This is a genomic window from Bartonella sp. AP331QHHD, assembly GCF_042195905.1.
In the GTDB taxonomy this organism is placed as follows: Bacteria; Pseudomonadota; Alphaproteobacteria; order Rhizobiales; family Rhizobiaceae; genus Bartonella.
In genome coordinates this window covers 1-41,269 of the sequence record NZ_JBHIPG010000081.1, presented here as the reverse complement: position 1 = coordinate 41,269, position 41,269 = coordinate 1, and the positions used below count along the sequence as shown (strand labels likewise).

Genomic DNA, 41,269 nt, shown 5'->3' with positions numbered 1-41,269 from the left:
GTTCTTGGGGGAGACGACTTGGGGGGGGGGCTTAGCTGATATGGAAAAGGAGGGGATGAGAAACTTCTGGGGAGGAGGGATGTTGGGGGGAAGCTTGTTGGGGAAAATGTTGGTGGTTGGCTGGTTAAGAGGGAGGACGAGTGGGGGAGAGGAGAGCTTGAAGCGTATGCAAGGCATATGCTGGAGGGGAGATATGAGGTGTGGAAAAGGGGGGCAGCCGTACAAGCGTTGAGGAGATGTCAATCTTTAAAAAAAGTTCTGTGTAGGGGGAAGGAGTAGAGTGTTGGAGGAGGGGGGAAAGTAGAGGGCTTTGAGCACAGGGAGTGCAAAGAGCTTGGATATGAATGTGAAAGCATGTTGGGAAATGAGGGAAGGTGTTTGAGAGGGAAGAAGAGGAAGGCGCTATGGGAGCGCGGTTCTGACCGTTTTTGTATTGAGCCTTAGGGGGCAATGATGGGCGAGAGGTTTTTTTATCGGGGAGAAAATATCACGCGTTATGCTTTCGTCTAGGGAGGGCGCCGCTTGGGGGCTTAACCGATATGGAAAAGGAGGGGATGAGAAACTTGTGGGGAGGGGGATGTTGAGGGGGGCGTTTCCAACAGCTTTTGTGATTTCAGCAGCACAATATTTAAGGATGCTGTCATTCTTAGTGGGGAATGCATCTTAAAAGATATGAATGTTTCAAAGAGAATATGTTGCAAAAAAAAACACCTTAAAGATGAAGGGGAGAAATACTATGCCAATCATTATCGATTGTATTCAAGGAACAGAGGAATGGCAGCAAGCGCGTAATGGTTTGATTACGGCTTCGTTGTTTGAGATGGTTATGGCACGAACAAAACAAGGGCAAAAAACGTCACGCTATCAGAGTGTGATGATGAAATTGGCGGGAGAAAGAATTACAGGAAAAACTGTTGATGAAGGGGCAACACTTTCTATGCGACGTGGGACTGAATTAGAACCAAGCGCGCGACAGCTTTATGGGGAACTGACACATACAGAACCTGAATGTATTGGCTTTGTTTTGGCAGATGACCGCAGACAAGGATTTTCCCCCGATGCTTTTGTGGGAAAAAATGGCTTATTAGAAATTAAAACAAAAAAACCTGAAATTTTGATCCCTCATTTCATGCAAAAGAGCTTTCCAGCAGAACATAAAGCACAATGTCAAGGGGGATTATGGATTTCTCAACGCGAATGGGTGGATTTAATGCTCTATTGGCCGGATATGCCTCCTTTGATTAAACGGGCTTATCGTGATGAAGCATATATTTGCAAGCTTGAAAATGAAATTAGCCGTTTTAATGAGGCTTTGGAGAAGATGGTACAGCAAATTAAATCGGTTGAGACAGGTTTTCATATAAGAACAGAAATTGCTTTGAAGGAGGGAGAAAGCGGGGAGTTTGGAGCGCATGCAAGACGTATGCTGGAGGGCAAAACAAGAATGAGGCGGGCAAGAAAGGGATCTTGTGTAGCGTTGAGGAGAGGCAAAGTTCTATAAAAAGGAAAGAGCAGAGGGGGAAAAGAGCAAAGCATATGTTGGAAGAGGGTGCTAAATAAGGGGGCGCAAAGAGTGCAGGGAGCACAAAGAGCTTGGTCATGAATGTGAAAGCATGGTGGGAAAATGTGGGAAGAAAGGGTGCTTGGAGCGCATGCAAGGCGGCGCGGTATGCTGGAGGGCAAAACGAGAATGGGAGTAAGGCCAAGTGTTTAGAGATATGGTGGCATGATTTTGGGTGCTTTTGTGGTGAGTGTTGGGGGGGGGAGCCGCAATGAAAGGGCTGAGTTGCTTTTTCATTGTGGTGACAATGGTGTACGTTATGCTTTCGTTCTTGGGGGGAGAGAGCTTTGCGGGGGCTTGGGGGATTTTCTTAGCCGATATGGAAAAGGGGGAGATACGCGGCTTTGGGAAGAGAAATGTTGGAGCGGGATGAGGAGGAAATGGTGGGGATGAAGGGGGCAGGTCGTTATCCTGTGACTTGGAGTGACACGAAAGCATGCTAGAGAACAAAAATGAGGTTTAGGGGGAAGGGAAGCAGCAGTGCAGACAGGTTCCAACCTATAAAAAGGCACGTTCAAGGAGGAAAAGAGCTGGTTTTTGTGTTGGAGGAGGGTGCAAGCAAAGAGCGCAAAGAGTGCAGGGAGCGCAAAGAGCTTGGTCATGAATGTGAAAGGCATGGTGGGAAAATGTGGGAAGAAAGGGTGCTTGGAGCGCATGCAAGGCGGCGCGGTATGCTGGAAGGGAAAACGAGAATGGGGGAGTAAGGCCAAGTTGTTTAGAGATATGGTGGTGTGATTTTGGGTGCTTTTGTGGTGAGTACTGTGGGGGAGTGGCAATGATGGGCCAATTGCTTTTTTCATTGCTGTGACAATGGTGTACGTTATGCTTTCGTTCTTGGGGGGGAGAGAGCTTTGCGGGGGCTTGGGGGATTTTTTTTAGCCGATATGGAAAAGGATGTTAGGGGCATGAGAAAAAGTCTGTGTGGAGTCAAGTGGGCTTGTTGGGGAAAAGATTGGGGGCAGGTTGTGGAAAAAAATAGAGGGGTGGAGGAAACGGGAGAATAAGAAAAGAACGGATAGAGACATTATAATCTCTATGTTTTTCTACACTACCTTGTTATAGAAAATCAAAAATTACCACACCTTGTGAATTCACTGTGGGACTGATCTTAAAGCTCTTCAGATTTTACAAAAATAACTATCAATAGAATATGAAGGGAACGGCAATAACAGCTAAGGCGGTCATTATTGCAAATAAAAACGCTGGAATCTTTAACCTAAATCACCAAAGTATGTTAATCGGAAGAGACATTTATAGATCACTCTGTTTCATTAAGTTCCTCTAATCAAAATACCGAAATATAATAATGGTACCGCCAATATATATTACGAAAAATAGTATTAGAGCAATGACAAAGACAGCTATTTTTTTTAAAGGTGATATTAACACTAAACCTATATTATCTCGGCTTTTATTACTTTCAGAAGCCTTGTCATTATCTTTAAAAGTTTCATGATAGAACTGATTGTAAGCAGCTCTCTTTTGAGGATCTTTAAGAACTTCATAGGCTTCACAAATTTTTCTGAATTTTTGTTCTGCTTCGGTACTAGAATTATGATCAGGGTGGTATTGCAGAGCTAATTTACGAAAAGCAGATTTTATCTGTTTATCGTTGCATGCGTAGCTTACACCAAGAATTCCATAATAATCGTCTTCATTTACTATCATTAAATACAGCCACTTTGTGTATTGCTCTTATTTTATAAGATCGTTTAATTGATCTCTTTTGAATGTATCGACATGTGTTATTTTTATGTTAGAAATATGGTGAACATTGTATTGAGTGGCATGGCTGTACTTGGGGCTATTGTCTCTAAATGAGAGGAGGTACAGTTCAAAACGCTTAAAAATGCAGGGTGTTTTTAATATTTTAGAAATATTTTTTACAAAAATAGATTAAAAGAGAGACGATAAATCAAATGTAAAAGGGACGGCAATAATAGCCAAGGTTGTCATTATTGTAAATAAACAGGCAGGAACCTTAAATCTAAAACGCCAAAGTAAACTTATGGGAACAGACATTATCGTTGTTATTACGAATGCTACGATAAACCATTGCAGGAATAAGTTCATTATATTAATTTCATTATTAAAACGATTTTGATTAAGACGATTTTGTTTTAGTTCTTCCTCTCAAAACACAATCGATAATAGAAAAGCCATGATAAACAGGAAATTTTCCACCTGGACAAGCGCTAACAGAAAATTGTTCAAGCTCTAACCATTTTCTTTCGCGTTCTTTTTCCAATAGCTTCTTTTTTATTTTCTGTCTTATATATTCTTTTGAAATACAATTGATCGGAGAAGTACTTCCAACAAAAAGACCATCTGTTGTACATCCACTCGTTGTATGATGCGTAAATAAAACAGCGCTTATTACGATAGCGAAGAAAATAAAGTGTTTAAACATAAGGTATTTATTGTCGTTTGTTTCTGATGAGCTTTTATAAGTCATTTCTGTTGAATAAATCAATATGTGTTATTTTGTGTTGGTAAAATACAACAAATTGTATGATAACGTTACTGTACTTTGGCACTCTGTATCTAAAGATGGCGATAGATAGTTCAAAGTGCTTGAAAATAAAAGATATCCTTTGAGAAGCACTTTTCATAAAGTTATGGAATGAATAGATCAAAGTTTATGGTAATTTTGTATATTCTATGATAACTTTGTATAAGATCTCAATTTCATGATCAAGTTTCTCAAGTTCTTTCTTGTTTTTAACTATACGCTCTTGATATGTCTCTATGTGTTTCATAAGGTTTGAGAGATGTGTATGCTTATGAGAGTGTTTTGCTTCATTCACATGTCGCATTGCATCTATTTCTAATTCTATAAGGGTGCACAGAGTATTAAATACATGATGTCGTTTTTTGATTATATTCTGCCATTTTTTTATTATATTGACATGTTTTTCATAGAGCGGTTGCGATAACTGCTGCTTGTTTTCCAAAAAAAATGTTTTTTCTATCCAGAGAATTTGGTAGAATTTTTCTTCCCACCAGCGACTTCCATTAACAAGGAAAATGCGGAAGAATCTCTCTCTTTCTGTAATTTCTTTTGAAGAGAACACTTCATTCGAATGAGTATATCCCTTTGAAGAATAAAAAAGATGCGTTGTTAAAAGAGCGATAATTAAGACGCTTCTCAATAAAGACTGTTTAATTAACATTGTTTTTTATACCCTCTTTGTGCCTGATTATAGTCATTGTGAGGGGGGCTTAATGGTTCTTTAGAAGTATTTTGAAAGGCATTTTATGATCCGTTTAAAGATTTTTTAAATACTGCTTCCATTTTTCAAAAGTGCTATATCTTACGGGCGGTTTTACATTTTCTTTGGGCATCATGGCAAGGTATACCTCTCTAGCCATAACGCACATTGTTGCTGTGTTTCTAAAACGAGTGAGTTCATTGCCTATTATGAGCAGCTCTGTCTGGAGAGTTTGTTCTTTTCGACTAATGCCATTAGGGGAATCCAAAAATTTTTCTGCGTACGCAAACATTGGATCATCAAAGTTTGTTTCAAACTTTGCTTTGAGGAAAATATTTTCTATATAATCCCAATTTTTCCTGTATTTCATCCCGTTAGCTTTAAAATCCTTCAGTCTTGTTGGTAAGTCGTTAAAGGTAAGTGTGGGCATCGTTTTATCACCTTGCCATAAATCAAAAAAACGTCCACAAAAAACAAGCAATATGTGATAATGTTTAAAAATATTGAATTCTGGAGGATTACTGGGCAATGTTATTAAATGCCTCCAAAATTGACTTTTGTCATGGGGTATGTCTACAGTCCATTCCATATACGCTTTTAAATATTCTACCTCTTTTTTTGCTTTTTCTAATTTCTGAGAATATGCTAAAGGAGTGTAATTTTCATGGACATATTTTTGGTAAAGCCTATCGTATTCAGCAAGGTCGCTTACTTGAGTACAACCCAATAATATGAATACAGAAAAAAACGTTATAAATATTATGACGTACGTTCTGAATAATAATTTCATCATTTTAACTTTTAATGATTATCATGAATATTTAATTGATTTCTGTTAAATAAATCAATATGTGTTATTTTTGTGTTGAAAATATACGTAAAAACGTATTTAATAAAAATGGTTATAGTGATCATAATGTGTCTAAATAAAGGTGTGGTACTGGCTAAAACCCCGCATATGTGGGGTTTTAGCTTATTGGAGGAGATATGACAGCAGAAAATATGCAGAATATATAAGGGGATCTGTAGACAAAATGGTTGTCCTAGGGTGGGGAGAGTAGGCAATATCCAAAATACTCCAAATGAAATATACTTGTTGTTGTACATTCACGCACTTGTTTTAATAAAGATATCTCGCTCTAAGCTCATTTCACAGCCATTTTATGCCGGCGTTCATAAATTTCATACTGCCGCTTGTGAATAATATCGTGAGGGGTATAACGGTCAAGCCCCGTAAATTATAAACCCCAGAGGTTATAAAACCCTGTAGATTATAAACATTGCGCACCCTATCTTACTTTATGAAAAAGTAAGTTGGTACTATTGGGGGCCCGTTGCCAAAATTGCGGCATGGGCTGTAGCTCTTGAGACGATTCATAATCTCGTTTACTGGGAGGCTTCTTACGAAGAGATATGCTTTTCTTGGAAAGTTTCTCGCCATACGGATCTTTCTGTTTGTGAACTGTAAGCGAAGAGGAGTGATTGATTTCAATAGAATAGAGGGGGAGAGAATTTTTTGCTCTTCGGATTCTTATGCAAGAGGAATAACGCTATCTGTATCAATCAAAGTATTCGTATAAAAAAGATGCGTGTTGAAAGAGGGATGGCTTAGAGCACGTGGAAAACCATAGTGTATAAAATTGGTAATGAGGGATCTTCTTTGAAAAGGCAGGCTCTCAATTTTCTGCCATATGGGATGTCTAGTATATGGGGATGCCTGTCATATGAGATGTTTGTCATATGGGATGTTTGGCATATGGGAGCGTGGGGTGGCTTCTTGAAAGCTTCACTGTGGAGGGGTATCACTGTTTGTTTTTTTTCTTTTGGTAAGGGGTGGGGAGAATGGGAAAGGCGTTGAGAGGAGGTTCTGGAAATGGCTCTGTTAGATTTGTTGTAAATGACGAATAGGATCGATGAAGCTTATTCTAATTTTTACAGGGAATACTTGTGTTGCTTGAGGTGGATAGAGAGGCTAGAAAGATAAGATTATTCATTTTGGGGCGGATAAAGGTATCAATGGGATATGTTCAAACAATGAGTTTATAATAATTCATTATTGAGATTCAATTTGAATTTCAATGAGAGCCCGAAATAGTGTGAGATGTTCTTATTTCAACCCTTCTTATTCAGACGCTCTTATATTGAATCAAGTAAAATCGTTTGTTTGCATATTACAAACAGGGTGAGCTTGTGGGGAAAAATATTCAAGAAATAAAATATTGAAAAAATAAAAATGCCTATACCGTCTCAAGTGCTAAGAGCTGTTGCAATAGTGAGGCTTGGCAAAGAGAAGGATAGGGGGCAAATCTTACAGAAAGGAAAGAGGGGGAGGCAAGGAAAGGGGAGGGAGGCAAGGGGTGGGGGGATATTCTTTGGGGGGCGGTCAATTTCAAAAGCCGTTCGTAAGGCATTTTAGAGATTAAGCGTGGCATTGAGGCTCTTGATTTTGAAGCCATTGATTTTGAAGCTACTGATTTTGAGGCTACTGATTTTGAGGCTACTGATTTTGAGGCTACTGATTTTGAGGCTATTGAAACGCATGGTTTAAAGGATGGAGGATTTGATGAAGCCGATGAAGGTTGGGGGAAAAGATTTAGGCTTATAGGGAAGACTTATAAGGGCAAAAAGAGAGAGGCAAAAGAAGAATAAAATGGTGCTGCGAGAGAGGATTGAACTCTCGACCTCTCCCTTACCAAGGGAGTGCTCTACCACTGAGCTACCGCAGCCCTTTTCAATCTTTGCGCTGTCTTGTGCCATATTGTCAGAAAATAGGCAAGAGAACATTTGTATATTCTTGCAAGAAAACGTATCTTATGTCATGACATATGTTTCTTATATGCTTAAATATCTAAATGAGTTGCTTGGATAGAAGCTCAACACTGTTTAAAAGGTTGCGCAATGACACAAATGCATCAAAAACAAAAACAAAATGAAATTAATCATCAAGATGAAAAAGCAAAACGACGTCAAGAAAGATTGGCACAACAATTGCGTCAAAACCTGAAACGTCGAAAAGAGCAAAGCCGAAAAAGAGCACAACCAGAGCTCTAAAATGCAAAAAGCTCTAAAATGCAAAAAAATGTTTTTTAGTAAATTTTTGCAACCAAACTTCTCAATAATTTGTTCTCATAGTTAGAATGCGTTCTAAAACGATTAATAAAGCATAACTTCCCGAAGGGGGACAATCCTTTGGAAGGGCAGGCACAAAGGAAAAGAGGGAAAACACGATGGATTCTATTCAAATTGTTGGGGGAGAAAAACTTAAAGGAACAATTCCTATTTCTGGGGCAAAAAATGCTGCATTGCCTCTTATGATTGCGGCGCTTTTGACAGAAGAAACGCTCACTTTAGAAAATATTCCGCATCTGGCCGATGTTGAATTGCTTATTCGTATTCTCAATAATCATGGTGTTGGATATGCCGTTGATGGACAAGAGTTTAACGATGAATGTGTGAATTCAAGAACAATTCATTTTACGGCGCAAAAAATAGCCACAACACGGGCACCATACGAACTGGTGAAAAAAATGCGTGCAAGCTTTTGGGTTATCGGACCACTGCTTGCACGATGCGCAGAGGCTTATGTTTCGCTTCCTGGAGGATGCGCTATTGGAACAAGACCTGTCGATTTTATCCTTGAGGGACTTAAAACTTTAGGCGCACAGATTACTATCGAAAATGGATATGTTCATGCAAAAGCGCTAAAGGGGTTAAAAGGTACTCACTATCGGTTCCCTAAAGTCACTGTTGGTGGAACCCATGTGCTGCTGATGGCGGCGACAATGGCAAAGGGAACAACCACTCTTGAGAATGCGGCTTGTGAGCCAGAAGTGACAAACCTTATTCGAACCCTGAATGCTATGGGGGCTCAAATAACCGGTGAAGGAACAACAACGCTTACAATTGAAGGGGTTAAAAAACTCAACGGTGCTAGAGTACGCGTTATTGCTGATCGAATCGAAGCGGGAACATATGCAATGGCTGTTGCTATGACGGGAGGAGATGTCTTTCTTAAAAATGCAAATCCTAATCATCTCACAAAGGTGCTTAAGGTGCTCCAAAAAACAGGACTCGAGATTCAAATAGAACCTCAAGGAATTCATATTAAGCGAAATCCAAAGAACACCAAAATTATGCCCGTTGATATTAAAACAGGACCTTATCCTGCTTTTCCAACTGATCTCCAAGCGCAATTCATGGCGCTNGAACACCAAAATTATGCCCGTTGATATTAAAACAGGACCTTATCCTGCTTTTCCAACTGATCTCCAAGCGCAATTCATGGCGCTCATGACACGGGCTGAAGGAATCGCGCATATTACAGAGACGGTTTTCGAAAATCGTTTTATGCATGTTCAAGAACTCAATCGCTTAGGAGCACAGATAAAGCTTGATGGACAGACGGCAACTGTCTATGGAACAGAGAATTTGCAAGGGGCTCCTGTCATGGCGACGGATTTGCGTGCTTCTGTTTCTCTTGTGATTGCAGCATTGGCAGCAAAGGGAGAAACAATCGTCAATCGTGTTTATCATCTTGATCGTGGATTTGAGAGATTAGAAGAAAAATTGGCTCGTTGTGGCGCAAAAATCCAACGTATCACAGTGTAAAGCTTTCAAAGATATGCTCCAAAGAATGGCTTTGAGAGGTTGCTTGGGGGGTGGCTGTTGTGTGGGCGGCATGCTTTCATGACACGGGGTTGAGGGAAGCGCGCATATTACAGAGACGGTTTTCGAAGATCGTTTTATGCATGTTCAAGAACTCAATCGCTTGAGGGCGCAAATAAAGCTTGATGGGCGAGAGAGCAACGCATCTCATGGAACAGAGAATTTGCAAGGGGGGCCTCATCATGGCGACGGATTTGCGTGCTTGTTGTTTCTCTTGTGATTGCAGCCCTCTTACTCTTGTTACATTGGTAGCAAAGGGAGAAACAATCGTCAATCGTGTTTATCATCTTGATCGTGGATTTGAGAGATTAGAAGAAAAATTGGCTCGTTGTGGCGCAAAAATCCAACGTATCACAGTGTAAAGCTTTCAAAGATATGCTGAATGCTTTGCGCTGTGGTTGAGGGGGGCGATTGCTTGGGGGCGTTTTAACACAATGTTTGCTTGTTGGGAGGGGCTGGGCTTGGGGTGCTGGGCTTGGCTGGTGCATTTTTAATGGTTTACTCTCTTGCTTGTGGAATTTTGGAGCCGTACATTCTTGATGATTTTCTCAATAGTTCTTTCAAATCTCCATCTTTCAAGGGTATGGCTTTTGTGGCTGCTGTTTTCTTTTCGGAATGGTTTTTCTTTCGTGTAAAGTTTTGCTTCTCTCACTCTTGAGGAGGCTCGTGATTATTGTCTAAGTTTCGTTCATGGCGCTCATGACGCGGGGTGCATGACACGGGCTGAAGGAATCGCGCATATTACAGAGACGGTTTTCGAAAATCGTTTTATGCATGTTCAAGAACTCAATCGCTTGAGGGCGCAAATAAAGCTTGATGGGCGAGAGGGCAACCGTCTCGTGGAACAGAGCATTTGCAAGCGGCTCCTGTCATGGCGACGGATTTGCGCGCTTGTTGTTTCTCTTGTGATTGCAGCCCTCTTACTCTTGTTACATTGGTAGCAAAGGGAGAAACAATCGTCAATCGTGTTTATCATCTTGATCGTGGATTTGAGAGATTAGAAGAAAAATCGGCTCGTTGTGGCGCAAAAATCCAACGTATCACAGTGTAAATCTGTAAGATGTCTCTCAAAAATGGCTTTGGGAGGGGGTGATATGTTGTTAGGTGTGCTTTTGGGAGGCTTGATCTCAAAAATAAAGGGTTATTAGTCCTCTCAATAAACGTGGGTTTTATTTCATGGTTTTGGAGTTTTTACGAGCGGGCATAAAAGTTTGAGAGGCGGGGGTGGAGCTCATAAAATAAAGACTGTTTTTAAATTTTATTGCTAATTTCCTGAAATTGCTTTATACCTTAAAGGGTAACTTTGGTCGTCTACGCAGCGATCAGTAGGGTCTGAAAGCCCTAAAGTTCAGTACATAAGATTAGCCTACTTTTGTAGGTATCCCGGGATTCCGGGAGTTTTTGCCATGTCCAGGTGCGATGAGCACTAAAAGCAAAAAAAGCTGACTGAACTCAGTACTTTCAGACTCCCGGAATACTCATGCGAGGGCGCTCGCAACCGGCAGGGGAGCTTGAAGTGAAAGCTAAAAATCCACACTTTAACGATATTTCGATAGGCAGAAAAATTCGCTTTAAAAGAACAATGCTGGGAATGTCGCAAAAGAAATTAGGCAGTCAGTTAGGGGTGACTTTTCAACAAATCCAAAAATATGAAAAAGGCTCTAATCGTATAGGGGGCGGGGCGTTTACAGGAAATTGCTGATATTCTCAATGTTCCTATTGCCTTTTTTACGCTGATCTCTCAACAAAAGAAAATGCTTTGTATTACTGTGATGAAAGGATTTCAAGTAAAGAAGAGCATATCCTTTTGAAAAGTTTTAGAGAGCTCAAACCTAAAAAGCAAAAAGCAATTTTAAGATTAAATTTTCGTTAGAATCAAAAAAAAGATTAAAGAGGCTCTTGCTAAATAATAAATTATTATATAAAGCTTTTTCTAGAGAAGGGGGTTAGCATTTCTCCTCCCCCCCCCCCGCAGAAATGTCCAAATAAAACCTCCTTCTCATCGTTTTAAAAATCACGAAAAATTTTATCCTTTATCCTTTATTTTTTTTAAAAGAGTGACTTATTTGTGCTAGAAAAGTTGCTGTATTAGGTAAATTGGAGGGCGGGGTGTTTTTAGTAGGGATTTGGGAAGGGCTGGAAAAGTCGTCTTGCCAAATAGAGTTCTCAAAAGAAAATCTTGGAAAGAAACTATCAAAGAGGTGGCTTAAAAGAAGCTACCAAAAATCCGGAACTTCAGGCTTTAAATGAGGACCAATCCGTACCGCTGAGACCTTTTCTGCTAAACCGGTGCGATCTGAAATCTCAACCGCTAAACCACAAAGGGTGGCAGGACCACATGCCGGTTCAAAACGATCTTGCTTCGTCTTATAAAGAAAACGGTGTAAGGGTTCTTCTTTATCCATTCCAAGAGATGAATTATAATCTCCACACATGCCTGCATCTGTTAAATAGGCGCTCCCACCTTCTAAGATCTGCGCGTCAGCCGTGGGAATATGCGTATGGGTGCCAACGATAACACTCACACGACCATCAAGAAAATGGCCAAAACATTGCTTCTCGCTTGTCGTTTCTGCGTGAAAGTCAAAAATAATCGTATCGGCTTGCTCCATCAACGAACAGGCAAGCAGAATATTTTCCGCTGTTTCAAATGGATCTTCTACTTTACACGGCATAAAAACGTTGCCCAACAGATTGGCGACAAGAACACGGGCGCCATTTTTTGCCGTAAAAACACCAGAACCTTTTCCAGGAGTTTCTTTCGAAAAATTGGCAGGGCGTAAAAAACGATCACTCTCATGGGCATACTGCAATGCTTCTTTGTGAGAAAAAGCATGATTACCTGTGGTGACAACATCAACACCGGTTATCAAAAGATCTTGATACGTTTCTTGTGTGAGACCAAAACCACCAGAGGCATTTTCACCATTTACCACAACAAAATCAAGCTGCCATTTCTCAATCAGTTGAGGAAGGTGTTCAAAAACAGCTTTACAGCCTGTGCTACCAACAATGTCACCTAAAAATAAAAAACGCATAGGCGCTTTAATCACATTTTAACATTTTAAGAAACCTTTTTCTGTAAAAATTCCTTGTACCTGTAGATCATATTCTGTCGGAGGAATAGAGGAAACCTCCTGACATGAAAATCCTATGCCCCATAATATCATTTGATGCCCTTGTTTTTCAAGAGCTGCAACAGCACGGTCATAGTATCCTCCTCCATAGCCAAGACGGTGACATTGACGATCAAATGCAGAAAGCGGAACAATAATATTATTGGGGGCAACAACGTCATTGTCTGCACCCGGACCAAAGGTGCCAAAACGCATGGGCTCTAAAATTGTGCTGGGCAAAAATGCACGGAAAATCATGGTGGTGGAATCAAGAACTGCTGGTAAGGCTAAATGCCCACCGCGTAACGCTACAGCATCCAGTAAAGGACGCGGGTCAATTTCCGATTTAATGGGCCAATAGCCTGCTAAAATGAGGCGTGAAAAATCGGTTCCCTTCTTTTCAAGGTATTCAATAAAGTGGCAACAAGCACGCTGCGAAAAGAGTGCACGCTCTTCTGTTAAAAGAGCATCACGACGCGATAAACCGCTTTTGCGTTGCTGTGTGCGAAGGGATGAAGCAGATTCATAGAGGGGATTATTTGTCATTGTCTCGTCAATTGTTTTATAAGATGCTGGTATTTTATCCATTGTTGGCGTTTTGTAAATCTCTGTTAGGACAAGAGCTGTGCTCATGAAAAAAAAAGCATGAAAAAAAGTGTGTGCTCTTTAGGGGGTATTTTGGTGCGACAAGCCGCTTTTGCGTTGCTGTGTGCGAAGGGGTGAAGCAGATTCACAGAGGGGATTATTTGTCATTGTCTCGTCAATTGTTTTATAAGATGCTGGTATTTTATCCATTGTTGGCGTTTTGTAAATCTCTGTTAGGACAAGAGCTGTGCTCATGAAAAAAAAAGCATGAAAAAAAGTGTGTGCTCTTTAGGGGGTATTTTGGTGCGACAAGCCGCTTTTGCGTTGCTGTGTGCGAAGGGGTGAAGCAGATTCACAGAGGGGATTATTTGTCATTGTCTCGTCAATTGTTTTATAAGATGCTGGTATTTTATCCATTGTTGGCGTTTTGTAAATCTCTGTTAGGACAAGAGCTGTGCTCATGAAAAAAAAAGCATGAAAAAAAGTGTGTGCTCTTTAGGGGGTATTTTGGTGCGACAAGCCGCTTTTGCGTTGCTGTGTGCGAAGGGGTGAAGCAGATTCACAGAGGGGATTATTTGTCATTGTCTCGTCAATTGTTTTATAAGATGCTGGTATTTTATCCATTGTTGGCGTTTTGTAAATCTCTGTTAGGACAAGAGCTGTGCTCATGAAAAAAAAAGCATGAAAAAAAGTGTGTGCTCTTTAGGGGGTATTTTGGTGCGACAAGCCGCTTTTGCGTTGCTGTGTGCGAAGGGGTGAAGCAGATTCACAGAGGGGATTATTTGTCATTGTCTCGTCAATTGTTTTATAAGATGCTGGTATTTTATCCATTGTTGGCGTTTTGTAAATCTCTGTTAGGACAAGAGCTGTGCTCATGAAAAAAAAAGCATGAAAAAAAGTGTGTGCTCTTTAGGGGGTATCTTGGTGCAACAAGCCGCTTTTGCGTTGCTTGCGTGCGAAGGGGTGAAGCAGATTCACAGAGGGGATTATTTTGTCAGTGCTGTCTGTTTTATAAAATAAAGCTTATCGTAATTTTTATTTCTTGAAAAGAGAGTATCGTCATTGGTCTTATGTAAAAGGACGCTCTCAATTTTAGCTGGAAAAATTTGATGTAAAAAAGTTATATAAATAAAGGGTGATCCACAACAGCCGATGGAAAAAGCTGATCCCGGGAACCTATACAAATAGGTGGGCGCCATATGAAAAAGCCCACGGGCTTGATCAGGGACAGCTCCCTTGGAGATCATTAAGGTCTCAGGAATACGTTATTTCCTGTCGAGAAGCGCAGAACACCCTCCTTAATATAAAACAATTTCAGAGTTTCTGCTAGGGATAAAATAACCTCGCTCTCTTCTTTTTCATAAAGTATTTCAGGAGAGTTTTTATAACCTTGCTGGTGGTTGCTCGAAATGGCTGTATGATGGATGGCTTATTCAAAGTAAAAAAGCAAAAAATATGAGTGGGGGTGGGTGATTGAGTGACGTAGAACGGTTTATTGGCAATGGCTTGATTAGCTCTTTTGCGACAATGCTTGATTTTTATGTTTCGGGGGTAATGCTTGGAGGAGTTTTGAAAGGAATATTTCTTATTTCAAGTATGTTGGTTGAATTGGTGTTGCACCTTTGAAGTTTTTGCTTTGTGAAGCCATATTTCAGGGCTGTTTTATCAACTTTGAGGGGTGGAGGAGAGCCGATACGGTATGTGCTGCTATATGGTTGAAGCTCATAAATAAAAAACAGACGGTGATAGTTTATTAGAGGCGCTAAGCGATGTTTTAAGCTTTTTTCAAAAAGTATTTTTTGAGGATCGTGTTTACAATTTTTTTTTATCCATGATGGAAGGTGTGAAAAGAAGAAACGGCTGAAGAGGACTTAGGCGTGAAGCCCGTATGCTTGCTATGAGAAGAAATTCTGTAAGGGGCATATTGGCAGTGTTTGGAAGATGCCTTCAATACAAAAAAGGTCCAAATTCAAAAAAAGGCACTGTGAATTGTGTGGGGGGGTGATGGTGTGGTTATAAGCAGGGGCAGTTTATTGAGTGGAATGTGAAGCCGGCTTGCGTCTTATCTAGGTTTGAAAGGATGCCGTAAAGCGCGTCTCGTTCTTGAATGGTTTTAAAGAGCTTGGGGTGATTGTTCGTCTAACAGAGCTTGCACGCGCTTTTGAATCCTGCGCATTTGTGGAGTGTAATCCAATGCTGTTTCATCAATCTTAAGAGCCAAGTTTTGAACGCTCTGTTGCTTCCATGGTAATGGCTAAGTTTCAAAAAAAGACACTGTCAATTGGGGGGGGGGGTGGTTATAAGCAGGGGCAGTTTATTGAGTGGAATGTGAAGCCGGCTTGCGTCTTATCTAGGTTTGAAAGGATGCCGTAAAGTGTCTTGTTCTTGAATGGTTTTAAAGAGCTTGGGGTGATTGTTCGTCTAACAGAGCTTGCACGCGCTTTTGAATCCTGCGCATTTGTGGATAGTAATCCAATGCTGTTTCATAAGCTTTAAGAGCAAGTTTTGGACGCTCCGTTGCTTCCATGACAACGCCAAGTTCAAAAAAAGCACTATAATTGCGCGGCTCAAGTTCAAGAGCATGGTTGAGATCAAGCAGGGCAAGTTTGAAATCGTCCAGTTGAATGTGAATCCAAGCGCGTCTTATCCAAGCTTCAGAATGAGTAGGTAAAAGTGCAAGAGCATTGTCAATATAATCAAGCGCAAGTCCATAATCGTCGCTGTTGAGTGCATTTTCGGCCCATGACATTAAAAGATCAATCGTCTCACTCCCCGATTGGGACCATAAATGTTGAAGTTGTTGACTGATCTTTTTCGCTTTAGCAACATCAGCACAATATTTCAACTCTTTGAGTAAACGTGAAATTTCTGCTTCTTTGCGCTGCTTAACTCTGTCAACATGGGAAAGCTGCTCTTTGTCAAGATCTTCAAGAATAACCGCCGAGGAATCAGAATCGGAGGGCGTTGAGGAAGGGGGAGGAGAATTGGGAATAAGATCATCTAACGGTAAAAGCGATTGTGGAGAAGGTCGATCTTCAGGAAGAGAAGGAGGATTTTGCCCATAGCTCGAGGGAACAAAACAAAAAACGCCAACAAAAAAAAGAAAAAACGCGCGCTGAAAAATACAGAAAAAACGCAGCTGAAAAAATCGAAAGGCTTTTAAAAAAATAGAAGAATCCATAAAAACAAGCCCCCAAAAGATAAATCACCAAATATTATCAAATACTAGACTTGTAATCAACGGACTTATAACCAAAAAAACGCAAGAAAATTTTTTTAAGCCTACAATTAAAGTAGGCATAAAAACATTGATCCTAAAGAAATTAGTCCTAAAAGAATTAGCCCTGACGTGCTCTAAAACGTGGGTTCGTTTTATTAAGAATATAAACACGACCCTTACGACGCACCAAACGATTGTTACGGTGGCGCTCTTTTAGTGCTTTAAGCGAATTTTTAATTTTCATCATATTCACCGTTTAAATAGTTTACGTAACACAATACTATAATACAATATTAAAACACGAAAATACAATATTACAACCCCAATAGACTGCTTACTCTATGAGCCTTGCATTGCGATATCGTACTTGCATGATAACATCACACGATACACTTTTTCACTGTGATCACAAAAAGAAAAGCGCACTCTTAAGGTACGCATTAACCACTTCATTAGCACAACGATAAGTGAAAATTGCAAAAAAGTAGGAGAGATTTAACAAGAAGTCTTATTCTTGTCAAGGGTATATCCCTTACAAATTCCTTAGGGTGTGTTAAGGGTTGGCCTTGAAGGTAAAAATTTTCTCGTAAAAAAAGGACACAAAAAAGCACAAAGAGTGGAAAAAAGTAAAAGCCTTGTCAGCTTTAAACAAATAAGCTCTGTTAGGGAGTGTTGCAAGAACAGGAGCGCTGTTGAGCCGTTGGATTGTTGAAGTGGTGTGGTTTTTGTCGTTAAGGGCAAAGGGGGACTTCTTAAAACGCAAGAGGCTTGTTTGTTGCGGGCTCGTGAAGCCCTGTCAGGTGCGTGCGTCGGCTGAAATGCTTGAAGTGGGGGGAAGAGGGGACGCCGTTGGATTGTTGAAGTGGTGTGGGTTTTTGTCGTTAAGGGCAAGGTGTGGCTTCTTAAAACGTAAGGGGCTTGTTTGTGGGGGCTCGTGAAGCCCTATCAGGTGCATGCGCCGGCTGAAATGCTTGAAGTGGGGAGAAGAGGGGACGCCGTTGGATTGTTGAAGTGGTGTGGGTTTTTGTCGTTAAGGGCAAGGTGTGGCTTCTTAAAACGTAAGGGGCTTGTTTGTGGGGGCTCGTGAAGCCCTATCAGGTGCATGCGCCGGCTGAAATGCTTGAAGTGGGGAGAAGAGGGGACGCCGTTGGATTGTTGAAGTGGTGTGGGTTTTTGTCGTTAAGGGCAAGGTGTGGCTTCTTAAAACGTAAGGGGCTTGTTTGTGGGGGCTCGTGAAGCCCTGTCAGGTGCGTGCGTCGGCTGAAATGCTTGAAGTGGGGGGAAGAGGGGACGCCGTTGGATTGTTGAAGTGGTGTGGGTTTTTGTCGTTAAGGGCAAAGGGGGACTTCTTAAAACGCAAGAGGCTTGTTTGTGGGGGCTCGTGAAGCCCTGTCAGGTGCGTGCGCCGGCTGAAATGCTTGAAGTGGGGGAAGAGGGGGAGCCGTTGGAATTGTTTCTTGTATTGGCTATACGCACATAATATCATGCCTATAGTTTCAAACGTCCCCTTATGAAAAATCTCATACCCTCAATATGGGTCATCAATAACTGGTAATCACATTAAATACGTCTAGAAATATGAAAATAAGGATTATGGTATTTTAATACCACGTTTTTCACGACTTTTTTTATTTATTAATTTCTTTATTACATTTTTGAATTGCTAAGTTTAGTCCTGTAAGCGCTTTACGGTACAGTTTTCGATATTTAATGGTAGAATAAACAAGCCAAACGGATAATGTTATTATTGCACAACCGACAATGATCCCTAGAATGCGCCCTAATATTATAGCTTCAATCATTTTTCTCTCCTTATTATATTTTGATTAGCAACCGCTTCGTCTAGTTGTTTCATTACTTTTTTCAGTTTCTTCTTTACTATGATCCGTAGCACCAAAGAGATTGGTATCGAACCGTACAGAATTAATGCGCATATCAGCCCGATTGCAGTTGCTACATTCATCTGAGGTTTATCCGCACTGCCTAATATTGAGAGGAAAATGTATAAACAGATGCTTATAAAAATTATGAATATAAACTCTCTCAGTGAAACAACACCAGCCTTTAATGTTTCCTTAACTTCTTTTTGGATATCGAGGACTAAGTCCCATTGAGAAGATGTATCATTTTGTTCTTTTGGTGATGCATTTGATAGGTTTGGTTTTGTCATGTTGATATTCGTTTGTTTCTTGAGGGTTTTGTCTTTTGATAAAGCGAATAACTCAGTTTCTCAGACTATGTTTATGAAATGAAAAAAGATTTCTGTAGTTGTTAAAATGATAATACGAATGACTTGCTACGTCTGTAGCGCATCTTCCCTTTATTATTATGAGGCATGTACAATTTTTCGTGCCGCTGTATAAAAGATTCGTTTTGTGAGTACAATTATGTTTTATCACTAAACTATAGGAGAAGAGGCATTTAATATGAAGTGTTCATATTGGCTAGAATTTACTTAAGAGAAGCTTGATTGTTGACAGATCGGCACAGGAATCTTCGTCCTTGAGCGCGGTTAGGCGCGCAAATTTGAATAATGTAACTTTATAGGGGAAAGAACGAAGGCGATAGACATAACGGAGGTCACAAATATTACAAATGTTAAAGTGAGTGATATTTTAAGCGGTTGGTGTTTTAGCGTGTAAGCTAAATTTACGGTTTTCTTTCAGTGTGGAGTGTATGTACATCTGCTCTTTTAAGCCTTATCGCGAAATGAAATAAGGAGAGACGCTTCAAGCCCTAGAAAATACGACACAGGTAATATCGCCTTATGAGGGGAGAGAGGATATTGCTATGATGGATAAGCTTAGTACTGTAATTATATCTTTGACATGAAACTCAAGGGGTGGTGCGGAGCGGCGCTTGGCACTTTTGTGAAAGAATGAACACAAGAAGGGAGACTAGAGGCAATGAGAACGCATTGTTAGAATGCTCTCTATAGGCCGCAAGAGGTAAGTTTATCCTCTAAAGGTTGGAATTAAAAGGCTTAAAGATTGGCATTAAAAGAAAAATGAAGGGGCTGCGTATGTTATAGGGGAATATTTATGCTGTGGAAGGTATCCGTTGAGGGGAAGTTGGGGGCTGGTGGATTGTTTTTAGCCGTGGGGGGATATTTTTGAGAAAAGGAAGGGGAGAAGAGCTAGGGGGTGGAGTTGAAGGGTTGGGAGCGCTTGTTGTACTGCTTGGATATCGGTGTGTGGGGGAGAGGTTGTTTTTGAGGGCGGATGAGATGTTCGTGTAGGATGAAGCGGTTTGGAGGGGGAAGAGGTGATGTTTTTAAGAGAGAAGGAGCTTGTAGGAGGGCTTCACGCCCTTTCAGGGGAGAATTAAAAGGTTAGGGGCGCTTTTGAAGCCGATGGATATCGGTGTGGGGGGAGAGGTTGTTTTTTCAGTTCATTTGGGGGAAAAGTGTGAAAAAGTATTTGTATATATGTGGGCTTAAGATTTGTTGGCTGGTCCCAGTAATTGGATGATATGCCCCATTTTGCGGTTGGGGTGAACAGTGCTTTTGCCATATAAATGGATCGAGGTGCGCTCTTGCTTCAGAAAATATTTTAACGTGCTAAAATTGTTACCAAGAAGATTGGTCATTTGGCAATCGCTATGGCGATAGGGACTGCCTAAGGGAAGTCCGCAAATAGCACGGATATGCTGTTCAAATTGTGAAGTTATGCATGCCTTTTGTGTCCAATGACCAGAATTATGGACACGCGGTGCTAATTCATTCACTAAAAGATGACCATTCGTTAAGACAAAAAGTTCAATACAAAGAACACCAACATAATCGAGGGCATCCATGACTGTTACACTGATTTCTTGAGCTGCTTTTTGCACGTCAAGTGGAATATGTGATGGAACAAAGGACTTATGAAGAATACCATTTTTGTGTTGATTTTCAGGGCAGTCATAAAAAATATGTTCTCCTTGTTTTGTACGTGCCGAAAGAACCGAAATTTCCGATAAAAAAGGGACTATTTCTTCTAAAATACAAGGCTGTTCCTGAAAAGTCCTTAAGGCTTCGTCAAGGGTTTGTTCATCTGGGTGATCAAGCTTGATCTGGTTTTTTCCGTCATAACCAAAACGACGCGTCTTTAAAAGACCACGTCCGCCTAAGGTATCAAGAGCGGAAAGAAGAGAAGAAGAATTGTCAACAGCGTGCCATAACGCGGTGCCAATCCCTTGATCACGCAAAAATTGCTTCTCAAAAAGTCGATCTTGCGTGATCTCTAATGCTTTGGAAGAAGGATAAACAGGCTTACTCTTTTCTACATATTGAACCGTTTGAAGCGAAAGATTTTCAAATTCATAGCTGACAACATCACACTGAGAAATAAAATGATCTAAAGCTGATATATCGTCATAGGAGGAAACAATATGGTTGTTTGCTGTTTGAGCGGCTGGGCAATCGGCTTCAGGGCAAAAAATAACGGTTCGAAATCCTAATTCTGCGGCCGCTATGGCGAGCATCCGCGCTAATTGTCCCCCCCCGATTAAACCAATGACGCTGCCTGGAGGTAACATGGTGAAGGGAGTGGTGTTGGACGAGGTGGTGTTGGCTAAGGTGGTGTTGGAGGGAGTGGTGTTGGACGAGGTGGTGTTGGCTGAGGAGGTGTTGGACGAGGTGGTGTTGGCTGAGGAGGTGTTGGAAAACGGTGCCATTTTAAACCTCCGTTACAGGCGTTTGGGCGACATTGGCTGTTTGTTGTTGACGCCAATCTTCTAATCGTTGGGCGAGATCATGGTCATAAACGGCCATAACGGCTGCGGCTAAAAGTGCTGCATTAATTGCACCTGCTTTGCCAATTGCTAATGTGCCGACGGGTATCCCTGCTGGCATTTGTACGATTGAAAGCAAAGAATCTTGACCAGAAAGAGAGTGAGAATGCACTGGAACGCCAAAAACAGGAAGAGGAGTAAGGGCTGCTAACATACCTGGAAGATGCGCTGCCCCCCCCGCACCGGCAATTAAAACTTTAAACCCTGCTTCTTTTGCTTCTTTGGCAAATTGATAAAGGCGTTCAGGAGTTCGGTGTGCTGAGACAATATGCGAACTATGAGAAATACCAAGATTCGTCAAAATATCTGCACTATGGCACATCGTTTGCCAATCCGATTGGCTCCCCATTAAAATCGCCACATCACATGATTTTTTCATCATTCTCTATCCTTTTCAAAGGTTCAATGCGATTCTTTATCATTATTTTTTTAAAGTTTTATATTCTTTTTGCAAAGCCAATTGATGACAGAGAAACAGTTATTTTTCAAATAAGGCGGAAAGCTAAAAATTTAAAGGGGATCTCGAGAGATGAAAAACTAAAGTATTGAAGGCATGAAGCACTTCTTGTGAGGGGGGAGGGCAATGTCACGGGGTGGCGTGGGACCCATGAGGCTGTTGAGCTTGCGGTATTGTCTTTTATTTAAGATAAGAGGGAAAAATGTATTGGGGAAAAGCCATTGATTATAAGTTTTTTTTAAAAAAATGTCTTATTTTTTATTTGCTAAAATAAACAAGATCACCATATGATATAAAATCTGTTGCAATTTGAAACATTGCTTATGAGAAAAAGAGATTTTTATGTCAAAAATGTGTTGCAAAATGAGGATATTCTTTTGAGAAAAAAAGAGATGTATATCTCTCGATTTCAAAGCCTATTTATTTTGTTGTTCAAGTGATTCTTTTGTGAGTGGGGGATATAATCTTTATAGGGGATATAATCTTTATAATTGTCGATATATCTTTAACAATGGCAGATATAAGGGGAAGCGAATAATCAACGCTTTTGTGCTTTTAACGCTTTTGTTGAGATGTGCTTCTGAGCGATTATATCGTTTTTTCACTTAAATATAATGGCAATATCAATCGCGAGTGACGAATTGTGAATAATAAATCCATGGTCTCTTTTTTGCCCAATTTTGTAATATGGTGAACGCTGAAATAAATAAGAGTTAAACAACGGATGTAAAGGAGATTTAAAAGCTATGTTTCTTCCATTTTTAATCGCTTTAGGTACTGCAGTAACGACTATGTGTGGTAAAAAAAATATAAGTTATGCTTTGTGGGCAATTTTATTCGTTGTCATTCTTCTCACTTTCAATCATCACGCAACTTCTACTTTAAATTTATCTTTTTGAGAGAATAGCCATGGAACATGTTGAACAAAAAAATCCTCACTTCGTCATCTTTATGAATACGCTAGGACTCTTTGGGTTATCTATTGTCTTGGTGGTGGCTTTTTATTATCAATTGGTAAAGTTTGAGTTACCTTGTCCCCTTTGTTTGCTGCAGCGCGTTGGATTGATGCTGGCAGGTTGTGGGTTCTTACTCAATATTCACCATAAGGTGAAAAATACCCATTATGGTATGGTTATTCTTGGTTGTATGGTAACCAGTGCTGTGGCAGCACGGCAAGTGTTTTTGCATATCACACCCGATGATTTAGGATATGGTTCAACGTTCTTTGGATTGCATTTTTATACTTGGGCTTTCATTATTTCTGTCCTTTGTATCTTTGCTGTCTCATTTGTCATGATTTTAGGCGAATTGGCACACAAGTTCAAAGAATTTTCTCCTTTTCCAGCCTTGAGTAAAACGGCAAGTTTCTTATTTGTGTTTTTGATTGCGGCAAATTTGATTTCTACCATACTGGAATGTGGTGGTGGGCAATGTGCCGATGATCCTGTAAGGTATGAATTGTTATCAAATTGGTTCCCTTCACAGTCTTGAAATTTTTTAATAATCCCTCATCATAATTTTTATTGTTAAAGAGGCGGAAATATTTAAGAATCCGCTTCTTTTTTATTTATTGGGAAGACATTTCAGCAAGATTGTTCGATAATCTGATCTTTTATACCAACGCTGGCTTTTATGAGCGCTGGCGATTGATATTTTTTTAGCGAAGACTTGTACTGTGAACCTTTTATGCTGTCTTTTGAGAGAGATGAAGGGATTGATTGGCTTGGAGGCGTTTGTAGAAGAAGCCCCGGACTTTTGAACCGCGTAGGTTAAGAAGCCTCGTTTTTTAAAGGTGCATTAACGATAAAAATTTTTTGTTCTTGATTTTTCTTAACATTGTGTTAAATTGATCTTTGTATTCATTTTGGTGCTTCTAAAGCGTTTTTATTGCTTCTAGAGGGATTAATTTAAAATTTTGAAAGTTATGTGAATAATTTTCTGCAGAGGTTTGTTTATTAGAGGCAAACCTTTTTTTTTATCTAAGTTTTAGATGTTTTCTTTCAGTGTGAAGCCTTTTTTAGAAAAAGGTAAGCGTCTTGATGATGACTCTCTTCTTTATTAATATATTGATTTATAATAATAAATAACCATTTTTTTACCGTGAAGCGCGTTGCTGAATATAATAAAATTTTTCATCACCAGTTCTCTCATATTAAATCAATTAAAATTACTTGGCTTATACATCATAAGTGGTGGGGCGTGCATGTGGGTCAAAACTGTACAAGAAAGGCATGCCTTTAATGAATTATCTCTTGAACCGAAGGCTGTCTGCAACATTGGGAGCTGGCAGAGTTTTTGTGATGATGCCGGCCTTGCTCTTCCATAAGCGTAAACGTGTTTTTCCATAAGCGTAAAGATAGGGGAGGGCTGAAAGGATTTTATATCCTTCATGGGGGCTTACCATTTCTTTACGGGCGGCGTTTTGCAAAATGGGTGTGATGAGCGTTGAGAGATCTTTCTTTAAAACAAGCGCGTGAATATGCAACATAAGTATATTCCTTTTGGCACGTTTTGTATTACGAAAAAATATTGACTTATAAGGATAAGTTATCGTTGCGGATGTTGAATGAGAAAAACGAAGAGCTTCTCTCATTTCAAACTTTCTTATAGTCAATTAATTAAATGTGCTCTTCTACGTTACAAAAAAGCACTGGGTGTAAATAAAAATTCTTTTAAAAGTCGTAAAATGCTTCTTATGACCCCTTTTGATCGTTAGAATTTTTCGAAAAATTTTATGCTGCTCAATACAATAATAGGGCGGTTTATATCTATGATTTAAGTGAAAATAGGGGGATTTAGATGAAAAGGGAGGCGAGTTTTTAATGACAGTTGTTGAAAACGTTATTGTGTAATGCATTTTTTACAGATTTTCTGCTTTCTGTAAATACGTAAAAGCGTAAAAACGGAAATGTGCAAAAAAGGAAGCTGGGACTTTATGCGTGGTGTATGATTTTATCATGGCATGGAATGTGGAGAGAAGATTGGGGGGGATGAAGAGGCGGGGGTGTTGAGGAGAGAGGGTGTTGGGGGTGAAGAGTTTATGAAGGGAGGGGGGGAGTTGGGATGAAGAGGTGGGAGTGTTGAGGAGAGAGGGGTGGGGATGAAGAGGTGGGGGTGTTGAGGAGAGAGGGGGGGATGAAGAGTTTTATGAAGGGGGGGAAGCTTGGATGAAGAGGCGGGTGTGTTGACGAGAGAGGAGAGAGGGTGTGGGGAAAGTTGTTTTTGAAGTGGGATTGACCGGTGCTTTGCGTGATCTTACTTTAGGGTGGTGAAGGGGCAAGAATATTTTAAAATAGGACGTATCTGTCGCGTTTGATGCAACATTATCCTTTGTGGTGTCGTGATCTGAAATCAGCAGGGGAATTGGCTAGAGTAAGAAGCTGTATTGTTGACAAACCTATGTTTACAAAGTGGTGCGAGGGGAATTTGAAAGTTTCGTTTGGCTGCTTTCTGTAAATGTGGAGAAGCATCAAAACGTTGATCCGTAAAATAAAAACGTATATCCGTAAAATGATGCGGAGGATTTATGCTTTGTGTGCGCTTTTGCTTAATCAGAAATCAACCATAAGATTGCTTTTTGTTTTTTCGGCTGGAGCTCTCTAAAATTTTTCAAAAGGGTGTGTTCTTTTTCGCTGTATGTTTCTTGATCATAGTGTGCGGCATGTGTTGAAAGATTTTCTTTTGTGGCAATATCTGCATAAAAAAAGCTTATGGGAACATCCAGTTTTTGGGCGATTTTGAGTAAACACCCTGCGCTTACACGATTGAAGCCTTTTTCATATTTTTGGATTTGTTGGAAACTGACACCTAAATAGCTTCCTAATTCTTTTTGGGAAAGTCCCATGGAAATGCGTCTATGACGAATTCTTTTGCCTATCAGAATATCGATAAAATTTGGATTTTTGGTTTGCACTTCAAGCCCCCCTCCGGTTGCGAGCGCCCTCGCATTGGTATTCCGGGAGTCAAAAATACTGAACCTAAATCAGCTTTTTGCTTTTAGTGCTCATCGCACCTGGACATAGCAAAAACTCCCGGAATTCCGGGATACCCACAAAAGTGGGATAAATTCATGTTTTAGGTTTCGGGTTTTTGATCCCCTATTGATCGTTGCGTAGACGACCAAAATTACAGTATTCATTTATAAGGCAATTTCAGAAAATTGGCAAGAGAAATCAAAATAATCTCAAAGTCTATAAGATTGGGTACTTTTTAAAAAAGTGCGAAATATGGATTATAAATCGCGTCTTTTGCTTAATCAGAAATGTCGATAAAATTTGGATTTTTAGTTTGCACTTCAAGCCCCCTCCGGTTGCGAGCGCCCTCGCATTGGTATTCCGGGAGGTTGGATTCACTGAACTTAAACAGTCTCTTGTTTTTAGTGCTTAAAGCACTTGGACATAACAAAAGCCCCCGGAATTTCCGGGATACCCGCAATGCGGGATAAATTTATGTATTAAGCTTTCGGGCTTTTAGCTCCCTATTTGATCGTTGCGTGGACGATCAAAAACACGTGCTTATCAATAAAGTAATTTCAGGAGATTGGCAAGAAAAATCAATATCCCATAAAATGGCGTGATTTGGAGGGGTATGGAGTGCTGGTTTGAATTTGACTTAAGGGGGTATATGAATGGAATAATATTAATTGTTACTCTTTTGCTTAATCAGAAATCAGCCACAAGATTGCTTTTTGTTTTTTCGGCTGGAGCTCTCTAAAATTTTTCAAAAGAGTGTGTTCTTTTTCGCTGTATGTTTCTTGATTGTGGTGTAAGAGAGTGTCTTTTGTGGGAAGATTTTCTTTTGTGGCAATGTCTGCATAAAAAAAGCTTATGGGAACTTCCAGTTTTTGGGCGATTTTGAGTAAACACCCTGCGCTTACACGATTGAAGCCTTTTTCATATTTTTGGATTTGTTGGAAACTGACACCTAAATAGTTTCCTAATTCTTTTTGGGAAAGTCCCATGGCAATTCTTCTTTGACGAATTCTTTTGCCTATCAGAATGTCGATAAAATTTGGATTTTTGGTTTGCACTTCAAGCCCCCCTCCGGTTGCGAGCGCCCTCGCATTGGTATTCCGGGAGTCAAAATACTGAGCTCTAGTCAGTTTTTTTGCTTTTAGTGCTTAAAGCACCTGGACATGGCAAAAACTCCCGGAATTCCGGGACACCCACAAGAGTGGGCTCATTTTACGCTAGAGCTTAGGGTTTTTGAATCCCTCTTGATCGCTGCGTAGACGATCAAAATATCTTTTAAGTGATAAAGTAATTTCAGAAGATTGGCAAATGAAAATAGTTTTTATTTATAAACTTTATTTTTTAATGAGAGGCTTTCCGCCTCTCAAACTCTCCGGAACGCTCACCAAAATCATGAGATCAGACCCGCGTTTAATGAGGGGACTAACAATCCTAGGTTCTTAAGGTCAAGGAGACCATTACATGGCGCCTAACGGCGTCCTTGACCCCCAGAACTTAACGGCTTGTTTTGTCCCTCTCACGCGGCTCCGAAATCATGATTAGAAGGGGAGCTTAAAAACGTATATTCGTGAAAAAGGAGTAGAGGATTTGTGCATTGTGTATGCTTTTGGCATGGCATGGAATGTGGTGAGATAAATGGGGGAAAGAGTTTTTGTGAATGGAGTGGTAAGCTGGGATGAAGCCTGCGGGAGATTGAAGGGAGAAGAGAGTGTTGTGGGGGCGGAATAGGAATGAACAGACTAAGGGGTAAGAGGCGGTGGTGCGAAGGGATGCGTAAAGGATGGTGTGAAGGAGATAGCGCTTTGCTTTTATGGTACTTGATGAAGTGGTGTCATTTGAGGGGAAGCTGAAGTCCGTGAATGTGGGGTGATCTGAAGTGCTTGGGGAGATTGGCTAGGCAAGAAGCTGGGGTAATACTATTGTTTATAGAGTGGTGCGGGGTGGAAGTTTCATTTGGCTTTATTCGGTAAATACGTAAAAGCGTGAAAACGGAAATGTGTAAAAAAGGAAAAGGCTTTATGTCGTTAGAGGCGTTGTGGTTAATGGTACGCAATGTATAGGGATCGTGTTTTCAAAGGTAGGAAGAACAACATAAATGGAAAGAGTGGCTTAGAGGAAGCGTGTGAAGAGAGAGAAAATGGGGAAGGCTGTATGGGAAATGCGTAGAGTATGAAGTGTGGGGCAGTGAAGCATGTTGTGAATGGTGTGTGAAGAATGGAGAAGGTTTTTGAGAAAAGGAAGGGCTTCTGGCGTGGGGGAGTGGTGTTTATCTGAAGGGCGCATGTTTAAGGTGTGGAAGGTGAGGAAAAGTTGGAGAGAGGATGATTGTGAGTAAGTTGTGGAGGGATTAGTCAGAGGTGTTGGGAAAATGCTTTAGGGGAAAAAATTAGCGTAATTTCTTGTCACACTGAAACCAAAATCATCATAAAAATTGAAGGAAATTAGCGGGTAAAATTGGTGAAAAAAAGTTTTGATTCTTAAGGTGTGGGATGACGTTTTTTGAGAACATGAGAGAGTAAACTTGAAAAACCTTTCCCTTTTTGTGGAATTTTTATTCACAAACTTAAGAAAATAGGATATGAACGCTGGAAATAACGCGCAGCTTAACAAAATATGTGCACTGTAAAGGAAATGTTTGTTTATGTCAAAAGAAGAAGTTTTAGAATTTTCTGGTATCGTTACTGAACTCTTACCTAACGCGATGTTTCGTGTGAAACTGGAAAATGATCATGAAATTATTGCTCATACCGCTGGTAGAATGCGGAAAAATCGTATTAGGGTGTTGGCCGGTGATAAAATCATGGTGGAAATGACACCTTATGATTTGACAAAAGGGCGTATTACATATCGCTATAAGTAGCCTCGTGGGTGGCTTGCACTTTTTTCTAAAAGCTATCATATTATTTCTATTATTTTTTAACAGTTTTTTAGTTTGCTTTTCATGAGTGAAAAAAGGGGAGTGTTTGAAGAGCCTTGAAAAACTGTAAAATCGATGCGGAAAAAGGATAAGGAGATCAATAGCGCTTAAAAGGGAGGCTAAAGGGGCGCTTAAAAAGGGGGTGCTTAAGGGGGCGAGAGGGAAGTCAATTGTGAAGGGGTGGAAATGAGAAATATAAGAGAGTGGGGGGAAAAACGTTTGGCAGATACTCTTACAGAAGAAATTCATTTGGTGCTTGCCTCCGCTTCGCCAAGGCGTTTAGCGCTCTTGGCACAAATAGGGATTGATCCCCAGCAGGTTTATGCAAGCGATATTGATGAAACGCCAAAATTAAAAGAACATCCTGCAAACCTTGCCAAACGTTTGGCAAAAGAAAAAGCACTGAAAGCCCAAAAAATTTTGCGCTGGTACAGTCAGAATGGTCAAGACGAGTTGCAGAATGGTCAAGAAAAATTACCTGGACAGAAAATGATTATCTTGGCGGCTGATACGGTGGTGGCTGTTGGGCGGACCATTTTCCCCAAACCAGAAAGCGAGGATGAGGCTTATGAATGTTTACGATACCTTTCTGGGCGTTCGCATAAGGTCTATGGTGCCATTTGTGCGCTCAATGAACGTGGAAAAATAACCGTAAAATTGGTTGAAAGTCGTGTTCGCTTTAGACGCTTAACCTCTGCCATGATGAAGGCTTACCTTGCTTCAGGAGAGTGGCAAGGGAAAGCAGGTGGCTACGCTATCCAAGGAAAAGCAGGGGCTTTTGTTGTCCATATCACGGGTTCTTATTCTAATGTTGTGGGATTGCCTTTGGCTGAAACAGCCGATCTCTTGACCGCTTATCACTATCCACTTTTCACTCACTGGGCTGAACAAACGCATTAGAAAAACTTTAAGGTAAGATCAATGCAAGGTGAAAAGCAACAAAAAGAGAAAAGCAAAAATGAAAAAAAAGCAACAGAAGAAAAGTTAATGAAGAAGCCAATGACAAAGGTGTGCCAAGAACAAAAAGAGCTAAATTTGCAAAAAGAGACCCGTCCTCCGCATCCTTGTCCTATTTGTGGTCAGATGTCACAAAAATCTTCTTATCCTTTTTGTTCCACACGGTGCCGAGCTATTGATCTTAATCGTTGGCTTTCAGGCTCTTATATTTTACCACCCCCACCACAAGTAAGTGATGAAGAAGAATAAAGAGTTCTCTTGAGAAAAGAACGCTAAAGCGTTTTTTGTGTGGAAACTGAAGGGGAGGCGCGCGGGATTATCGTAAATGTATTTAAGAGCTGGATTAACGGCTTGCTTATTATCGTCATTCGCAAAGACGCAGATTAAGTTCAATCAACGATGGAAGTTTTAATACATATCTAAGACTTATCTCCAGAGGTTTTGTTTACCATGGATAATTATAAATTGCTTTGTTGCATGAAGGTCGATGGAGCTTTGTTGCGTGAAAGTTGTTGGTGCCTTTAGGGTGTGAGGAAAAATTGATAGTCCAATCAGTATTGCTAACGAAAAAAGAGGGGTGCGTGTTTTGGTGCAAAGAGACGTGGTAATAAAAAGTTGCTTGTTGGTGCTTTGTTGCGTGAAAGCTGTTGGTGCCTTTAGGGTGTGAGGAAAAATTGATAGTTCAATCAGTATTGCTAACAAAAAAGAAGGGGTGCGTGTTTTTGTGCAAAGAGACGGGGCAGTAAAAAATCGCTTGTTGGTGCTTTGTTGCGTGAAAGTTGTTGGTGCCTTTAGGGTGTGAGAGAAAAATTGGTCATCTAATCAGTATTGCTAACGAAAAAAGAGGGGCGCGTGTTTTGGTGCAAAGAGACGGGGCAGTAAAAAATCGCTTGTTAGTGCTTTGTTGCGTGAAAGTTGTTGGTGCCTTTAGGGTGTGAGGAAAAATTGATCATCTAATCAGTATTGCTAACGAAAAAGAAGGGGTGCGTGTTTTGGTGCAAAGAGACGTGGTAATAAAAAGTTGCTTGTTGGTGCTTTGTTGCGTGAAAGCTGTTGGTGCCTTTAGGGTGTGAGGAAAAATTGATAGTTCAATCAGTATTGCTAACAAAAAAGAAGGGGTGCGTGTTTTTGTGCAAAGAGACGGGGCAGTAAAAAATCGCTTGTTGGTGCTTTGTTGCGTGAAAGTTGTTGGTGCCTTTAGGGTGTGAGAGAAAAATTGGTCATCTAATCAGTATTGCTAACGAAAAAAGAGGGGCGCGTGTTTTGGTGCAAAGAGACGGGGCAGTAAAAAATCGCTTGTTAGTGCTTTGTTGCGTGAAAGTTGTTGGTGCCTTTAGGGTGTGAGGAAAAATTGATCATCTAATCAGTATTGCTAACGAAAAAGAAGGGGTGCGTGTTTTGGTGCAAAGAGACGTGGTAATAAAAAGTTGCTTGTTGGTGCTTTGTTGCGTGAAAGCTGTTGGTGCCTTTAGGGTGTGAGGAAAAATTGATAGTTCAATCAGTATTGCTAACAAAAAAGAAGGGGTGCGTGTTTTGGTGCAAAGAGACGGGGCAGTAAAAAATCGCTTGTTGGTGCTTTTGCTGGGTAATGGCGTGGTGTCATTTGGCGGTTGGATTGATTATATCGTGATTTTGACCGTATCTGTGTTCACGTGGAAAGCTGATCAATATGACGTCGCTTTTATTGGAGCGGCAACATTATTACCTGGTATCGTTCTGTCTAAGCCAATTGGAATGTTGGTAAGTCACCGTTCTATGATCCATTGGTTGCGGGCGTCACTGCTGTTACGGGCACTCTGTACTGTCGGTTTATTGATGGCGACGAGTCTGCAAGGATTTATTATACTGGCAGTTATTCGAGCGATATTCAACAGTCTAGCCATGCCTGCAATTTCCGTTCTCAGTGCAAATTCGGTGCCTGAAAACGGACGGACTCGTTACTATTCTGTGCTTAACATGATCAATAGCGCGGCAAAGATGATAGGACCTGCTTTGGGGAGTGCTCTGTCTGTACTTTTATCAGATACCTATACTTTATTGTTTTCTGGATTTTTGACATTGCTAGGCTTTATGGTGTTTTGTTGTCTTGGTGCACAACCTGTCTCGTCGCTCATGATAAAAACAGCGAATACCATAAAATCAAAGCAGAGGCTTTATGGGACAACTTGGTATGCCTATGTGGCGGTGATGTTTGTGTATTTTGCCATGATCTTTATGGTGAATAATCAGTTGCCGGTTATTCTTAGTGCAATGAAAATGAATAAACAGGCTCTTGGGATGCTGGTATCGGCTTCGGCAATCGGTAATTTTCTCTATGGATTTTGGAGTGTGAAACAATCAAAGTATAAACCCCTTACAGGCAAAATATCAGAGTTGTTAATGCCGGCAATGTCAACAATGATTGGTTTTGTCATGATCTCAGTGTGCTTTTTTTACTTTGATTTACTCCGTATTGAGACTTTGTTGCTCTGTTTTTTCCTTATTGGAATGGTTAGCGCTTACTTTTCCATATCTTCTAATGTTTATCTGGTAAGCAATTTCAATGAACAGATTGGATTGGCTTCCGGATGGGTGCAGTCTATACAAAATTTAGCTATGTTGGTGGCGCCGTTTGTTGGAGCGTTTGTTTTAGGTCACACTTCGGCTGGAAAATTGTTCCTTCTTTCTGGATTGAGTGGATTATTCTGTTTATTGGCTATCAGGATATTGCTGAACCGTTCTTTGTTAATTGTTCGATCTCAATGATTGGCTCATCAATAAAACAAATGTTTTAAATCATTTTTCTGAGATTTAGAGGACGTGGAGATAATCCAACATAGAGCAGCTTTTTTGACGTTATAGGTTTAATCTTTGATTTTTACTTAACCGCTCATATTTTTTTTTTCGGGGCTTTGCCTTCTTGACGCTGTTCTACCGTCTCGTAAACGCAATAGGGGGCATGGTTTTGAGCGACAATGTCATTTTTGTTTAACTCCGCTTTGCTACAAATAGTCAAACTTAAAAACTCAGCTGCCAATCCTTAATCAGCTTGACTTGAAGCAATAATGGAAACAGAAAACGAGGAGCTATAGTGTGAATTATCTTATATGCCGTAAAATATCATTCTTGGAGGTATGGTGATATCAGGTATGGGAAACTTTAGGCAGGGGGTATGGTAATTGTTGTGCTTTTGCTTAATCAGAAATCAACCACAAGATTGCTTTTTGTTTTTTTGGTTGGAGGTCTCTAAAATTTTTCAAAAGAGTGTGTTCTTTTTCGCTGTATGTTTCTTGATCACGGTGTGGGGTATTTTCTTTTGTTGAGATATCTTCTTTTGTAGCAATGTCTGCATAAAAAAAGCTTATAGGAACTTCCAGTTTTTGAGCGATTTCCAGTAAACATTTGGCGCTTACACGATTTAAGCCTTTTTCGTATTTTTGGATTTGTTGGAAACTGACACCTAAATGGCTTCCTAATTCTTTTTGGGAAAGCCCTATTGAAATGCGTCTGTGACGGATTCTTTTGCCTATCAGAATGTCGATAAAATGTGGATTTTTAGTTGGCACTTCAAGCCCCCCTCCGGTTGCGAGCGCCCTCGCATTGGTATTCCGGGAGGTTGAAAATACTGAGCTCAGTCAGCCTTTTGCTTTTAGTGCTTACCGCACTTGGACATAGCAAAAGCTCCCGGAATTCCGGGATACCCGCAAAGCGGGATAAATTTATGTACTGAGCGTTCGGGTTTTCAACTCCCTATTTGATCGTTGCGTGGACGATCAAAAACACACTTTAAGTGATAAAGTAATTTCAGGAGATTGGCAAGAAAAATCAAAATAATCTCAAAGACTATAAAATTGGGTACTTTTTAAAAAAGTGCGAAATATGGATTATAAATCGCGTCTTTTGCTTAATCAGAAATGTCGATAAAATGTGGATTTTTAGTTGGCACTTCAAGCCCCCCTCCGGTTGCGAGCGCCCTCGCATTGGTATTCCGGGAGTCTGAAAACACTGACTTGACTCAGCTTTTTGCTTTTAGTGCGGAAACGCACCTGGACATAACAAAAACTCCCGGAATTCTAAGGATATTCGCAAAAGTGGGCTCAATTGTACGTTAGGGTTTAGGGCTTTTAGTTCCCTGTTGATCGCTGCGTAGACGATCAAAATTACGATATTTATTCATAAGGCAGTTTCAGAAGGTTGGCAAGAAAAATGAAAAATTTTCTATTCTGTTATACCGTAAAACGGCGCTATTTGAAGGAGGAGTGAAGAGCTTGAATATTCAGGGTAGGGCTTGATTTGTTGAGCCTGGTGAAGTGCTGTCTTTGGGGGGTGGAGACTGTAAGGTACTAGGCAAAAAGCTGGGTTCGTTTTCAGAACAGTGTTTACAGAGCAGTGCGTGGGGTGAATCTTTCGTTGGCTGTTTTCTGTAATGATGTAAAAGCGTAAAAATGTGAATCTGTAAAAGTGAAGAGGAGGATTTATGGATTTATGCATTGTGCGTGTTTTGGGGGCACGTTGGGTTTTTGCATGGATGGGGTGAGATAAATGGGGAGAGAACGAGCTTGTGAATCGAGGAGGGAAGCTGGAATGAAGAGTGCTGTAAGTCGTAAATGTTTGATGGGAGAGAAAAAGGAGTGCGTGGAATGGGAGAGTGCCTATGGACAAGGGGGAGGGTGTGGATAAGAGGTGGGGGTAGTTTAAAGGGATGCGTGAAGGGATGGTGTGAGGGTGATAGAAGAGGGAGGGTGAGGCTTTTATTAAAGGGTGCTGTGGTTTTGAAAGGGGGTGAGAATGGAGAAAATACGCTGGAAAGTATGATGATGAGGTGAGCTAATTTTGGGGGCACGTTGGGTTTTTGCATGGATGGGGTGAGATAAATGGGGAGAGAACGAGAGCTTGTGAATCGAGGAGGGAAGCTGGAATGAAGAGTGCTGTAAGTCGTGAATGTGTGATGGGAGAGAAAAAGGAGTGCGTGGAATGGGAGAGTGCCTATGGACAAGGGGGAGGGTGTGGATAAGAGGCGGGGTAGTGCAAAGGGATGCGTGAAGGGATGGTGTGAGGGTGATAGAAGAGGGAGGTGAGGATTTTATTAAAGGGTGTTGTGGTTTTGAAAGGGGGTGAGAATGGAGAAAATGCGCTGGAAAGTATGATGATGAGGTGAGCTAAAGGGATGAGAGCAGGGCTCGAAAAAATAACTGGGAAAGGGAGCCGTGGTGGGGAAATGAAAAAAAACTTTCTCACCCCCAGTTGTTTTCAAAGGGGAGTGAGGGGCTTATCAAGAAGAAAAAAGCTAGTTTCTTTTCATAATCTTCCAAGTTTTTCCATCAGACATATACATAATCTTTTGACCTGTGGTTATCTTTTGTGTGCCGTGAGTGGTGTGAAGCGTAGAACTGAAAGCCGCTAGATGATCTATAAAGATTGATTTCCACTTAAATGAATCAGGAGATGGCAAAAAGATATTGGGTGCCCAAGAACGATTTTTTGAACGAATAACGACAAGCTCTTTTTGTTTCAAAACGTTAGAAATTGTTTCTGCAGACAGATCTTTCTCATTGGAAATTTGTATTTCTGGTTTAGTAGTAGGCGAGGCTAAACCTCCAAAGTCGCTTATACTTGTCATGCAAAAGTTGGATGTACATGATGTTTGGATGAAGTCAGAATCTTGACACTTTCCTTGATTAGAAGCTTTCAGACTCCCTTCGTGTAGCTTGTTTTGTTTTATGCCTTGAGGCTCAAAAAAAATCGAACTTTGCGGACTTAAATCATAACAGGAGGAGAGATGTCTCTTCCAACGAGAATGGTCTTCAACAAAACTTGAAGATTTACGGAGTTGTCCAAATGTATTTGGTACTTCTATGGTCCCAATATTCACTTTTTTACCCGTTATAAAATCGACTACTGTCGCTGTAACTAGATTTCCATTTTTTTCAACATATAATCGATATCTGCGTCCCATCTCCCATGGAAAGTTAATTTCACATCGTACTCCTGAACCTTCCTGAGTAAAATGCTTACATGTATTACCCTTCCATCCCGTTGCATTCCAGATAGAAAAATGAATGGTACGGCCGCTCCTGTTGAAAAAACCAATTTGTCCACTTTTTCCATTTTGGAATTCAAATTTATTTCCCCAGAAATAGATGGAGTTAGGCCCACCATCGTAATTTACTTGCTGGGTGAAAATAAATAGATCAAATGATGCATTTTTAAGCCATTCATGCTCTATTGTAATAACTTTGCCGGCAAAAACGGCATAGCTTGGTTTACTTATCAGAAGGAATAAAAGTATTAAAATAACCTTTTTTACAGTATGGTACATACTCAAATCCTCTATCTTAATAAAAATAGTGTAACTTTATAAGTATTAAAGCACATATTCAATGTTTTGTTAAGTAAAATTAGAGAAAATACTTTAATGTTTACTCTAAACTATATGCTGTAAAGACTACTTTGTTTAAAGTGTTTTTGCATGCTCCTTTTCTGCTGTTCAAATTTAAGTTTAATGGTGGAATTTAGGGGTGATGGTTTAAAAAGGGGAGTGATGATGGGGGGGGGTATAAGAAAAGTTGCGGTTTTTATTTAAAATGATAGCGTATTTTTTTTCTCCCTCTTGCTATGAGGCTTGTAGAAACCCATATTCTTTTTAGCACTATGGTTCTTCTTCTTGCTGCTTTTTTCGCGGTGTTTTTTAGAGGCTGGATAATCCTTTCTGGATGTTTCTTTTGTGGAATATTGGAGAGGTTAAAGTGTGGTGATGGCTTGAGATTTAAGGAAAAAAAATGAACTTGGAAAAATATAGCGAACGCGTGCAGGGTTTTTTACAATCAGCACAAAATAGCGCTCTTGCTTCTGATCATCAGCAGTTTTTGCCGGAGCATTTCCTGAAAGTGTTGTTAGACGATTCTCAAGGATTGGCTGCATCGCTTATCCAAAACGCTGGTGGTGATCTTACTCTTATTCAAAAGGCGCTAAAAGAAGCACTTGATGCTTTGCCTAAAGTGCAGGGGGGAAATGGACAGCTCTATCTTTCGCAGCCATTGGCAAAAGTTTTCGCGCTGGCTGAGGATATTGCGAAAAAAGCCGGTGATCAGTTTGTGACCGTGGAGCGCATGTTGCAAGCGCTGATCATGGAAAAGACCGCAAAAACAGCCGATATTTTAACAAGTGGAGGATTGACCCCGCAAGCGCTTAATCGGGCAATTAATGCGCTGCGGAAAGGAAAAACAGCAACAAGCCCCCATGCTGAAGGACAATATGATGCCTTGCAAAAATATGCCCGGGATCTCACAAAAGATGCCCGTGAAGGAAAACTCGACCCTGTGATTGGGCGGGAAGAGGAAATCCGCCGCACTATTCAGGTGCTTTCACGGCGGACCAAAAATAATCCTGTGTTGATTGGTGAGCCTGGGGTGGGGAAAACAGCTATTGTGGAAGGGTTGGCATTGCGCATTGTTAATGGCGATGTACCTGAAACTTTGCGGGATAAACAGCTTCATGCGTTGGATATGGGAGCGCTTATCGCTGGTGCAAAATATCGTGGGGAATTCGAAGAGCGCCTTAAAGCGGTGCTGGCAGAGGTGCAAGCCGAAAATGGACAGATCATTTTGTTTATTGATGAATTGCACAATCTTGTTGGCGCTGGAAAATCTGATGGTCCTATGGATGCTTCTAACTTGTTAAAACCTGCTCTTGCACGCGGAGAACTCCATTGTGTGGGCGCTACTACGCTCGATGAATATCGAAAATATGTCGAAAAAGATGCTGCTTTGGCACGCCGCTTCCAGCCTGTCTTTGTACCTGAACCCTCTTTGGAAGATACTATTTCTATTTTGCGCGGTATTAAGGAAAAATATGAACAACATCACAAAGTGCGCTTGGCTGATAGTGCTTTGATTGCGGCGGCGCGTTTGTCTAACCGCTATATTACAGATCGTTTCTTGCCGGATAAAGCTATTGACCTTATCGATGAAGCGGCGGCGCGTTTGCGCATGCAGGTCGATTCAAAGCCGGAAGAACTCGATGCTGTTGATCGGCGTATTTTACAGTTGAAGATCGAACGGGAAGCTTTGAAAACAGATGTCGAGCCAACAGCAAAAGAACGGTTGGAAAATGTGCAGGAGGAACTCAAAACATTGGAACAACAGTCCGCTGAGATGACAAGTGCTTGGCAGGCTGAGAAACAAAAATTAGGGCATGCTGCTGATTTGAAAAAACAACTCGAAGAAGCTCGTAATGCTTTGGCTATTGCACAGCGTGATGGACAATTCCAACGCGCTGGAGAGCTCGCTTATAGCGTTATCCCTGAACTCGAAAAACAATTGAGTATTGCGGAAAATGATGATCAACAAAATCATCTCGTTGAAGAGACGGTTACTGCTGAACATGTGGCGCGGATTGTTTCGCGCTGGACCGGTATTCCTGTTGATCGAATGCTGGAGGCAGAACGGGAGGCGCTGTTGCGGATGGAAGATGAAATTAGCAAACGGGTGATTGGTCAGGGAGAGGCTGTTCAAGCTGTTTCTCGTGCTGTACGTCGTGCGCGTGCAGGGTTGCAAGATCCCAATCGTCCGCTTGGCTCTTTCATGTTTTTGGGTCCTACTGGTGTGGGAAAAACCGAATTAACCAAAGCTCTTGCCGCTTTTCTTTTCCAAGATTCCAATGCCATGTTGCGCATCGATATGTCGGAATATATGGAAAAACATGCTGGGGCGCGGCTGATTGGGGCACCTCCTGGATATGTTGGATATGAAGAGGGTGGGGTGCTGACTGAAGCTGTACGTAGAAGACCTTACCAGGTCATTCTGTTTGACGAAATTGAAAAAGCACACCCTGATATTTTTAATCTCTTGTTGCAAGTGTTGGATGAGGGACGCTTGACTGATAGTCAAGGACGTACCGTCGATTTTCGCAATACCTTGCTGATTATGACTTCTAATCTTGGTGCTGAGTTTTTAACTGCTTTGCCTGAAGGGCAAACAACCGATCAGGCAAAAAATGATATTATGAATGTCGTTAAAGCGGCTTTCCGTCCTGAATTTTTAAACCGTATTGATGAGATTATTCTCTTTCAAAGGCTGCAACGTCACGATATGGAAGCGATCGTCGATATTCAGATAGAACATTTGCAAAATTTGCTCAATGAACGCAAAATAACTTTGCAAATCGAGCCAGAGGTGAGAAAATTTCTTGCCGATAAGGGCTATGATCCCCTTTATGGTGCGCGTCCCCTTAAACGGATTATTCAAAAAGAAATTCAAGACCCACTGGCGGAAAATATCTTATTTGGAAAAATTCACGATGAGACAACGGTGAAAATTACAAAACAAGGAGATCGGTTGGAATTTTTGCCTGAAGATTAAGTTTGGAAAAATTCATGGTATAAAGGGCGGTGATAATCCTATTATGTGATAAACACCGCTCTTTGAAGCGTGCTGATTTAGAAAAATTCACGATGAGACAGCGGTATTTTATTGCAAAGCAAAGGGAGTGGCTGGTGTTTTTGCATGTTAAATCAGCGTTTTCGAATATCGTAGGATTCTTTTACTTCTGTTTGTCGTGAAAACTATTTTCTTGCAATTTTATAAGTGAAGTCACAAGCGGGATTGCTTTATTGCTTTGTGCGTAAAAACGTTAGAGAGAAATGCCGTTTATCCGCCGTAAAACATTGCTCTTTGAGGGGGTGTGGGGAGCTGATCTGAATTTGACTTAAGGATGTTTTGTTGTTTGATATATTAACAAATAATGTTGATCGTTGCGCTTTTGCTTAATCAGAAATTAGCCACAAGATTGCTTTTTGTTTTTTCGCTTCGAGCTCTCTAAAGTTTCTCAACAGAGTGTGTTCTTTTTCGCTATAGGTTTCTTGATTGTGGTGTAAGAGAGTTTCTTTTGTGGGAAGATCTTCTTTTGTGGCAATGTCTGCATAAAAAAAGTTCATAGGAACTTCTAGTTTTTGGGCGATTTCCAGTAAACCTTTGGCACTTACACGATTGAAGCCTTTTTCGTATTTTTGGATTTGTTGGAAACTTACGCCTAAATGGCTTCCTAATTCTTTTTGGGAAAGCCCCATGGAAATGCGTCTATGACGGATTCTTTTGCCTATCAAAATGTCGATAAAATGTGGATTTTTAGTTGGCACTTCAAGCCCCCCTCCGGTTGCGAGCGCCCTCGCATTGGTATTCCGGGAGTTAAAGGTACTGAATCCGAGTCAGCTTTTTGCTTTTAGTGCTGAGAAGCACCTGGACATAGCAAAATCTCCCGGAATCCCGGGACACCCGCAAAGCGGGTTCATTTTTACGCTCGGATTTAGGACCTTTAATCCCTCTTGATCGGTGCGTAGACGATCAAAATTACACTTTAAGTGATAAAGTAATTTCAGAAGATTGGCAAGAAAAATCAAGAATTTTCTATTCTATTATGCCGTAAAACATTGCTCTTTGAAGGGGAGCTGATCTGAATTTGACTTAAGGATGTTTCGTTGTTTGATATATTAACAAATAATGTTGATCGTTGTGCTGTTGCTTAATCAGAAATTAGCCACAAGATTGCTTTTTGTTTTTTCGGCTGGAGTTCTCTAAAATTTTTCAAAAGGGTGTGTTCTTTTTCGTTATAGGTTTCTTGATTGTGGTGTAAGAGGGTTTCTTTTGTTGAAAGATCTTCTTTTGTGGCAATGTCTGCATAAAAAAAGTTCATAGGAACTTCTAGTTTTTGAGCGATTTCTAGTAAACATTTGGCACTTACACGGTTTAAGCCTTTTTCGTATTTTTGGATTTGTTGGAAACTGACACCTAAATGGCTTCCTAATTCTTTTTGGGAAAGCCCTATTGAAATGCGTCTATGACGGATTCTTTTGCCTATCAAAATGTCGATAAAATGTGGATTTCTAGTTGGCACTTCAAGCCCCCCTCCGGTTGCGAGCGCCCTCGCATTAGTATTCCGGGAGCCTGAAAGCACTGACCTCGAATCAGCATTTTGCTTTTAGTGCTCATCGCACCTGGACATAGCAAAATCTCCCGGAATCCCGGGACACCCACAAAAGTGGGTTCATTCTTATGTATCGAGGTTTCGGGCTTTCAGTTCCCTATTGATCGTCGCGTATACGACCAAACTCACCCTTTAAGTAATAAAGTAGTTTCAGAAAATTGGCAAGAAAAATCAAAAATTTTCTATTCTATTTATGCCATAAAACACTGCTCTTTGAAGGGGTGTGAAGAGCTAGAATATTTGAGGGCAGGCCTTGATTTGTTGAGCCTGATGAAGTGTTGTCGTTTGAGGGGGGTGTCTGAAGACTGTAAGGGTACTAGGCAAAAAGCTGGGTTCGTTTATAGACCCGTGTTTGCAGAGCAGTGCGGAGTGGTGGTTTGGAAGTTTCGTTTGGCTTTGTTCTGTGAATATGTAAAAGCGTGAAAACGTATATCCGTAAAATGATGCGGANTTCGTTTATAGACTATTGTTTATAGAGCGGTGTGGGGTGGTGAACCTTTCGTTGGCTTTGTTCTGTAAAGATGTAAAAACGTAAAAATGTGAATCTGTAAAAGTGAAGTGGGGGATTTGTGGATTTATATATTGTGCGTGTTTTTGGTCACTTTGGGCTTTTGGGGGCGTGGAATGTGGTAGCGAGGATTGGGGGGAAGTGTTTTCGTGAATGGAGGGGGAAGCTGGGAGGAAGAGGGGTGTTCAGTTGTTAAGTGTGTGACGGGAGAGAAAAAGGGGGAATGGAGGATGAAGAGAGTGCGCATGGATAAGAGGAGAGTATGGGTAAGGCGGGTGTTGCAAAGAGATGCGTGAAGGATGGCGGTTTTTAAGGAGATAGGGCTTGATTTGTTGAGCCTGATGAAGTGTTGTCGTTTGAGGGGGGGG

40 protein-coding genes, 1 tRNA gene, 1 other RNA gene and 5 pseudogenes are annotated in these 41,269 nt (G+C 40.8%); 21 read left to right on the top strand and 26 right to left on the bottom strand.

From position 1 onward, the window contains the following. The 5 genes from ACFIMS_RS08870 to ACFIMS_RS08850 form a co-directional block, all read left to right on the top strand. Positions 1-232, top strand: a 232-nt coding sequence (locus tag ACFIMS_RS08870; protein ID WP_375696670.1) for a hypothetical protein, incomplete at its 5' end; no start/stop codon positions are given. A gap of 264 nt (positions 233-496) precedes the next feature. Continuing rightward, positions 497-667 carry a hypothetical protein gene (locus ACFIMS_RS08865; RefSeq protein ID WP_375638470.1) on the top strand — a complete coding sequence of 57 codons (171 nt, stop codon included), beginning with the start codon at positions 497-499 and terminating at the stop codon, positions 665-667. Positions 668-736: 69 nt separating this feature from the next. After that, positions 737-1,501 carry a lambda exonuclease family protein gene (locus ACFIMS_RS08860; RefSeq protein WP_375696669.1) on the top strand — a complete coding sequence of 255 codons (765 nt, stop codon included), beginning with the start codon at positions 737-739 and terminating at the stop codon, positions 1,499-1,501. A gap of 225 nt (positions 1,502-1,726) precedes the next feature. Next, entirely contained in the window at positions 1,727-1,954 is a 228-nt protein-coding gene (locus tag ACFIMS_RS08855; RefSeq protein ID WP_375696668.1) for a hypothetical protein, read from the top strand. 59 nt (positions 1,955-2,013) lie between these two features. After that, positions 2,014-2,265: a hypothetical protein gene (locus ACFIMS_RS08850; RefSeq protein ID WP_375696667.1), complete on the top strand. Its 252-nt coding sequence runs from the start codon at positions 2,014-2,016 to the stop codon at positions 2,263-2,265. Between the two features lie 724 nt (positions 2,266-2,989). Here ACFIMS_RS08850 and ACFIMS_RS08845 read toward each other — a convergent pair. From ACFIMS_RS08845 to ACFIMS_RS08825, 5 genes and pseudogenes are all read right to left on the bottom strand, one after another. After that, positions 2,990-3,229: pseudogene (locus tag ACFIMS_RS08845) on the bottom strand (DnaJ domain-containing protein); the annotation flags it as partial. A gap of 436 nt (positions 3,230-3,665) precedes the next feature. Then, positions 3,666-3,971, bottom strand: a complete 306-nt coding sequence (locus ACFIMS_RS08840; RefSeq protein WP_375681363.1) for a hypothetical protein — start codon at positions 3,969-3,971, stop codon at positions 3,666-3,668. Between the two features lie 229 nt (positions 3,972-4,200). Then, positions 4,201-4,734, bottom strand: a complete 534-nt coding sequence (locus tag ACFIMS_RS08835; RefSeq protein WP_375696666.1) for a hypothetical protein — start codon at positions 4,732-4,734, stop codon at positions 4,201-4,203. A gap of 94 nt (positions 4,735-4,828) precedes the next feature. Then, entirely contained in the window at positions 4,829-5,566 is a 738-nt protein-coding gene (locus ACFIMS_RS08830; protein ID WP_375611651.1) for a hypothetical protein, read from the bottom strand. Positions 5,567-7,424: 1,858 nt separating this feature from the next. Beyond that, positions 7,425-7,499, bottom strand: a tRNA-Thr gene (locus ACFIMS_RS08825). Between the two features lie 172 nt (positions 7,500-7,671). Here ACFIMS_RS08825 and ACFIMS_RS08820 point away from each other — a divergent pair. The 5 genes and pseudogenes from ACFIMS_RS08820 (at position 7,672) to ACFIMS_RS08800 (ending at position 11,311) form a co-directional block, all read left to right on the top strand. Further along, positions 7,672-7,824, top strand: coding sequence for a hypothetical protein (locus ACFIMS_RS08820; RefSeq protein WP_375607050.1), 153 nt, complete (start codon positions 7,672-7,674; stop codon positions 7,822-7,824). Positions 7,825-8,000: 176 nt separating this feature from the next. Next, positions 8,001-9,381, top strand: a pseudogene (murA, locus tag ACFIMS_RS08815) (UDP-N-acetylglucosamine 1-carboxyvinyltransferase). A gap of 91 nt (positions 9,382-9,472) precedes the next feature. Next, positions 9,473-9,800, top strand: a pseudogene (locus ACFIMS_RS08810) (UDP-N-acetylglucosamine 1-carboxyvinyltransferase); the annotation flags it as partial. A gap of 351 nt (positions 9,801-10,151) precedes the next feature. Beyond that, positions 10,152-10,489: pseudogene (locus ACFIMS_RS08805) on the top strand (UDP-N-acetylglucosamine 1-carboxyvinyltransferase); the annotation flags it as partial. A gap of 429 nt (positions 10,490-10,918) precedes the next feature. After that, positions 10,919-11,311: pseudogene (locus tag ACFIMS_RS08800) on the top strand (helix-turn-helix domain-containing protein). A 343-nt stretch (positions 11,312-11,654) separates the two neighbouring features. On the opposite strand, the gene ACFIMS_RS08795 reads toward ACFIMS_RS08800, so the two are convergent. The 7 genes from ACFIMS_RS08795 to ssrS all read right to left on the bottom strand — a co-directional run bounded on the left by ACFIMS_RS08795 (position 11,655) and on the right by ssrS (position 14,433). Beyond that, positions 11,655-12,476: a TIGR00282 family metallophosphoesterase gene (locus tag ACFIMS_RS08795; protein WP_375613599.1), complete on the bottom strand. Its 822-nt coding sequence runs from the start codon at positions 12,474-12,476 to the stop codon at positions 11,655-11,657. An 18-nt stretch (positions 12,477-12,494) separates the two neighbouring features. Beyond that, a complete protein-coding gene (locus ACFIMS_RS08790) occupies positions 12,495-13,100 on the bottom strand; it encodes a 5-formyltetrahydrofolate cyclo-ligase (protein ID WP_375611694.1) in 606 nt (201 codons plus the stop codon). A 120-nt stretch (positions 13,101-13,220) separates the two neighbouring features. Beyond that, a complete protein-coding gene (locus ACFIMS_RS08785) occupies positions 13,221-13,394 on the bottom strand; it encodes a hypothetical protein (protein WP_375675213.1) in 174 nt (57 codons plus the stop codon). Between the two features lie 33 nt (positions 13,395-13,427). Continuing rightward, positions 13,428-13,601: a hypothetical protein gene (locus ACFIMS_RS08780; RefSeq protein WP_375675213.1), complete on the bottom strand. Its 174-nt coding sequence runs from the start codon at positions 13,599-13,601 to the stop codon at positions 13,428-13,430. Positions 13,602-13,634: 33 nt separating this feature from the next. Continuing rightward, complete coding sequence (locus tag ACFIMS_RS08775; RefSeq protein WP_375675213.1) at positions 13,635-13,808, bottom strand: hypothetical protein; 174 nt, start codon at positions 13,806-13,808, stop codon at positions 13,635-13,637. Between the two features lie 33 nt (positions 13,809-13,841). Next, a complete protein-coding gene (locus ACFIMS_RS08770) occupies positions 13,842-14,015 on the bottom strand; it encodes a hypothetical protein (protein WP_375675213.1) in 174 nt (57 codons plus the stop codon). A gap of 257 nt (positions 14,016-14,272) precedes the next feature. After that, a non-coding RNA gene (ssrS, locus tag ACFIMS_RS08765) (6S RNA) lies at positions 14,273-14,433 on the bottom strand. Positions 14,434-14,612: 179 nt separating this feature from the next. Between ssrS and ACFIMS_RS08760 the strand changes: the two genes are divergently transcribed. After that, entirely contained in the window at positions 14,613-14,765 is a 153-nt protein-coding gene (locus ACFIMS_RS08760; RefSeq protein ID WP_375675211.1) for a hypothetical protein, read from the top strand. A gap of 769 nt (positions 14,766-15,534) precedes the next feature. On the opposite strand, the gene ACFIMS_RS08755 is transcribed toward ACFIMS_RS08760, so the two are convergent. Both ACFIMS_RS08755 and ykgO read right to left on the bottom strand, forming a co-directional pair. After that, on the bottom strand, positions 15,535-16,320 hold the full coding sequence (locus ACFIMS_RS08755) for a tetratricopeptide repeat protein (RefSeq protein WP_375696665.1): 786 nt from the start codon (positions 16,318-16,320) through the stop codon (positions 15,535-15,537). A 157-nt stretch (positions 16,321-16,477) separates the two neighbouring features. Further along, complete coding sequence (gene ykgO, locus ACFIMS_RS08750; protein WP_004863016.1) at positions 16,478-16,603, bottom strand: type B 50S ribosomal protein L36; 126 nt, start codon at positions 16,601-16,603, stop codon at positions 16,478-16,480. A gap of 1,065 nt (positions 16,604-17,668) precedes the next feature. Here ykgO and ACFIMS_RS08745 point away from each other — a divergent pair. Next, complete coding sequence (locus tag ACFIMS_RS08745) at positions 17,669-17,839, top strand: hypothetical protein (RefSeq protein WP_375696664.1); 171 nt, start codon at positions 17,669-17,671, stop codon at positions 17,837-17,839. A 148-nt stretch (positions 17,840-17,987) separates the two neighbouring features. Here ACFIMS_RS08745 and ACFIMS_RS08740 read toward each other — a convergent pair whose 3' ends face one another. After that, positions 17,988-18,161, bottom strand: a complete 174-nt coding sequence (locus ACFIMS_RS08740) for a hypothetical protein (RefSeq protein WP_375621480.1) — start codon at positions 18,159-18,161, stop codon at positions 17,988-17,990. Next, positions 18,158-18,529: a hypothetical protein gene (locus tag ACFIMS_RS08735; protein ID WP_375696663.1), complete on the bottom strand. Its 372-nt coding sequence runs from the start codon at positions 18,527-18,529 to the stop codon at positions 18,158-18,160. Before ACFIMS_RS08735 ends, ACFIMS_RS08740 begins: the two co-directional genes overlap by 4 nt. A 942-nt stretch (positions 18,530-19,471) precedes the next feature. Here ACFIMS_RS08735 and ACFIMS_RS08730 point away from each other — a divergent pair. Continuing rightward, the gene (locus ACFIMS_RS08730) at positions 19,472-19,597 is read left to right on the top strand and encodes a hypothetical protein (RefSeq protein WP_375627706.1); all 126 of its coding nucleotides are present in this window, start codon (positions 19,472-19,474) and stop codon (positions 19,595-19,597) included. 197 nt (positions 19,598-19,794) lie between these two features. Here the strand turns inward: ACFIMS_RS08730 and ACFIMS_RS08725 are convergent, their stop codons facing one another. Then, positions 19,795-21,015, bottom strand: a complete 1,221-nt coding sequence (locus ACFIMS_RS08725; RefSeq protein WP_375696662.1) for a 5-(carboxyamino)imidazole ribonucleotide synthase — start codon at positions 21,013-21,015, stop codon at positions 19,795-19,797. Between the two features lies 1 nt (position 21,016). Further along, entirely contained in the window at positions 21,017-21,514 is a 498-nt protein-coding gene (gene purE, locus ACFIMS_RS08720; protein ID WP_375610656.1) for a 5-(carboxyamino)imidazole ribonucleotide mutase, read from the bottom strand. Positions 21,515-22,335: 821 nt separating this feature from the next. Here purE and ACFIMS_RS08715 point away from each other — a divergent pair. After that, on the top strand, positions 22,336-22,488 hold the full coding sequence (locus ACFIMS_RS08715) for a DUF5993 family protein (RefSeq protein ID WP_273790835.1): 153 nt from the start codon (positions 22,336-22,338) through the stop codon (positions 22,486-22,488). Positions 22,489-22,498: 10 nt separating this feature from the next. Then, positions 22,499-23,080, top strand: coding sequence for a disulfide bond formation protein B (locus ACFIMS_RS08710; RefSeq protein WP_375610657.1), 582 nt, complete (start codon positions 22,499-22,501; stop codon positions 23,078-23,080). A 754-nt stretch (positions 23,081-23,834) separates the two neighbouring features. Here the strand turns inward: ACFIMS_RS08710 and ACFIMS_RS08705 are convergent. The 3 genes from ACFIMS_RS08705 to ACFIMS_RS08695 all read right to left on the bottom strand — a co-directional run bounded on the left by ACFIMS_RS08705 (position 23,835) and on the right by ACFIMS_RS08695 (position 26,618). After that, positions 23,835-24,182: a hypothetical protein gene (locus ACFIMS_RS08705; RefSeq protein ID WP_375696661.1), complete on the bottom strand. Its 348-nt coding sequence runs from the start codon at positions 24,180-24,182 to the stop codon at positions 23,835-23,837. A gap of 954 nt (positions 24,183-25,136) precedes the next feature. Continuing rightward, positions 25,137-25,502 carry a helix-turn-helix domain-containing protein gene (locus ACFIMS_RS08700; RefSeq protein ID WP_375638485.1) on the bottom strand — a complete coding sequence of 122 codons (366 nt, stop codon included), beginning with the start codon at positions 25,500-25,502 and terminating at the stop codon, positions 25,137-25,139. A gap of 744 nt (positions 25,503-26,246) precedes the next feature. Beyond that, the gene (locus ACFIMS_RS08695) at positions 26,247-26,618 is read right to left on the bottom strand and encodes a helix-turn-helix domain-containing protein (RefSeq protein ID WP_375636930.1); all 372 of its coding nucleotides are present in this window, start codon (positions 26,616-26,618) and stop codon (positions 26,247-26,249) included. A 1,583-nt stretch (positions 26,619-28,201) separates the two neighbouring features. Here ACFIMS_RS08695 and infA point away from each other — a divergent pair. The 4 genes from infA (at position 28,202) to ACFIMS_RS08675 (ending at position 32,179) form a co-directional block, all read left to right on the top strand. Next, positions 28,202-28,420, top strand: a complete 219-nt coding sequence (gene infA / locus ACFIMS_RS08690) for a translation initiation factor IF-1 (RefSeq protein ID WP_004857577.1) — start codon at positions 28,202-28,204, stop codon at positions 28,418-28,420. Positions 28,421-28,663: 243 nt separating this feature from the next. Further along, complete coding sequence (locus ACFIMS_RS08685) at positions 28,664-29,377, top strand: Maf family nucleotide pyrophosphatase (RefSeq protein WP_375611669.1); 714 nt, start codon at positions 28,664-28,666, stop codon at positions 29,375-29,377. A gap of 21 nt (positions 29,378-29,398) precedes the next feature. Further along, positions 29,399-29,683, top strand: coding sequence for a DNA gyrase inhibitor YacG (gene yacG / locus ACFIMS_RS08680; protein ID WP_375611670.1), 285 nt, complete (start codon positions 29,399-29,401; stop codon positions 29,681-29,683). 1,287 nt (positions 29,684-30,970) lie between these two features. Beyond that, positions 30,971-32,179, top strand: a complete 1,209-nt coding sequence (locus ACFIMS_RS08675; protein ID WP_375696671.1) for an MFS transporter — start codon at positions 30,971-30,973, stop codon at positions 32,177-32,179. 428 nt (positions 32,180-32,607) lie between these two features. On the opposite strand, the gene ACFIMS_RS08670 is transcribed toward ACFIMS_RS08675, so the two are convergent. Then, entirely contained in the window at positions 32,608-32,979 is a 372-nt protein-coding gene (locus ACFIMS_RS08670) for a helix-turn-helix domain-containing protein (protein ID WP_375655489.1), read from the bottom strand. Between the two features lie 976 nt (positions 32,980-33,955). Between ACFIMS_RS08670 and ACFIMS_RS08665 the strand changes: the two genes are divergently transcribed. Further along, positions 33,956-34,093, top strand: coding sequence for a hypothetical protein (locus tag ACFIMS_RS08665; protein ID WP_375638510.1), 138 nt, complete (start codon positions 33,956-33,958; stop codon positions 34,091-34,093). A 607-nt stretch (positions 34,094-34,700) separates the two neighbouring features. On the opposite strand, the gene ACFIMS_RS08660 is transcribed toward ACFIMS_RS08665, so the two are convergent. After that, positions 34,701-35,732: a DUF3472 domain-containing protein gene (locus ACFIMS_RS08660; RefSeq protein ID WP_375696660.1), complete on the bottom strand. Its 1,032-nt coding sequence runs from the start codon at positions 35,730-35,732 to the stop codon at positions 34,701-34,703. Between the two features lie 460 nt (positions 35,733-36,192). Between ACFIMS_RS08660 and clpB the strand changes: the two genes are divergently transcribed. Next, positions 36,193-38,772 carry an ATP-dependent chaperone ClpB gene (clpB, locus tag ACFIMS_RS08655; protein ID WP_375696659.1) on the top strand — a complete coding sequence of 860 codons (2,580 nt, stop codon included), beginning with the start codon at positions 36,193-36,195 and terminating at the stop codon, positions 38,770-38,772. Positions 38,773-39,176: 404 nt separating this feature from the next. Here clpB and ACFIMS_RS08650 read toward each other — a convergent pair whose 3' ends face one another. From ACFIMS_RS08650 to ACFIMS_RS08640, 3 genes are all read right to left on the bottom strand, one after another. Further along, the gene (locus ACFIMS_RS08650) at positions 39,177-39,548 is read right to left on the bottom strand and encodes a helix-turn-helix domain-containing protein (protein WP_375696658.1); all 372 of its coding nucleotides are present in this window, start codon (positions 39,546-39,548) and stop codon (positions 39,177-39,179) included. Positions 39,549-39,931: 383 nt separating this feature from the next. After that, positions 39,932-40,303 carry a helix-turn-helix domain-containing protein gene (locus ACFIMS_RS08645; RefSeq protein ID WP_375696657.1) on the bottom strand — a complete coding sequence of 124 codons (372 nt, stop codon included), beginning with the start codon at positions 40,301-40,303 and terminating at the stop codon, positions 39,932-39,934. Positions 40,304-41,086: 783 nt separating this feature from the next. Continuing rightward, a partial coding sequence (locus ACFIMS_RS08640) for a hypothetical protein (protein WP_375696656.1) occupies positions 41,087-41,269 on the bottom strand: 183 nt, incomplete at its 5' end.

What these genes read in the sequence shown, in the direction of transcription:
- ACFIMS_RS08865 (WP_375638470.1), top strand. Translation starts at nt 497, where the DNA reads ATGCTTTCGTCTAGGGAGGGCGCCGCTTGGGGGCTTAACCGATATGGA.
- ACFIMS_RS08860 (WP_375696669.1), top strand. Translation starts at nt 737, where the DNA reads ATGCCAATCATTATCGATTGTATTCAAGGAACAGAGGAATGGCAGCAA.
- ACFIMS_RS08855 (WP_375696668.1), top strand. Translation starts at nt 1,727, where the DNA reads ATGATTTTGGGTGCTTTTGTGGTGAGTGTTGGGGGGGGGAGCCGCAAT.
- ACFIMS_RS08850 (WP_375696667.1), top strand. Translation starts at nt 2,014, where the DNA reads ATGAGGTTTAGGGGGAAGGGAAGCAGCAGTGCAGACAGGTTCCAACCT.
- ACFIMS_RS08840 (WP_375681363.1), bottom strand. Translation starts at nt 3,971, where the DNA reads ATGTTTAAACACTTTATTTTCTTCGCTATCGTAATAAGCGCTGTTTTA.
- ACFIMS_RS08835 (WP_375696666.1), bottom strand. Translation starts at nt 4,734, where the DNA reads ATGTTAATTAAACAGTCTTTATTGAGAAGCGTCTTAATTATCGCTCTT.
- ACFIMS_RS08830 (WP_375611651.1), bottom strand. Translation starts at nt 5,566, where the DNA reads ATGATGAAATTATTATTCAGAACGTACGTCATAATATTTATAACGTTT.
- ACFIMS_RS08820 (WP_375607050.1), top strand. Translation starts at nt 7,672, where the DNA reads ATGACACAAATGCATCAAAAACAAAAACAAAATGAAATTAATCATCAA.
- ACFIMS_RS08795 (WP_375613599.1), bottom strand. Translation starts at nt 12,476, where the DNA reads ATGCGTTTTTTATTTTTAGGTGACATTGTTGGTAGCACAGGCTGTAAA.
- ACFIMS_RS08790 (WP_375611694.1), bottom strand. Translation starts at nt 13,100, where the DNA reads ATGACAAATAATCCCCTCTATGAATCTGCTTCATCCCTTCGCACACAG.
- ACFIMS_RS08785 (WP_375675213.1), bottom strand. Translation starts at nt 13,394, where the DNA reads ATGAGCACAGCTCTTGTCCTAACAGAGATTTACAAAACGCCAACAATG.
- ACFIMS_RS08780 (WP_375675213.1), bottom strand. Translation starts at nt 13,601, where the DNA reads ATGAGCACAGCTCTTGTCCTAACAGAGATTTACAAAACGCCAACAATG.
- ACFIMS_RS08775 (WP_375675213.1), bottom strand. Translation starts at nt 13,808, where the DNA reads ATGAGCACAGCTCTTGTCCTAACAGAGATTTACAAAACGCCAACAATG.
- ACFIMS_RS08770 (WP_375675213.1), bottom strand. Translation starts at nt 14,015, where the DNA reads ATGAGCACAGCTCTTGTCCTAACAGAGATTTACAAAACGCCAACAATG.
- ACFIMS_RS08755 (WP_375696665.1), bottom strand. Translation starts at nt 16,320, where the DNA reads ATGGATTCTTCTATTTTTTTAAAAGCCTTTCGATTTTTTCAGCTGCGT.
- ykgO (WP_004863016.1), bottom strand. Translation starts at nt 16,603, where the DNA reads ATGAAAATTAAAAATTCGCTTAAAGCACTAAAAGAGCGCCACCGTAAC.
- ACFIMS_RS08740 (WP_375621480.1), bottom strand. Translation starts at nt 18,161, where the DNA reads ATGATTGAAGCTATAATATTAGGGCGCATTCTAGGGATCATTGTCGGT.
- ACFIMS_RS08735 (WP_375696663.1), bottom strand. Translation starts at nt 18,529, where the DNA reads ATGACAAAACCAAACCTATCAAATGCATCACCAAAAGAACAAAATGAT.
- ACFIMS_RS08725 (WP_375696662.1), bottom strand. Translation starts at nt 21,015, where the DNA reads ATGGCACCGTTTTCCAACACCTCCTCAGCCAACACCACCTCGTCCAAC.
- purE (WP_375610656.1), bottom strand. Translation starts at nt 21,514, where the DNA reads ATGATGAAAAAATCATGTGATGTGGCGATTTTAATGGGGAGCCAATCG.
- ACFIMS_RS08715 (WP_273790835.1), top strand. Translation starts at nt 22,336, where the DNA reads ATGTTTCTTCCATTTTTAATCGCTTTAGGTACTGCAGTAACGACTATG.
- ACFIMS_RS08710 (WP_375610657.1), top strand. Translation starts at nt 22,499, where the DNA reads ATGGAACATGTTGAACAAAAAAATCCTCACTTCGTCATCTTTATGAAT.
- ACFIMS_RS08705 (WP_375696661.1), bottom strand. Translation starts at nt 24,182, where the DNA reads ATGAGAGAAGCTCTTCGTTTTTCTCATTCAACATCCGCAACGATAACT.
- infA (WP_004857577.1), top strand. Translation starts at nt 28,202, where the DNA reads ATGTCAAAAGAAGAAGTTTTAGAATTTTCTGGTATCGTTACTGAACTC.
- ACFIMS_RS08685 (WP_375611669.1), top strand. Translation starts at nt 28,664, where the DNA reads ATGAGAAATATAAGAGAGTGGGGGGAAAAACGTTTGGCAGATACTCTT.
- yacG (WP_375611670.1), top strand. Translation starts at nt 29,399, where the DNA reads ATGCAAGGTGAAAAGCAACAAAAAGAGAAAAGCAAAAATGAAAAAAAA.
- ACFIMS_RS08665 (WP_375638510.1), top strand. Translation starts at nt 33,956, where the DNA reads ATGGGGAGAGAACGAGCTTGTGAATCGAGGAGGGAAGCTGGAATGAAG.
- ACFIMS_RS08660 (WP_375696660.1), bottom strand. Translation starts at nt 35,732, where the DNA reads ATGTACCATACTGTAAAAAAGGTTATTTTAATACTTTTATTCCTTCTG.
- clpB (WP_375696659.1), top strand. Translation starts at nt 36,193, where the DNA reads ATGAACTTGGAAAAATATAGCGAACGCGTGCAGGGTTTTTTACAATCA.